Annotated in this window: 52 protein-coding genes and 2 pseudogenes (2 of these 54 only partly in view); 34 read left to right on the top strand and 20 right to left on the bottom strand. The window is 71.9% G+C overall.

Annotation, left to right across the window (positions count from 1 at the left end; genetic code table 11):
- Positions 1-184 carry the 5' portion of a glycoside hydrolase family 3 protein gene (locus CXR44_RS04890; protein ID WP_101783677.1) on the bottom strand. 1256 nt of this gene lie to the left of the window's left edge, so 184 of the gene's 1440 nt are visible here — the first part of the coding sequence; it begins with the start codon at positions 182-184; its stop codon lies off the left edge, out of view.
- Between the two features lie 88 nt (positions 185-272).
- Here CXR44_RS04890 and CXR44_RS04895 point away from each other — a divergent pair, with 88 nt between their 5' ends.
- Positions 273-1832 carry a glycoside hydrolase family 10-like protein gene (locus CXR44_RS04895; protein WP_101783678.1) on the top strand — a complete coding sequence of 520 codons (1560 nt, stop codon included), beginning with the start codon at positions 273-275 and terminating at the stop codon, positions 1830-1832.
- An 8-nt stretch (positions 1833-1840) separates the two neighbouring features.
- Positions 1841-2965, top strand: coding sequence for an anhydro-N-acetylmuramic acid kinase (locus CXR44_RS04900; protein ID WP_101783679.1), 1125 nt, complete (start codon positions 1841-1843; stop codon positions 2963-2965).
- Here CXR44_RS04900 and CXR44_RS04905 read toward each other — a convergent pair.
- On the bottom strand, positions 2960-3604 hold the full coding sequence (locus CXR44_RS04905; protein WP_101783680.1) for an FHA domain-containing protein: 645 nt from the start codon (positions 3602-3604) through the stop codon (positions 2960-2962). The two genes, CXR44_RS04900 and CXR44_RS04905, sit on opposite strands and share 6 nt — an antisense overlap.
- Positions 3605-3785: 181 nt before the next feature.
- Between CXR44_RS04905 and CXR44_RS04910 the strand changes: the two genes are divergently transcribed.
- From CXR44_RS04910 to CXR44_RS04925, 4 genes are all read left to right on the top strand, one after another.
- Entirely contained in the window at positions 3786-4907 is a 1122-nt protein-coding gene (locus CXR44_RS04910; RefSeq protein WP_101783681.1) for a citrate/2-methylcitrate synthase, read from the top strand.
- Positions 4904-5197, top strand: a complete 294-nt coding sequence (locus CXR44_RS04915; protein ID WP_180903187.1) for a DUF3017 domain-containing protein — start codon at positions 4904-4906, stop codon at positions 5195-5197. Before CXR44_RS04910 ends, CXR44_RS04915 begins: the two co-directional genes overlap by 4 nt.
- A 53-nt stretch (positions 5198-5250) precedes the next feature.
- Entirely contained in the window at positions 5251-6468 is a 1218-nt protein-coding gene (locus CXR44_RS04920; RefSeq protein ID WP_101783683.1) for an NADP-dependent isocitrate dehydrogenase, read from the top strand.
- Between the two features lie 280 nt (positions 6469-6748).
- Positions 6749-7762: a polysaccharide deacetylase family protein gene (locus tag CXR44_RS04925; RefSeq protein ID WP_245898845.1), complete on the top strand. Its 1014-nt coding sequence runs from the start codon at positions 6749-6751 to the stop codon at positions 7760-7762.
- A gap of 38 nt (positions 7763-7800) precedes the next feature.
- On the opposite strand, the gene CXR44_RS04930 is transcribed toward CXR44_RS04925, so the two are convergent.
- The gene (locus CXR44_RS04930; protein ID WP_144069861.1) at positions 7801-8688 is read right to left on the bottom strand and encodes a TolB-like translocation protein; all 888 of its coding nucleotides are present in this window, start codon (positions 8686-8688) and stop codon (positions 7801-7803) included.
- 497 nt (positions 8689-9185) lie between these two features.
- On the opposite strand from CXR44_RS04930, the gene CXR44_RS04935 reads away from it, so the two are divergent.
- The 3 genes from CXR44_RS04935 (at position 9186) to CXR44_RS04945 (ending at position 12894) form a co-directional block, all read left to right on the top strand.
- On the top strand, positions 9186-9413 hold the full coding sequence (locus CXR44_RS04935) for a hypothetical protein (protein WP_144069862.1): 228 nt from the start codon (positions 9186-9188) through the stop codon (positions 9411-9413).
- 130 nt (positions 9414-9543) lie between these two features.
- Positions 9544-11865 (top strand): bifunctional serine/threonine-protein kinase/glutamate ABC transporter substrate-binding protein, encoded by a 2322-nt coding sequence (locus CXR44_RS41580; RefSeq protein ID WP_101783687.1) that lies wholly within the window; start codon positions 9544-9546, stop codon positions 11863-11865.
- Positions 11866-11919: 54 nt separating this feature from the next.
- Positions 11920-12894, top strand: a complete 975-nt coding sequence (locus CXR44_RS04945; protein ID WP_101783688.1) for a malate dehydrogenase — start codon at positions 11920-11922, stop codon at positions 12892-12894.
- Between the two features lie 236 nt (positions 12895-13130).
- Here the strand turns inward: CXR44_RS04945 and galE are convergent, their stop codons facing one another.
- On the bottom strand, positions 13131-14078 hold the full coding sequence (gene galE / locus CXR44_RS04950) for a UDP-glucose 4-epimerase GalE (RefSeq protein ID WP_101783689.1): 948 nt from the start codon (positions 14076-14078) through the stop codon (positions 13131-13133).
- A gap of 84 nt (positions 14079-14162) precedes the next feature.
- Between galE and CXR44_RS04955 the strand changes: the two genes are divergently transcribed.
- The 3 genes from CXR44_RS04955 (at position 14163) to CXR44_RS04965 (ending at position 17791) form a co-directional block, all read left to right on the top strand.
- Positions 14163-15491, top strand: coding sequence for a hemolysin family protein (locus CXR44_RS04955; RefSeq protein WP_101783690.1), 1329 nt, complete (start codon positions 14163-14165; stop codon positions 15489-15491).
- Positions 15492-15505: 14 nt separating this feature from the next.
- Positions 15506-16510, top strand: a complete 1005-nt coding sequence (trpS, locus tag CXR44_RS04960) for a tryptophan--tRNA ligase (protein WP_101783691.1) — start codon at positions 15506-15508, stop codon at positions 16508-16510.
- A 228-nt stretch (positions 16511-16738) separates the two neighbouring features.
- Positions 16739-17791 carry a YihY/virulence factor BrkB family protein gene (locus CXR44_RS04965; RefSeq protein ID WP_101783692.1) on the top strand — a complete coding sequence of 351 codons (1053 nt, stop codon included), beginning with the start codon at positions 16739-16741 and terminating at the stop codon, positions 17789-17791.
- Here the strand turns inward: CXR44_RS04965 and CXR44_RS04970 are convergent.
- Positions 17765-18886: a D-alanyl-D-alanine carboxypeptidase family protein gene (locus CXR44_RS04970; RefSeq protein WP_101783693.1), complete on the bottom strand. Its 1122-nt coding sequence runs from the start codon at positions 18884-18886 to the stop codon at positions 17765-17767. The genes CXR44_RS04965 and CXR44_RS04970 overlap by 27 nt on opposite strands.
- An 80-nt stretch (positions 18887-18966) precedes the next feature.
- Between CXR44_RS04970 and CXR44_RS04975 the strand changes: the two genes are divergently transcribed.
- Positions 18967-19173 (top strand): SCO4848 family membrane protein, encoded by a 207-nt coding sequence (locus CXR44_RS04975; protein ID WP_245898934.1) that lies wholly within the window; start codon positions 18967-18969, stop codon positions 19171-19173.
- Here the strand turns inward: CXR44_RS04975 and CXR44_RS04980 are convergent.
- Positions 19133-20536, bottom strand: a complete 1404-nt coding sequence (locus CXR44_RS04980; protein WP_101783695.1) for a peptide ligase PGM1-related protein — start codon at positions 20534-20536, stop codon at positions 19133-19135. The two genes, CXR44_RS04975 and CXR44_RS04980, sit on opposite strands and share 41 nt — an antisense overlap.
- A 518-nt stretch (positions 20537-21054) precedes the next feature.
- On the opposite strand from CXR44_RS04980, the gene CXR44_RS04985 reads away from it, so the two are divergent.
- Entirely contained in the window at positions 21055-22284 is a 1230-nt protein-coding gene (locus tag CXR44_RS04985) for a M20 family metallopeptidase (protein ID WP_101783696.1), read from the top strand.
- A 139-nt stretch (positions 22285-22423) separates the two neighbouring features.
- Here the strand turns inward: CXR44_RS04985 and CXR44_RS04990 are convergent, their stop codons facing one another.
- Positions 22424-24310: a Xaa-Pro dipeptidyl-peptidase gene (locus CXR44_RS04990; protein ID WP_101783697.1), complete on the bottom strand. Its 1887-nt coding sequence runs from the start codon at positions 24308-24310 to the stop codon at positions 22424-22426.
- 301 nt (positions 24311-24611) lie between these two features.
- On the opposite strand from CXR44_RS04990, the gene CXR44_RS04995 reads away from it, so the two are divergent.
- The 6 genes from CXR44_RS04995 to CXR44_RS05020 all read left to right on the top strand — a co-directional run bounded on the left by CXR44_RS04995 (position 24612) and on the right by CXR44_RS05020 (position 31603).
- Complete coding sequence (locus CXR44_RS04995; protein ID WP_101783698.1) at positions 24612-25688, top strand: BMP family lipoprotein; 1077 nt, start codon at positions 24612-24614, stop codon at positions 25686-25688.
- A gap of 177 nt (positions 25689-25865) precedes the next feature.
- Positions 25866-27494, top strand: a complete 1629-nt coding sequence (locus CXR44_RS05000; protein WP_101783699.1) for an ABC transporter ATP-binding protein — start codon at positions 25866-25868, stop codon at positions 27492-27494.
- Positions 27494-28633 (top strand): ABC transporter permease, encoded by a 1140-nt coding sequence (locus tag CXR44_RS05005; protein WP_101783700.1) that lies wholly within the window; start codon positions 27494-27496, stop codon positions 28631-28633. The genes CXR44_RS05000 and CXR44_RS05005 overlap by 1 nt, the downstream gene beginning before the upstream one ends.
- Positions 28630-29925, top strand: coding sequence for an ABC transporter permease (locus CXR44_RS40020; RefSeq protein WP_101783701.1), 1296 nt, complete (start codon positions 28630-28632; stop codon positions 29923-29925). Before CXR44_RS05005 ends, CXR44_RS40020 begins: the two co-directional genes overlap by 4 nt.
- The gene (locus CXR44_RS05015; RefSeq protein WP_219601678.1) at positions 29925-30320 is read left to right on the top strand and encodes a cytidine deaminase; all 396 of its coding nucleotides are present in this window, start codon (positions 29925-29927) and stop codon (positions 30318-30320) included. Before CXR44_RS40020 ends, CXR44_RS05015 begins: the two co-directional genes overlap by 1 nt.
- The gene (locus CXR44_RS05020) at positions 30320-31603 is read left to right on the top strand and encodes a thymidine phosphorylase (RefSeq protein WP_101783702.1); all 1284 of its coding nucleotides are present in this window, start codon (positions 30320-30322) and stop codon (positions 31601-31603) included. Before CXR44_RS05015 ends, CXR44_RS05020 begins: the two co-directional genes overlap by 1 nt.
- 52 nt (positions 31604-31655) lie before the next feature.
- Here CXR44_RS05020 and CXR44_RS05025 read toward each other — a convergent pair whose 3' ends face one another.
- The 4 genes from CXR44_RS05025 to CXR44_RS05040 are packed head-to-tail and all read right to left on the bottom strand — an operon-like array spanning position 31656 to position 35933.
- The gene (locus CXR44_RS05025) at positions 31656-32999 is read right to left on the bottom strand and encodes an alpha-L-fucosidase (protein WP_101783703.1); all 1344 of its coding nucleotides are present in this window, start codon (positions 32997-32999) and stop codon (positions 31656-31658) included.
- 9 nt (positions 33000-33008) lie between these two features.
- Entirely contained in the window at positions 33009-33830 is an 822-nt protein-coding gene (locus CXR44_RS05030; RefSeq protein WP_101783704.1) for a carbohydrate ABC transporter permease, read from the bottom strand.
- Positions 33820-34662, bottom strand: coding sequence for a carbohydrate ABC transporter permease (locus tag CXR44_RS05035; protein WP_219601679.1), 843 nt, complete (start codon positions 34660-34662; stop codon positions 33820-33822). Before CXR44_RS05035 ends, CXR44_RS05030 begins: the two co-directional genes overlap by 11 nt.
- Entirely contained in the window at positions 34659-35933 is a 1275-nt protein-coding gene (locus CXR44_RS05040) for an ABC transporter substrate-binding protein (protein WP_101783705.1), read from the bottom strand. Before CXR44_RS05040 ends, CXR44_RS05035 begins: the two co-directional genes overlap by 4 nt.
- Positions 35934-36045: 112 nt before the next feature.
- On the opposite strand from CXR44_RS05040, the gene CXR44_RS05045 reads away from it, so the two are divergent.
- On the top strand, positions 36046-37182 hold the full coding sequence (locus tag CXR44_RS05045; RefSeq protein WP_180903188.1) for an ROK family transcriptional regulator: 1137 nt from the start codon (positions 36046-36048) through the stop codon (positions 37180-37182).
- Positions 37183-37211: 29 nt separating this feature from the next.
- On the opposite strand, the gene CXR44_RS05050 is transcribed toward CXR44_RS05045, so the two are convergent.
- Positions 37212-37589: a MarR family winged helix-turn-helix transcriptional regulator gene (locus CXR44_RS05050; RefSeq protein ID WP_101783707.1), complete on the bottom strand. Its 378-nt coding sequence runs from the start codon at positions 37587-37589 to the stop codon at positions 37212-37214.
- A gap of 87 nt (positions 37590-37676) precedes the next feature.
- Here CXR44_RS05050 and CXR44_RS05055 point away from each other — a divergent pair, with 87 nt between their 5' ends.
- The 6 genes and pseudogenes from CXR44_RS05055 to CXR44_RS42295 all read left to right on the top strand — a co-directional run.
- Positions 37677-39089, top strand: a complete 1413-nt coding sequence (locus CXR44_RS05055; RefSeq protein WP_245898847.1) for an MFS transporter — start codon at positions 37677-37679, stop codon at positions 39087-39089.
- Positions 39090-39175: 86 nt separating this feature from the next.
- Positions 39176-39865: an AMIN-like domain-containing (lipo)protein gene (locus CXR44_RS05060; protein WP_144069863.1), complete on the top strand. Its 690-nt coding sequence runs from the start codon at positions 39176-39178 to the stop codon at positions 39863-39865.
- A 4-nt stretch (positions 39866-39869) separates the two neighbouring features.
- Positions 39870-40223, top strand: coding sequence for a cupin domain-containing protein (locus tag CXR44_RS05065; protein ID WP_101783710.1), 354 nt, complete (start codon positions 39870-39872; stop codon positions 40221-40223).
- Between the two features lie 160 nt (positions 40224-40383).
- Positions 40384-41457 (top strand): adenosine deaminase, encoded by a 1074-nt coding sequence (locus CXR44_RS05070; protein ID WP_101783711.1) that lies wholly within the window; start codon positions 40384-40386, stop codon positions 41455-41457.
- Positions 41454-42068: a hypothetical protein gene (locus tag CXR44_RS05075; RefSeq protein WP_101783712.1), complete on the top strand. Its 615-nt coding sequence runs from the start codon at positions 41454-41456 to the stop codon at positions 42066-42068. The genes CXR44_RS05070 and CXR44_RS05075 overlap by 4 nt, the downstream gene beginning before the upstream one ends.
- 56 nt (positions 42069-42124) lie before the next feature.
- Positions 42125-42325: pseudogene (locus CXR44_RS42295) on the top strand (MerR family transcriptional regulator); the annotation flags it as partial.
- Positions 42326-43021: 696 nt separating this feature from the next.
- Here the strand turns inward: CXR44_RS42295 and CXR44_RS05085 are convergent.
- Positions 43022-43852 carry an alpha/beta fold hydrolase gene (locus CXR44_RS05085; RefSeq protein WP_342748533.1) on the bottom strand — a complete coding sequence of 277 codons (831 nt, stop codon included), beginning with the start codon at positions 43850-43852 and terminating at the stop codon, positions 43022-43024.
- Here CXR44_RS05085 and CXR44_RS05090 point away from each other — a divergent pair.
- The 4 genes from CXR44_RS05090 to CXR44_RS05105 are packed head-to-tail and all read left to right on the top strand — an operon-like array spanning position 43851 to position 46220.
- On the top strand, positions 43851-44384 hold the full coding sequence (locus CXR44_RS05090; protein WP_101783713.1) for a PadR family transcriptional regulator: 534 nt from the start codon (positions 43851-43853) through the stop codon (positions 44382-44384). The two genes, CXR44_RS05085 and CXR44_RS05090, sit on opposite strands and share 2 nt — an antisense overlap.
- A 13-nt stretch (positions 44385-44397) precedes the next feature.
- A complete protein-coding gene (locus CXR44_RS05095; protein ID WP_101783714.1) occupies positions 44398-44598 on the top strand; it encodes a hypothetical protein in 201 nt (66 codons plus the stop codon).
- 13 nt (positions 44599-44611) lie between these two features.
- Positions 44612-45715 (top strand): RNA polymerase subunit sigma-70, encoded by a 1104-nt coding sequence (locus CXR44_RS05100; RefSeq protein WP_342748527.1) that lies wholly within the window; start codon positions 44612-44614, stop codon positions 45713-45715.
- 16 nt (positions 45716-45731) lie between these two features.
- A complete protein-coding gene (locus CXR44_RS05105) occupies positions 45732-46220 on the top strand; it encodes a GyrI-like domain-containing protein (RefSeq protein WP_101783715.1) in 489 nt (162 codons plus the stop codon).
- Between the two features lie 262 nt (positions 46221-46482).
- On the opposite strand, the gene CXR44_RS05110 is transcribed toward CXR44_RS05105, so the two are convergent.
- The 4 genes from CXR44_RS05110 to CXR44_RS40640 all read right to left on the bottom strand — a co-directional run bounded on the left by CXR44_RS05110 (position 46483) and on the right by CXR44_RS40640 (position 51819).
- A complete protein-coding gene (locus tag CXR44_RS05110; RefSeq protein ID WP_101784187.1) occupies positions 46483-48252 on the bottom strand; it encodes a phospho-sugar mutase in 1770 nt (589 codons plus the stop codon).
- Positions 48253-48446: 194 nt separating this feature from the next.
- The gene (locus tag CXR44_RS05115) at positions 48447-49250 is read right to left on the bottom strand and encodes a purine-nucleoside phosphorylase (RefSeq protein WP_101783716.1); all 804 of its coding nucleotides are present in this window, start codon (positions 49248-49250) and stop codon (positions 48447-48449) included.
- 2 nt (positions 49251-49252) lie between these two features.
- Positions 49253-50581, bottom strand: a complete 1329-nt coding sequence (locus CXR44_RS05120; RefSeq protein WP_101783717.1) for a M20/M25/M40 family metallo-hydrolase — start codon at positions 50579-50581, stop codon at positions 49253-49255.
- Positions 50578-51819, bottom strand: a complete 1242-nt coding sequence (locus tag CXR44_RS40640) for an Lrp/AsnC family transcriptional regulator (protein WP_245898848.1) — start codon at positions 51817-51819, stop codon at positions 50578-50580. Before CXR44_RS40640 ends, CXR44_RS05120 begins: the two co-directional genes overlap by 4 nt.
- Positions 51820-51929: 110 nt before the next feature.
- Here CXR44_RS40640 and CXR44_RS05135 point away from each other — a divergent pair, with 110 nt between their 5' ends.
- Positions 51930-53231, top strand: a complete 1302-nt coding sequence (locus tag CXR44_RS05135; protein ID WP_101783718.1) for an MFS transporter — start codon at positions 51930-51932, stop codon at positions 53229-53231.
- Positions 53232-53238: 7 nt separating this feature from the next.
- Here the strand turns inward: CXR44_RS05135 and CXR44_RS05140 are convergent, their stop codons facing one another.
- Complete coding sequence (locus tag CXR44_RS05140; RefSeq protein WP_101783719.1) at positions 53239-53691, bottom strand: gamma-glutamylcyclotransferase family protein; 453 nt, start codon at positions 53689-53691, stop codon at positions 53239-53241.
- Positions 53692-53764: 73 nt separating this feature from the next.
- Between CXR44_RS05140 and CXR44_RS05145 the strand changes: the two genes are divergently transcribed.
- The gene (locus CXR44_RS05145) at positions 53765-55159 is read left to right on the top strand and encodes an NAD(P)H-quinone dehydrogenase (protein ID WP_101783720.1); all 1395 of its coding nucleotides are present in this window, start codon (positions 53765-53767) and stop codon (positions 55157-55159) included.
- Here CXR44_RS05145 and CXR44_RS41590 read toward each other — a convergent pair.
- Positions 55128-55478: a beta-galactosidase trimerization domain-containing protein gene (locus CXR44_RS41590; RefSeq protein WP_180903189.1), complete on the bottom strand. Its 351-nt coding sequence runs from the start codon at positions 55476-55478 to the stop codon at positions 55128-55130. The two genes, CXR44_RS05145 and CXR44_RS41590, sit on opposite strands and share 32 nt — an antisense overlap.
- A gap of 115 nt (positions 55479-55593) precedes the next feature.
- Positions 55594-55800, bottom strand: a pseudogene (locus CXR44_RS41595) (beta-galactosidase trimerization domain-containing protein); the annotation flags it as partial.
- Positions 55801-55955: 155 nt separating this feature from the next.
- On the opposite strand from CXR44_RS41595, the gene CXR44_RS05155 reads away from it, so the two are divergent.
- A protein-coding gene (locus CXR44_RS05155; protein WP_101783722.1) for a TIM-barrel domain-containing protein crosses the window boundary here: on the top strand, positions 55956-56255 show its 5' end (the start). Its footprint extends 1998 nt past the window's final position; only the first 300 of its 2298 coding nucleotides appear in the window; the start codon lies at positions 55956-55958; its stop codon lies beyond the right edge, outside the window.

The raw sequence follows: 56255 nt of genomic DNA on the forward strand, positions 1-56255 counted from the left end.
CGACGACACCCGGGTTCTCGGCGCGCAGGGCTCGCACGTGCCGCGCGTCCGGCCTGTTGCGGGCGAACAGCACCGCCCCGCCCAGCCCCTCGCCCAGGGCCCTGCGCAGCCAGTCGGGTGCGGTGGTCTCTTCGTAGCCGGGCTGCAGGACTGCCAGGGCGAGTCGGTACAGGTCAGCGGACATGCGGCATTTTCCTTCACAGTTGTTGAATTGAAGGTAATTTTCTGTCATCGTCGCCCTCGACACAACCGCTTCCCGGAGGCCGCCCCCCATGCCCACCAGAAGGACCGTTCTCAAGGGTCTCGCCCTCGCCGCCGCCGCGTCCGCCGTGCCGCTCCCCGCCTCAGCCTCCTCCACAGCCGCCCTCGCCACGCTCGACGGCGCCCACGTTCCGCCGCTGCGCCAGATGCGTGGCATGTGGATCGCGTCGGTGGCCAACATCAACTGGCCGTCCAAGCAGGGACTGAGCGCCGACGAGCAGAAGGCGGAGTTCGTCGCCTGGATGGACCTGGCCGTCCAGCGCAAGCTCAACTCGGTGTTCGTCCAGATCAGGCCGACCGCCGACGCCTTCTGGCCGTCACCGTTCGAGCCGTGGTCGCACTGGCTGACCGGCACCCAGGGGCAGGACCCCGGCTACGACCCCCTCGGGTTCGCGGTGGCCGAGGCCCACAAGCGCGGTCTGGCCTTCCACGCGTGGTTCAACCCGTACCGGGTGTCCATGCAGCCGGACCCGGCCAAGCTGCACCCCGACCACCCCGGCCGCAAGCACCCCGACTGGATCCTGCCGTTCGGCGGCAAGCTCTACTACAACCCGGGCCTGCCCGAGGTGCGGAAGTTCTGCCAGGACGCCATGCTCGACGCGCTCAACCGCTACGACATCGACGGCCTGCACTTCGACGACTACTTCTACCCCACCAACACCACGGCCTTCGACGACAGCGCCGCCTTCGCCCAGCACGGGGCCGGCTTCCCCGACCTGGCCACCTGGCGCCGCCACAACGTCGACCTCATGGTCTCGGAGATGCAGCAGCGCGTCCGGGAGGCCAAGCCGGAGGTCGCCTGGGGCATCAGCCCGTCCGGCATCTGGCGCAACAAGGCGAGCGACCCGCTCGGGTCCGACACCAACGGCGGCCAGTCGTACGACAACCTGCACGCCGACACGCGCGGCTGGGTGAAGAAGGGCTGGCTCGACTACATCGCGCCGCAGCTCTACTGGTACATCGGCCAGCCGCCGGCCGACTACTCCAAGCTCGTCCCGTGGTGGTCGGACGTGGCGAGCGGCACGAACACGCTGCTGTGGATCGGCCAGGCGGCCTACAAGGCGGGTGACCCGGCGCAGGCGGCCCCGTGGCAGGACCCGGCCGAGCTGTCCAAGCACCTCACCCTCAACCGCGCCCACCCCGAGATCTCCGGCGACATCTGGTACAACGCCAACGACCTGCGCGCCGACCGGATCGCCTCGATCAGCACGGCGGTCGGCGACCACTACACCCGCCCCGCGCTCGCGCCGGTGCTGCCCAGGCTGGCGGACGGCGAGGCGCCGCGGCGGCCCGTCGTGGCGTACGCGCTGCGCCGCCCGGCCGGCGGCGTGGAGGTGCGCGCGGTCGCGACCGGACGGGACGAGCCGTTCCAGTTCGCCGTGTTCCGCTTCCCGCAGCGGGCGTCCGCCGAGGCCTTCGGCGACGCGCGGCACCTGGTCGCCGTCGTGCCCGGCGACCGCCAGGTCCGCTGGGTGGACCCCGACGGCAAGCGGGGCGACCACTACTACGTGATGGCCGTCGACCGGGCCAACCGGACGAGCCGGCCCAGCCACGGGTTCCGGGTCCTCTAGGGAGCGTGATGCGGGTTCTCGGCCTGATCTCCGGCACGTCGCACGACGGCATCGACAGCGCGGTCGTCGACTGGTCGCTCGACGGCGGCACACTCACCGGCAGGATCGTGCACGTCGGCGAGCGGCCGTACGAGGCCGGGCTGAGGGCCCGCATCGTGGCGGCCCTGCCGCCCCACCGGGTGGACATGGGGGAGGTGTGCGCGCTCGACACGCTCGTCGGCCAGGCGTTCGCCGACGCGGCGAGGGACTGCCCGTGGGCCGACCTGATCTGCTCGCACGGGCAGACGTTCTTCCACTGGGTGGCCGACGGCCGGGTGCTGGGCACGCTGCAACTCGGCCAGCCCGCCTGGATCGCCGAGCGCACCGGCCTGCCGGTGGTCTCGGACGTGCGGGTGCGCGACGTCGCCGCCGGCGGGCAGGGCGCGCCGCTGGTGTCCTACCTCGACCTGCTGCTGCTGGCCGGGCTGCCGGGACGGACCGGGGCGCTCAACCTCGGCGGCATCGCCAACCTCACGGTCGCCGAGGCCGGCTCCGGCGGACCGGTCGCCTACGACACGGGGCCCGCGTGCGCGCTCATCGACGCCGCCGCGCCGCCGTACGACGCGGACGGCGCGCTCGGCGCGGCCGGCACCGTGGACGAGAAGCTGCTCGCCGAACTGCTGGCGGAGCCCTACTACGCCCAGGACCCGCCGAAGACGACCGGCAAGGAGCTCTTCACGCCCGGCTACGCCCGCGCCCGTGCCGGGGACGGCCTGCCGCTGCCCGACCTGGTGGCGACGCTGACGGCGCTGACCGCCGAGACGGTCGCCGCCGAGCTGCGCCGGCACCGGCTCGACACGGTCGTCGTGTCGGGCGGCGGCATCCGCAACCCCACGCTGATGGGCATGCTGCGCGCCCGCGCGCCGCACACGCGGCTGGTGGCCAGCGACGAGCTCGGCGTGCCGGCCGGAGCGAAGGAGGCCGTCGCCTTCTCGCTCTTCGGCTGGCTCACCGCGCACGGCCTGCCGGCCACCGTGCCCGGGTGCACGGGCGCCGCGGGGGCGCGCGTGCTGGGCACGCTGACACCCGGCTCCGGCCCTCTTACGCTGCCGGAACCCCTCGCCGAAGCCCCGGTCGCGATCCGGCTGCTATGAAGCCCTGCGTCCGGCGGCCGACGGCTGGTCGGCCGAGGCTCCCGCCCGCTGCGGTGGCACCACAGGGGTGGGACGCACCAGGCCCAGCGCGACGACCTCGTTGGCCAGCCGCGTGCGCCGGTTGGTGCCCTCCGGGATCCGGAACTTCTGGTAGAGCCGCAGCAGATGCTGCTTGACCGCGGCTTCGGTCACGACGAGGTCGTCGGCGATCTCGCGGGCGGTCGCCGGGGCGACGAACGCCTCGTCGGACAGCGCCGGCCGGCAGAGCGAGGTCAGCACGTCGACCTCGCGCCTGGTCAGCTCGGGCGCCGCCGCCCTGCGGAGCTCGATCTCGGGGGTGAAGTCCTCGCGGGGGACTCCGCCGATGCGACCGCGCGCCGCGCCGAAGGAGACGACGTCGCCGTCGTCCAGCACCCTCCGGGCGATCGGCCTGCCATTCACCCGCGTGCCGTTGCGGGACAGGCCCAGATCAACGACATACAGGTAGGGTCCTCGCCTGACGAACTCGGCATGGAGTCGAGACACGCTCGGATCGGTGAGCCGGATGTCGACACCACGGCCCCTCCCCACCGTCGTGATCTCGGGGCGCAACGGGATCACCTCGCCGGTGTCCTCGATGCGTATGAACGGCCCCTCCACGGCAGTTCCTCCCCAGGTAGCCCGCCGTAACTATTACTACAGCTCCGGCTTACCCAACCGAGGGGATGCGGAATCGCCTTTGCCATAAGGAGAATCCCGCTTGAAATTGGTCTGGACCTCTGCCGACGGTTTTGCCTGCTCACAGGTAGACTTCGAGGGACGATAAGCGGAGGAAACACTCATGGCGGACAAGCCCACGAAAGGCCTGGCCGACGTCGTAGCCGCGTCCACTGCGCTGAGCGACATCGACGGGAAGGCCGGTCGCCTCTTCTACCGTGGATACGACATCCATGACCTGGCCGGCCGAGCGACGTTCGAGGAGACCGCGCACCTGCTCCAGCGGGGCAAGCTGCCGAACCGCGCGGAGCTGGACGACTACGGAGCCGAGCTGGTCCGGGGCCGCGAGCTGGGCGCGCTCGTGTCCGCGAACATCGCCGAGATCGCCGAGAAGCAGAAACCGATGGAGGCGCTGCGCAGCCTCGTCTCCCTGTCGGGCGCCGACGACCCCGACAAGGACTCCATCGAGCCCGGCGCCAACCTGCGCAAGGCCGCCCGGCTGACCGCGCAGCAGCCGCTGCTCGTCGCCCGCTACCACGCCGCGCGCACCGGCACCGAGACGCCCGAGCCCGACCCGGCGCTCAGCATCGCCGCGAACTTCCTGCTGCAGGTGACCGGCCGCGCGCCGGAGCGGCGCGAGGTCGAGATCTTCGACGCCTGCCTGGTGCTGCACGCCGACCACACCATGAACGCCTCCACCTTCGCCGCCCGCGTGTGCGCCGCGACCCTGTCGGACATGCACTCCGCCATCGTCGCCGCGATCGGCACCCTCAAGGGCCCGCTGCACGGAGGCGCGAACGAGCAGGTCATGAAGACGCTGGAGTCGATCTCGCCGTCCGGCGTGGCCCAGGCCGTGCGCGACAAGCTCGCCGCGGGCGAGAAGATCATGGGCTTCGGGCACCGGGTCTACAAGACCGAGGACCCGCGCGCCACGCACCTGCGCAAGATGTCGCAGGAGCTCGCCGAGGCGTCCGGCGACGACACCTACTACCGGATGTCGAAGGAGATGGAGGAGGTCGTTCTCGAGACCAAGGGGCTGTATCCGAACGTCGACTTCTACGCGGCGTCGGTCTACCACTACCTTGGCATTCCGACCGACCTCTTCACGCCGGTCTTCTCGATCAGCCGGATGTCGGGATGGACGGCCCATGTCATCGAGCAGCACGCCGACAACCGGCTGATCCGCCCCGACAGTGAATACATCGGGGAGCGTGACCAGAAGTGGAAGCCGATCGAGGAACGGTGAACCGTTCCGGCGAGACCTGGGGACCGTACCCGCTGATCCTGGCGGGTGCGGTCGTCGCCGTGGCCACGGCACTGCTGGCGGACCTGAGGTGGGGCGGGTTCGCGCTGGGGGGAACGATCATGGTCGCGGCGGCGCTCCGGTTCGCCGGGTACGGCGGGGCGCTCGCCGTGCGGAGCAGGAAGACCGACGTCATCACCCTGGGCGTGTTCGGGTTCGTGCTCGTGCTGACCTCCATGTTGCTGGGGAACAACGAGCTGAAGGCGTTCATCATGTCCCTTTTCGCACGGTGACATGGCGGTCCGATAGCCTCAACGCATCCATTCATTGAAGGGGAACCATTCGCATGCCCAAGATCAAGGTGGAGGGTCCTGTCGTCGAGCTTGACGGCGACGAGATGACCCGGATCATCTGGCAGTTCATCAAGGACCAGCTGATCCTGCCCTACCTCGACGTCGACCTGAAGTACTTCGACCTCGGCATCGAGCACCGTGACGCCACGGACGACCAGGTGACGATCGACGCCGCCAACGCCATCAAGCAGTACGGCGTCGGCGTGAAGTGCGCCACCATCACGCCGGACGAGGCGCGGGTCGAGGAGTTCGGCCTGAAGAAGATGTGGAAGTCCCCGAACGGGACCATCCGCAACATCCTCGGCGGCGTCATCTTCCGTGAGCCGATCATCATGTCCAACGTGCCGCGTCTGGTGCCCGGCTGGACCAAGCCGATCGTCGTCGGCCGTCACGCCTTCGGTGACCAGTACCGCGCCACTGATCTCAAGGTTCCCGGCGAGGGCACGCTGACCCTCACCTTCACCCCGAAGGACGGCTCCGAGCCGATCGAGCTGGACGTCTACGACTTCCCCGGCTCCGGCGTCGCGCTGGCCATGTACAACCTGGACGAGTCGATCCGCGACTTCGCCCGCGCGTCCATGCGCTACGGCCTGGCGCGCAACTACCCGGTCTACCTCTCCACGAAGAACACGATCCTCAAGGCCTACGACGGCCGGTTCAAGGACATCTTCGCCGAGGTCTACGAGGCCGAGTTCAAGGAGGACTTCGAGAAGGCCGGGCTCACCTACGAGCACCGCCTGATCGACGACATGGTCGCCGCGGCCCTGAAGTGGGAGGGCGGCTACGTCTGGGCGTGCAAGAACTACGACGGCGACGTGCAGTCCGACACGGTCGCGCAGGGCTTCGGCTCGCTCGGCCTGATGACCTCCGTCCTCATGACGCCCGACGGCCGCACCGTCGAGGCCGAGGCCGCCCACGGCACCGTGACCCGTCACTACCGTCAGCACCAGCAGGGCAAGCCGACCTCCACCAACCCGATCGCCTCGATCTTCGCGTGGACGCGTGGCCTGGCCCACCGCGGCAAGCTCGACAACACCCCCGCGGTGACCGAGTTCGCCAACACGCTGGAGCGGGTCTGCATCGAGACCGTCGAGGGCGGCCAGATGACCAAGGACCTCGCGCTCCTCGTCGGCGGCGACGCCGAGTGGCTGACCACCCAGGACTTCCTGGCGGCGCTGGACGAGAACCTCAAGAAGAAGATGGCCGTCTGAGCAACCCCGTAACGGCACCCCGTAACGGCACCCCGTAACGGCACCCCGTAACGGCCTCCGCCCGGCGGGCGGAGGCCGTTACGCCTCCCCGGCGCCGGGCGGAGGCCGTTCCGCGGTCCTGGCGCCGGGCACCCTGCCGCCGGACGCCGCCCGTGAGGCGGCCCTTTTCGCTGCTCAGAGCCTCTCTTGGACATCCCGTGTCGATCAGTTGGGTATGACCCAGGCGTAACAGTCGTGCGCGTCTCGGGGGGTTCGGATGCGACTGCGTGTCATCACTGGGGTGGGTACGGTCACGATCGCCGCGATCGTGAGCGGCTGCGGCTCCGAGCCCGCCCCACAGGCCAAACCGCCGGCCAAGGCCGACGCGGCCGCGGCGAAGCAGAGCAAGGCCGAGAAGGCCGCCGCCGCGGCGAAGGTCAAGGCGAACGAACTGGGGCAGGTGCCGGTGCTCATGTACCACCGGATCATCCCCAACCCCGCGACCACGGATGACCGCACTCCCGCACAGTTCCGCGCCGACCTCGACCGGCTGGCCCGCGACGGGTACGTCCCCGTCACCGCCGCCGAGTTCGTCACCGGCAGGATGGACATCCCCGCGGGCCGGCACCCGGTCGTGATCACCTTCGACGACTCCTCGCCCTCGCAGCTCACGCTGGACGAGACGGGCCAGCCGAAGCCCGACACGGCGGTCGCCATCCTGCGTGAGGCGGCGGCCAGGCACCCCGGCTTCCGGCCGGTGGCGACCTTCTACGTGACGCGCGACATGTTCGGCAAGTCCGTCAAGGAGGAGCAGGCACAGGTCCTGCTCTGGCTCAAGGACAACGGCTTCGACGTCGGCAACCACACCCGCGACCACCTCAACCTGCGCGGCATGGCCAAGGCCGGAGTCCAGGAGCAGATCGGCTCCATCGCCAAGGAGGTCGGCACGCTGGCCGGGATCAAGCCGGTCACCATCGCCCTGCCGTACGGCAACCAGCCGAGCACCAAGGAGTGGGCCGCGCGCGGCCGGCTCGGCGACGCCTCCTACCACCACAAGGGCGTCTTCCTGGCCGGGTACACGCCGTCGGCGTCGCCGTTCAGCAGGTCGTTCGACCCGCTGGGCATCCCCCGGATCAAGGCCATGGACAAGAAGGGCGACTGCGCCCAGTTCTGCTCCACGGCGTGGCTCGACTGGCTGAAGAGCAACCCCGACATGCGCTACACCTCCGACGGCGACGTGGCGACGGTGGCGTACCCCAAGTTCAAGAACCCGTTCCTGAGCACGACGTACAAGACGTACGCGCTGCCGTACTGACAGGTCAGGGCACCGTGCGCCCGCCGCCCTGGGTCAGGTCACGGCACGGTGCGCACGGCGCCGTCGGCCAGGTCGAGCAGGCGCAGGGCGCGCTCGTGGTGCGGCGCCCGGACCGTGACGGCGAGCGTGCCGTCGTCCGCCCAGCTCAGGATCCGGTCGATCCACCAGCCGGCGGGCAGCCGGGGGACGACCGTCCGGACGGTCCGGCCCGTGCGCGTGTCGGTCAGGACGACACCCCGATGGTCCACGCCGTCCGGGAAGACCTCGGCGGCCGGCGAGGCGATCACGTCCACCGCGGGCGACGGCAGCCCGCCGTGCGCGAGGTTGCCGGGCAGCGTGAAGCGGCGGACGGCGCGGCCCGTGGCCGAGCGGATCACGTAGGCGGCCGAGGTGACGTGCCCCGGGGAGCCGTCCTCGGGCTTCTCGGCCACCAGGACGAGCCCGGCGGGCGTCCAGGCGACGCCCCGTTCGCCGCGCGGCAGGCGGCGGGTGGTGCCCCGCTCGACGTCGACGATGATCCCGCCGCTGGGCAGCGACGAGCTCCGCCTTCCGCGCCGCTCCCACCGGCCCGGCTGCAGGAGCAGGTGACGGCCGTCGGGTGACAGCAGCGGAGAGGGCTCGGCCAGGTTGAGCGTGTCCTTCCCGGGCGGGTACGGCAGGGGCCTGGTGACCCCGGTGGTCAGGTCGCGGAGCACGTACCGGGCCTGCCCGTCGTGCCAGTGAACCGCCCGGGTGCCGCCCCCGCCGAGGGCGAACGCGTCCCCGCGCAGGGCGTGGCGCAGCCACCACCGCTCGCCGCGCGCCGACACGAGGATCCGGTGCTCGCACGCGCGCCTGTCGTCCCGGCAGGCCGGCTTGACGCCGAGTGCGAGCACGGCCCACCCGCGTTCGGCGACGCCGACGTCCATCCGGAACGAACGCACCACCGTGCTGAGGGCGACGGCGGCGGAAAGCGCGGCAGAGAATCGCCAGATACCGACGAGCTGCGATGAGAAAAGACTTCCGTGCGGGCGGCGCATACGGGGTCGGAAACGGGTGAAGACGAATTCCGCCGCCACTCGGCCCAGAATCCAGCCGGTGATCGGAAAGTACGGGGAGAGGAGGCGTCGTGCACCACGACGGCCACGGCCAGGGCCGTTCCCGCGCTCCCGCCGATCCACCGGAACCGCCTGTTGACCTGGAGATACCGGATGATCGGTCGCCGTTGAGAACGGTCACGGTGACCTTCTGCCTGTCCGCGAAATGGCCGGCGAGTGACCGGGGCAGCGGCATGGCGACCGGAACAGTCAGCGCCGAAAGGGCCAGAAAGACGACAGCTAACAAGGCTCGGTTTCCGTCACGCCGGAGAAAGCAGCAGAATTCGGAATCTCGAGGAAGTTGGCCATGATGGGTGGTGCGGGGGCCCGGCCTGAGACTCGTGTCGGTGACGGTCGCGGGTGGCGGCTCGTTTCCCGTGACGATCCCGCCGGGCGGGCGGGCGGCGTTCGTCCTCGGCGTCGACGTCACCGACTGCGGGGCCGCCCGCGCGGCGGCCCCGGATCTCGTCGTCGACGCCGAGCGCTGGTGGGGGAGCGGTGTCACCACGGTCGGCCGCCCCGACGACGCGGACCCGAACCTGGGCTTCCACCTTCGCTCGCTCTGCGGGCAGTGATTCGAGGGCTGGACGAGACGGCGCGGTACCGAAGAGTCACGTCACGAACGGTTAACGCCTCCCTGAGAACTTTCTGAAGGTCGTAAAGTTTGCCTCGTCGGGCCGTTTGCACACGTGGGGACATGACGACATGCCGCAGATCTCGCCGCTGGTCACGGGCGACCCCGGCGAGCTGGGGTCGTTCCGGCTCACCGGACGGATCGGAGAGGGTGGCCAGGGCATCGTCTACCTGGGCGTCGACGACCAGGGCGAGCGGGCCGCCGTCAAGCTGCTGCACGTCAAGTTCAGCGGTGACACCACCGCCAGGTCGCGCTTCGCCAGGGAGCTGAAGGCGGCCAAGCGGGTGGCGTCGTTCTGCACGGCCCGGGTCATCGAGGCCGACCTCGACGGTGACACGCCGTACATCGCGAGCGAGTACATCGAGGGACGGGCGCTGCGGGAGATCGTCGACACCGATGGGCCGCTGCGCGGCACGGTGCTCGACCGGCTGGCCATCGGCACCGCGACCGCCCTGACGGCCATCCACCACGCCTCGATCGTGCACCGCGACTTCAAACCCGACAACGTGCTCATCGCCGCCGACGGGCCGCGCGTGGTCGACTTCGGCATCGCCCGGATCATCGACTCGACCGGCACCATCACCAGCCGCGCCATCGGCACGCCCGCGTACATGGCGCCCGAGCAGATCGCGGGCGACGACGTGGGGCCCTACACCGACGTGTTCGCGTGGGGGGCCACGATCGCGTTCGCGGCGACGGGCAGGGTCGCCTTCGAGGGCAAGTCGATCGCCGTGGTGCTCAACCGGATCCTCAACCACGAGGTCGACGTCAGCATGATGCCCGAGCCGCTGCGCGGTGTGGTCCGCTCGGCGCTGGCCAAGTCGCCGGAGGAGCGGCCGTCGGCCGACCAGATCCTGCTGCGGCTGCTCGGGCAGCCCGAGACGACCGGAGCGTCCACGGCCGTGCTGAGCCGGGGCGCGGAGGTGGCCGGCGACGACACCACGCCGTTCCTGCGCGTCTCGCCGTCGCTCGTGGACCGCCAGACCGGCACGGGCGGTACGGGCGGTACGGGCGGGACGGGCGCACGTACGGGCGGGACGGGCGGTACGGGCGCACGTACGGGCGGCACGGGCTCGCAGCCGGGCGGTGTGCCTGGAGCTGCGGGAGGCACGGGCTCGCACCCCGGCGGGGTGCCCGGCAGCGCGGGCGGGACGTCCGGGCCTGTGGGCGGCGTTTCCGGGTCCGCGGGTGGGATGTCCGGGACGACGGGCGGCGTCTCCGGAGCCGTGGGGGCGGTTTCCGGACAGACCGGTGGGGCGGCCGGGCAGACCGGTGGGGCGGCCTCGCGGTACACCGGTGGCGCCGGGGCGTTCCCCGCCCAGCCCGGGACGTCCCCCCAGTACGCCGCCGCGTCCACGCAGTTATCGGCCCAGCCCGGCGCCGCGCTGCCCCAGCACCGCCCGGACGCGCCCGCGCAGGGGCCGCACCCGCAGGCGGGGGTCCCGGCCGAGGGGCACCCCGGTGTGCCGCCGGCGCCCGTCACCCAGCCCGCCGGTCCGGCCCGGCGAGGCCGGCGGCGGGCCTGGTGGGTCGCCCTGGTCACCGCGATGATCCTGCTGTGCGCGCTGGCCGCCGCCGCCGTGTCGCGGGGCTGGTCGCCGTTGGCGTTCGTCGGGGAGCCGGCCACGGGCGAGTCGGCGGGGGGCGACGGCACCCCGTCCAGTGTGGTCGACAAGGCCGCCGTCACCGGCAAGCTCGTCATCGGCGTGAAGGGCGACCTGCCCGGCATCGGGCTGGAACGTGACGGCGGGTTCGAAGGGTTCGACGTCGAGCTGGCCAAGAAGATCGCCGCGGCGCTCGGCGCGAAGCAGACCGAGTTCGTCCGGGTCTCCCGCGGCGAACGCGCCGACCTGCTCGCCGACGGCACGGTGGACCTGGTGCTCGCCACCTACTCCATCGACGAGGCCGACGAGGACAAGGTCAGCTTCGCCGGGCCCTACTACCTGGCGCACCAGGACATCCTCGTGCGCAGCGGCAGCGGCCTCGACAAGCTCGCGGACCTCGCGGGCAAGAAGATCTGCGCGATCAACAGCCCGTCGGTGGGCCGGGTGCAGGACCGGGTGAAGGTCAAACCCGTCACGGCGGGCAACTACGCCGAGTGCATGGACCTGCTCAGGAGCGGCGGCGTCGACGCGGTGCCCGGCGACGACCTCATCCTGGCCGGGTTCGCCAGCCGCGAGAACCTCCGCTTCAAGGTGCTGGGCGCCAAGCTCAGCAACGAGCGCTACGCCGTCGGCATCCGCAAGGGCGACGCCAGGACGTGCACGGCCGTCAACGCCGTGCTCGCTGACCTCTACGGCACCGGCGCCATGAAGGAGCTCCTGACCGGCCATTTCAGGAACGTCGAGTTCGACATGGAGCTGAACAGGCCCGTGATGGAAGCCTGCCGATGACGAACGGGTAGCATCCGAACGTCAATCAATCGTCCTGCGAGTTAGGGGAAGGCCATGGCCACGCCCGTGAAGGTGACCGTCACCGGTGCCGCCGGTCAGATCGGCTACGCACTGCTGTTCCGCATCGCGTCGGGCCAGCTGCTGGGCGCGAACGTCCCGGTCAAGCTGAGCCTGCTGGAGATTCCGCAGGCGGTGAAGGCCGCCGAGGGCACCGCCATGGAGCTCGACGACTGCGCGTTCCCGCTGCTGTCCGGCATCGAGATCACCGACAACCCCGACGTGGCGTTCGACGGCGCCAACGTGGCCCTCCTCGTGGGCGCCATGCCGCGAAAGGCCGGCATGGAGCGCGGCGACCTGCTCGGCGCCAACGGCGGCATCTTCGGGCCGCAGGGCAAGGCGATCAACGACCACGCCGCCGACGACATCAAGGTCCTCGTGGTCGGCAACCCGGCCAACACCAACGCGCTCATCGCCCAGCAGCACGCGCCCGACGTGCCGGCCGAGCGCTTCACCGCGATGACGCGCCTCGACCACAACCGCGCGCTGTCCCAGCTCGCCGCCAAGCTCCAGGTGCCGGTCACCGAGATCAAGCACATGACCATCTGGGGCAACCACTCCGCCACGCAGTACCCCGACCTGTTCCACGCCGAGGTCGGCGGCAAGGTCGCCGCGGAGCAGGTCGACGCCGAGTGGCTGCGCGAGACGTTCATCCCGACCGTCGCCAAGCGCGGCGCGGCGATCATCGAGGCGCGCGGCGCCTCCTCGGCCGCCTCGGCCGCCAACGCCGCGATCGACCACGTCCACGACTGGGTCAACGGCACCGACTGGACCTCCGCCGCCATCGTCTCCGACGGCTCGTACGGGGTGCCGGAGGGGCTCATCTCGTCGTTCCCGGTCCGCGCCGTGGACGGCCGGTTCGAGATCATCCAGGGCCTGGAGATCGACGCCTTCTCGCGCGAGCGCATCGACGCCAGCGTGCAGGAGCTGGTGGAGGAGCGCGACGCGGTCAGGTCGCTCGGCCTCATCTGAGGTCCTCGCCCCATCGACACAGCGAAGGCGCGCGTCCCGTCCGGGGTCGCGCGCCTTCGCCGCGTACGGCGGCGTACCGGCCGAGGGCCGTCCTGGAGCCGGGCCGGGAGCCGTCCCTGGAGCCGGGCGGTGAGCCCGGGAGGTGGGGCGCCCCGTGGGCCCGCCCGGGTGCCGGGTGGTGGGGCGGGACGTGAGGCGGCCCGTGTGCCGGGTGGTGGGGCGGGCCGTGGGCCGGGTCAGGAGCCGGAGAGCGCCGTCCACGCGTCCGCGACGATGTCGCGGAGTTCCGCCCGCTCCGCCTTCCAGCCCAGCTCGCTCTGGATCCGCTGCGAGGAGGCGACCAGCACGGCCGGGTCGCCGGGACGGCGCGGGCCCACGACGGCGGGGATCTCGTGGCCGGTCACCTCGCGGCAGACGGAGATCACCTCCTGGACCGAGAACCCCGTGCCGTTGCCCAGGTTGTAGATCTGGTGCCGGCCCTCGGCGACCGCGTCCAGCGCCAGCAGGTGGGCGCGCGCCAGGTCGGCGACGTGGATGTAGTCGCGCACGCAGGTGCCGTCGGCCGTCGGGTAGTCGGTGCCGAACACGTGCACCGACTCGCGCTCGCCGGTGGCGACCTTGAGCACGTTGGGGATGAGGTGCGTCTCCACGGTGTGCCGCTCGCGGTGGCGGCCGTAGGCGCCGGCCACGTTGAAGTAGCGCAGGCTCACCGCGCCCAGCCCGCGCAGCCCGGCGTAGGCGGTCAGGGCCGTGTCGACGGCCAGCTTGGAGGCGCCGTAGGGGTTGGTCGGGCGGGTGGGGTCGCCCTCCTCGACGGGGGAGCGCTCGGGCTCGCCGTACGTGGCTGCCGTGGAGGAGAAGACGATCCGGCGCACGCCCCGCTCGTGCATGGCGTCCAGCAGGGCCAGCGTGCCGCCGAGGTTGTGCGACCAGTACAGGCCCGGCTTCTCCACGGACTCGCCCACCAGCGACTTGGCGGCGAAGTGCAGCACCGCCTCCGCGCCCTCGAGCGCCTCGCCGGCCTCGGTGATGGACCCCTGGACGAACCGGGCGCCCTCCGGCACGGCGTCGGCGTGGCCGGTGGAGAGGTCGTCGAGCACGGTCACCTCGTGCCCCGCCTCGACGAGCTGGGCCGCGACGACGCTGCCGATGTATCCGGCGCCTCCGGTGACCAGTAGCTTCATGTCCACTCCTGTTGGAATATGTTCGATTTGGTCGGCTTGCCGTTCAGCATAGGTGAAAAGCCGTTGAGTACGCTGCCAACCACCATGTATGACAACGTCGCGGCCAACATCGCCCTCGTCCTCGTCTTCATTCTCGTGGGCGGCTACTTCGCGGCGGCCGAGATGGCGATGGTGAGCCTGCGGGAGAGCCAGGTCCGCAAGCTGGCCCAGCGCGGACGGCGCGGCGAGCGCGTCGCCAAGCTCGCCCGCGACCCCAACCGGTTCCTGTCGGCGGTGCAGATCGGGGTCACGGTCGCCACCATGCTGTCGGCGGCGTTCGGCGCCGACCGGCTCGGCATGCAGCTCGCACCCGTCCTGAAAGGCTGGGGCGTGCCCGCCGCCGTCGCCCCCGTGCTGGCGCTGGTGCTGGTGACGCTGGCCATCTCGTACGTGTCGCTGGTGCTCGGCGAGCTGGCACCCAAACGCCTGGCCAGGCAGCGGGCCGAAGGGCTGTCGCTGTTCGTGGCGCCCTTCCTCGACCGCATCGCCGCCCTGTCGCGGCCTATCATCTGGGCGCTGTCGAAGTCCACCGACGGCGTCGTCCGGCTGCTCGGCGGCAACCCGCACGCCGACACCGAGGAGGTGACCACCGAGGAACTGCGTGACATGGTCGTCGGCCACACCGACCTGACGACCGACGAGCGCAACCTCATCGCCGAGGTGTTCGCCGCGGGCAAGCGGCAACTGCGCGAGGTCATGCTGCCGCGCACCGAGGTGGAGTTCATGGAGGCCGACACCCCGCTGGCCGAGGCGGCGGTGCTCGCGGCGGCGATGCCGCACTCGCGCTTTCCCGTCTACCGCGAGTCGTACGACGAGGTGATCGGTTTCGTGCACGTCAGGGACCTGCTCGACCCGGTGCTGACCGGTCGCGTCGAGCCGATCAGCACGCTGGTGCCGATCCGGCCGGTCAAGTTCGTGCCCGCCTCCAAGCGGGTGCTCACGACGCTGTCGGAGATGCGCGACGAGCAGCACCACCTGGCCATCGTGGTCGACGAGTACGGCGGCACCGCGGGCATCGTCACCCTGGAGGACCTGGTCGAGGAGCTGATCGGCGACATCAGGGACGAGTACGACGTGGAGGACGAGACCGTCGTGCTGCCCGCCGGCGAGATGGAGATCGACGGGCTGACCAACCTCGGCGACTTCGCCGACGCGACCGGCATCAGGCTGCCCAGCGGGCCGTACGAGACGCTGGGCGGGTTCGTGATGGCGATGCTCGGCCACGTGGCGAGCACGGGTGAGGTGGTGGAGGTGAACGGTTTCGAGCTGACCGTCACCGAGCTGGACGGCCGCCGGATCTCCAGGGTGCGGGTGAAACGCCGGCCCGCCGCCGAGTCGCCGCCTGTCGAGTCGCCGCCCGACGAGGATTCCTGACACAATTACCTGCTATGGCCAGACCTCGTGTTCTCTCCGGCATCCAGCCCACCGCGGACTCCTTCCACCTGGGCAACTACCTGGGTGCGGTCCGTCAGTGGGTGCCGCTGCAGGAGACCCACGACGCGTTCTACTGCGTGGTCGATCTGCACGCGATCACCGTGCCGACCGACCCCGCCGACCTGCGCCGGCGCACCCGCGTGGCCGCCGCGCAGCTCTTCGCGGCCGGGCTCGACCCCGAGCGCTCCACGGTCTTCGTGCAGTCGCACGTCCGGCAGCACACCGAGCTGGCGTGGACGCTGATCTGCCTCACCGGCATGGGCGAGGCGGCCAGGATGACCCAGTTCAAGGACAAGTCGGCCAAGTTCGGGGAGAGCGCGGCCAGCGTGGGCCTGTTCACCTACCCGATCCTGCAGGCCGCCGACATCCTGCTCTACCAGGCCAACCGCGTTCCGGTCGGCGCCGACCAGAAGCAGCACCTGGAGCTGACCCGCGACCTCGCGCAGCGCTTCAACCACCGCTTCGGCGACACCTTCACGCTGCCCGAGCCGCACATCCTCAAGGAGGTCGAGAAGATCACCGACCTCCAGGACCCGTCGGCCAAGATGTCCAAGTCGTCCTCCAGCCCGGCCGGCATCCTCGACGTGCTGGAGCAGCCCGGCCCGTTGCGCAAGAAGGTCATGCGGGCGGTCACCGACACGGGCAGCGAGGTGCTCTTCGACGAGGAGAACAAGCCGGGGATCTCCAACCTGCTGCGCATCCAGTCGGCGCTGACCGGCACGCCCATCCCCGAGCTGGTCGCCCGCTACGCGGGTCAGGGCTACGGCACCTTCAAGAAGGACGTCGCCGAGGCCGTGGTCGAGACGTTCAACCCGATCCGCGAGCGCACCGAGAAGCTGCTGGCCGACGAGGCCGAGCTCGACCGGCTGCTGGCCATCGGCGCCGACCGGGCGCGCGAGGTGGCCGAGCGCACCATGACCGAGGTGCGGGACAGGGTCGGCTTCCTGCCCAGCCGATGACCCCACCCGCCGGGGGCGTCAGGAGCGGCTCGGAGCTCCGGCCGCCCGGCGCGGCGTCCGCGTCGCTCGGTTTCGGTGACGGTCCGGCCTGCCTGCCCATGTCCGCGGTGTGGACGACGTCCGCCGGGTCCGGCGCTTGACCTGGGCGGGGCTGGGCAGGGACCTGTCACCGGAGAGGCGGACGGCGGGGACCGGTGGCCCCGTGCCGGGAAGAGTGGGGCGGACGAGATGGCCGGTCTGGGCGGGCGGATCGAGGCGGCGAAGGCATGGGGCCGTGGCCGGGTCGAGTACTGGCGGGTCCGGCGGCCCTCGATCGACCACCTGATCCGCACCGTCCAGCGCTACCAGCTCCAGTCCGGCGACCGGCTGGCCGGCGCGGTGACCTACTTCGCGTTCCTGTCCTTCTTCCCGCTGGTCGCGCTGGCGTACGCGCTGCTCGGCTACGTGCTGACCAACGACCAGAGCGCGATGGAGGCGTTGGACAAGGCCATCACCGAGCAGGTGCCGGGCGTGGCCGACCGGCTCGACCTCGACGGCATCGCCACGGCCAAGGCGACCGCCGGGATCATCGGCCTGCTCGGCCTGCTCTACGCCGGGCTCGGCGCCATCGACGCGCTGCGCGGGGCGCTGCGCGAGATGTCGATGACCACGACGCCGCCGCTCGACCTCGTCCGCGGCAAGCTGCGCGACCTGGCCTCGCTGGTGATGCTCGGGGCGACGATGCTCGCCTCCGTCGTCGTCACGGGGTTCGCGACGCAGGCGACGGCCGTGGTGGCGAGGTTCATCGGCCTGGGCGACACGCCGGTGAACAAGGCCATGCTGTTCCTCGTCGGCCTCGGGGCGAGCCTGGTGGCCGACTGGCTGCTCTTCGTGATCGTGCTCGGCTGGGTGGCGCGGCCGACGCAGCCGTTCAAGGTCATCGCCAGGGGGGCGTTGCTGGGCGCGGTCGGTTTCGGGCTGCTCAAGCAGCTCGCCGGCCTGCTGCTGGGCACGACGCTCAGCAACCCGCTCTACGGCACGTTCGCGGTGATCGTGGGGCTGCTGCTGTGGATCAACTTCTCGGCCCGCCTCGTCATGTACGTGGCCGCCTGGACGGCGACGGCAGGGTACGCCCCGCCGCCGACGCCCTCGCCCATCCCCTCGCCGACTCTTCCGGCCGGCGCGGCCGCCGAGCTTTCCGGGACCGCCGAGCCGTCCGGGACCGCCGAGCCGCCCGGGACGGCCGAGCCGTCGCGGGGCACGCCGGCCGCCCGGTCACTCGCCGAGGGCCGGGGGACGTGAGCCGCGGCGCCGGCGCAGGCCGTACCCGAGCCAGACCAGCCCGAACAGCAGCCCGGCCCCGATGACGACGACGCCCACCGTGCGGCTGGTGCCGGTCTGCTTGGCCGCGGCCGATTCGAGCAGCGGCGCCGGCTCGGCGGAGGCCATCGGCGTGGTCGTGACCTGCTGCGGGGCGGGCGCCGCGGCCTCGACGGGCAGTGGGTCGACCAGCCGGCCCACCGGAGTGACCTTGCCGCGGGCGGCGAAGCCCCAGTCGAGCAGCTGGGCGACCTCCTCCCAGAAGAAGCCCTCGTGCCGCATGATGGCCACGATGATCGTGTGCCCGCCGCGGGTGGCGGCGCCGACGAAACTGGCCCGCGCCTTGGTGGTCCAGCCGTTCTTGACGCCGATCATGCCGTCGTAGCGCCACAGCAGCTTGTTGTGGTTGCTGATCTCGTAGTACTTCTTCGGCGCGGGGAACTTCGCGATCTTCGTGCCGACGTAGCGGCGGAACTCGGGGTTGGCCAGCCCGGCCCGCGCGATGAGGGCGAGGTCGTAGGCCGAGCTGCTCTGGCCCGGCTTGTCGAGCCCGCTCGGCGTCTTGGCGACGGTGTCGTTGGCCTGCAGCCGCCTGGCCGCGGTGTTCATGTCCTGGAGGGTCTTGTCCAGGCCGCCGTTGGCCTCGGCCAGCGCCATGGCGGCGTCGTTGCCCGACGACATCATCAGCGCCTTCATCAGGTCGTCGACCTTGTAGATCGGTTTGGTCGTCAGGCCGACGGCGCTGCCTTCCTGGTTGACCGCGTTGTGGCTCGGCTTGACCCGGAGGTCCTTGTCGAGCAGCGGGATGAGCGTGACCGCGGTCAGCATCTTGAGCGTGCTGGCCGGGCGGTAGCGACCGTGGGCGTCCTTGGCCGCGAGCACCTCGCCCGTCTCGGCGTCGGCGATGACGAAGGAGGTCGCCTTCGTCGTGGGCGGCGCCTTGATGCCGTCGGGACGCACCAGGCCGCGGCTCGCGAGCTGCTCGCCTCCGACCGGTGGCGTCGGTGAGGCGTGTGCGGTCCCCGTGAGTGCGACCGCCGCGATGAGTGCCGTCACCGGCAGGAGTCTGTTCCACATGGCGATCTCAGCGTAGCTTCGAGTTCTTCCACATGCGCCGACACATCCCCAGATGGAGCGCCCTCGATACTGGAGGGGTGATGATGTCGCGAAAGATCGCCCTTTTCCTCACACTGCTCGGCGTGTTCATGATCTTCGAGTGGGTGAACCTGGGGTTTAACCTGGCCGACGGCCATCGGACGAGCTTCTACGTGGTGCACGGCGTCCTGATCGCCGTCAACGTCGTGCTCGGCGCCGTGCTGGGCGTCATCGGCTGGAAGGCGTTCCGCAGAGCGCGAGGCGGGTGAGCCGGTGCAGCTCGTCGGCCTCCTCGCGGGAGTCGCCGATCGAGGTGAAGCCCAGCTTGCCGTGCTCGGGGATCGCGCCGAGCAGGTGGAAGACGTTCCCGGTACGGCGGGCGGCGTCGAAGCCGAGGCCCAGCCGTTCGGTCATCCGCACGACCTCGCCCGGCGAGCGCCCGCGCAGGCACGCGGCGGCGCAGTTGTCAGTGGCGGTGTAGTACTTGGGCTGGTCGCCGACCATGAGCAGCCCGGTGCCGGGATCGTAGGTGGCGCCGGTCGTCAGCAGCGCGGCGCCGAACGGATGGGTGGTGCCGCCGATGCGCAGGTTGATCTCGCACAGCAGGGCCGCGTACCCGGCGTCGGCCTTCAGGGCGAAGAAGTCCATGCCGAACAGCCCCACCACGCCGCGCTCGGCCATGATGCGGGCGATCCGCGCGGCCGACGCGCCGACCTCGGCCCGGTACTCCGGCGCCGCGGGGAACGTGCAGCCCTGGTAGACGTCGTTGTTGGCGCCGCCGAGCACCTGGTCGTGGGTGGCGACGACGTCGTAGTGGCCGCCCGGCGTGATCCTGGCCAGCGCGCTCGGGAAGTACAGCGGCTGGTGCTCGATGAACTCCTCGACCACGGCCCCCCGCTCGGCGATCTTGGCGCTGAAGGACTCCCAGGTCTCGCCGGTGGCCGAGAAGCTGACCGCCGAGCCGGCGTCCTTGCTGACGATCGCGTTGCCGAGGCCGGAGTAGCCGTCGTTGAGCTTGACCATGACGCGCTCGCCGGGCAGCGCGTCGATCGCGTCCTGGATCTCGGCCGCGGTCCGCAGGTCGCCGAAACCGCGCGCCATCGGCACGCCCGCCTCCTGGCCGACCTCGCGCGCCCCGCTCTTGGAGCCGTAGTACGCCAGCGACGTGGCCGGTCCGTAGAGGGGTACGCCGAGTAGCGAGGCGAGCTCCTCCTCCAGCTCGCTCAGCACGAACGGGACCATCCACGCGTCGCCGTCCACGGCCTGCCGGATCCGCTCGACGGCGTCGGGTCGCGAGAGCAGGGTCCGTGTCAGCGGCTGCGAGCAGGGGTCGTCGAGGCTGATGAGCGTGAGCCGCTTGGCGGCGTCCTCGGGGTCGGGCAGGAACCCGAAGTAGTAGTCGACGATGTCGCCGTCGATGGGCGTCGAGGAGAGGTAGACCACCCGGACCCCCGGCTCACGGAGCGTGAGGAGGAGGAACAGGAGACGCTCCTCGTAGTACCTCGCCCCGGTGATGCGCCGCAGTTCGTCCTGCGGCAGGGAGAGCGAGGGCACGACCACCAGGGTCCCCTCGCTCGGCTCGAAGATGCTTAACCGTGCATACTTCTCCCCGAACGGGATTTTAGTGATCATATGGCGAGTGAAACACGCATACTTCGCGAACGCAGCAAGCGCCGCAGTGTGTTCGCCATGCCGTAAGGTGACAGGATTCGGAATCGGCAACCACGTTTGGGACTCGCGTCATGGGGTCACCATCTAATGATCCGTTGTGACTATTTCGGGGCCGGTCGACCGTCACTCTCTGTGCAGGGCCCGGGTTACGGGCATGCCGTCGGCTAACTTTTGGTGTAGTTGTCCGCGGGGAGGCTCGCGAGAGCGATAAGGTCGAAGCATCGCCATCGGGCTCACGGCCACCCGCCGTGGTTCCGGGCTGCAGCGGTCGGTCTCCGTCCGGAGATCCGTGACCGCGCCCGTGCTGACGATCCCCGGCACCGAGACCCAGGGGTTCGGCGTGTGATTCGCCGGGCCGCTGTTCTGACCGGACAGTGGCCACAGTGAGACAAGTGACGGGACGACAAGGATATTTGACGAAATAGGCCGTGCTTTTCAGGGCAGTACCCATCGCACGGCATGGGACGGGACGGTGACTGATGCGGGGACGTGAGCTGCGGGGCGAACTCGACGCGTTCCTGGCGGAGACGGAGCAGGATCTGGTGGCGTTCCGGCGCGACCTGCACATGTATCCTGAGCTGGGCTTCGCCGAATACCGCACGACCCAGCGGATCGCCGAGCGGCTCACCGCCGCCGGCCTGGCCCCCTCCGTGCTCCCGCGCGGCACCGGCATCATCTGCGACGTGGGCAGCGGCGACGGCCCCACCGTGGCGCTGCGCGCCGACATCGACGCGCTCGCCCTGCAGGACGAGAAAGACGTCCCCTACCGCTCCACCGTCCCCGGCAGCTGCCACGCCTGCGGCCACGACGTGCACACCACCATCCTGCTCGGCACCTCCCTCTTCCTCGCCCAGCAGGCCGCCGCCGGACTCCTGCCCGGCCGGGTCCGCCTCATCTTCCAGCCCGCCGAGGAGCTTCCCGGCGGCGCGCTCGAGGTCATGGCGCAGGGCGGCATCAGCGGCGTCGACCGCATCTTCGGCCTCCACTGCGACCCCCGCCTCGACGTCGGCCAGGTCGGGCTCAAGCCGGGCCCCATCACCTCCGCCTGCGACCGGCTCGTCGTCCGCGTGTCCGGCCCCGGCGGCCACACCGCCAGGCCCCACCTGACGGCCGACCTCGTCTTCGCCCTCGCCAAGATCCTCACCGAGCTGCCGGCCGCCCTGTCACGGCGCATCGACCCGCGCAGCTCGCTCAGCCTCGTCTGGGGCCGCGTCGAGGCCGGCTCCGCCGCCAACGCCATCCCCGACGACGGCATCGCCGAGGGCACCGTCCGCTGCCTCGACGAGAACGCCTGGCACGTCGCCCCCGACCTCATCAAGTCGCTCCTGGAGTCGGTCGCCGGCGCCTACGGGGTCGAGGCCGAGATGGAGTACACCCGCGGCGTGCCGCCGGTGGTCAACGACGAGATGAGCGTCGAGATGCTGGCGGAGGCGGCACAGCGCGCCCTCGGCGCCGGCTCGGTCGCCCCCACCCAGCAGTCGCTCGGTGGCGAGGACTTCGCCTGGTACCTGGAGTCCATCCCCGGCGCCTTCGCCCGGCTCGGCACCCGGTCGCCGGGCGGGCGGACGTACGACATCCACCAGGGCACCTTCGACGTGGACGAGGGCGCGATCGCCATGGGCGTCCGGCTCATGGCCGCCACCGCCCTGACCGCCCTGTGGGAGTCACGGCCGGTCACGGTCACGGACCCGATCACGACCCTGGCCTAGACCCGCCCGCCGCCCCACCTGGCCGAGCCGCGCCACCCGACCGCCCACCCCGCCGCGCGCCGCGCACCCCGCCGCGCGGCGGTCCGTCCTGCCGCGCGGCCTCCGGTGAAGGCCGCGCGGTCCTCGGGCACGGGCCGCGTCAGGGGAGGCGGCCGAGGGCGACGGGGAGGGTGACGGAGGAGCGTGACGGCGAGACCGTGACCGTGGTGCCCTCCGGGTAGCGGAGCGTGTAGTCGCGGTCCGTGGACAAGATCACCAGGCCGAGCCGGTGGCCCTTCCTGAAGACGTGGTCCGTCGGCTGGAGGTCCCAGGTGAAGGCGTACTCGCGGCCCGGCCGGACGGGGTCGGTGCGATCGGGCCGGTGGCGGTTGCGGACGTCGAGCCAGCCCCGGGTGACGATCTTGTACGGGGTCTCTGCGGTGGCCAGGCGGCGCAGGGCGGTGCAGCCGGTGTCGCCCGGCACGCCCTGGCCGTAGCAGAGGGTCTCGCCGGTCGGGACGAGCGCGCCCGTCGGGCGGACGTCCGTGCCGTAGTCCACCAGGAGCGCGGTCAGGTACGGCGACGCCCCGTCACGCAGCGCGGCCCGTACGGTCACCAGCGGCGTGCCGGAGACGCGGACGTCGGAGGGCAGCGCGGGGGTGAGGTAGGCCAGCCGGCCCGGATCCGGGGCGGGCGCCGACTCGGCCAGTTGCTCGGCGGTGCGGGCCTTCTGGTCCGTGAACGACTCGCGGGCCGACAGCGGACGGGGGAGCAGGCCGAGCGAGGCGCCGGCGCCGAGGTGGAGGCGGACCTGCCGGGTCCCCGGCACGGGCCACTCGCGGTGCCGCTCCCAGGTGCCGGGCGCGGTCTCGACGTCCGCCTGCGGCTCGCGCACGACACCGCTGTCGAGGCCGTGCAGCCAGTGGTCGAACCACCCGTGCAACTGGCGCAGCCACTCGGCGGTGCGCAGGCTGAAGGGGTTCATGTGCGTGCCCTGGTGCAGCCAGATCTTGCGCGGCACGCGCCGCTCGGCCAGGGCGTACCACCACTGGGCGAACTGCTTGGTCTTGACGTTCCAGTCGTTGAGCCCGTGCACGAGGAAGACGGAGGCCTTCACCCGGCGGACGTCGCGCAGGTAGTCGCGGGCGGCCCAGAAGGCGCTGTAGTCGCCGGTGAGGCGGTCCTGCGCCGCCGTGAGGTGCTCGATGACCGGGGCGCACACCCGCTGCCCGTCGGCGCGGGTCAGCACGTACTTGGCCAGCACGTCGGCGTCCTCGCCCTGGAAGCCGCCCGGCGCGACCACGCCGCCGTTGGCCCGGTAGTAGTCGTACCAGGAGGAGATCGCCGCGATCGGCACGATCGTCTCCAGGCCCTCGACGCCGGTCGCGGCGACGGCGTTGGGCAGGGTGCCGTTGTAGGAGACGCCGATCATGCCCACCTTGCCGGTGGACCAGGTGGCGGTGACCGGCTCCCCCTCGTCGGTGAAGCCCCTGGCGCGGCCGTTCAGCCAGTCGATCGCGGCCTTGGGGCCGGCCGTCTCGTTGCGGTCACCGGTGGTGGGGCAGCCGGTGGCGCGCCCGCTGCCGAGGTTCTCCACGAGCGCGACGGCGTAGCCGCGGGGCACGAAGTAGTTGTCGTAGTAGCCGTCGAACGGCTCCGACAGGAGCTTCTGCCCGGCGAGGGAGCGCAGGCCGGGCAGCGGGTTGCCGTGCTCGTCGACGTCCACGACGTGGTTGGCGACGTCGTTGCCGCCCGCGTAGTAGGGGCTCGCCTCCATGATCACGGGGACCTTGAGTCCCTGCTCGGTCTCCTTGGGACGCAGGATGTCCACGGCGACGCGGTCGGCACGGCCGTCGCCGTCGCTGTCGGTGCCCGCCACCTCCACGTGGACGGTCTGGCGGATGGCGTCGGCGCGCGAGAAGACCGGCTGGGTGGCGTTGTCCTCCACCTTGATCGCGGGCACGCCGGCGTGCGCGGGCGGTGCGCCGGTCAGGGCGAGGACGAGGGCCGTGACCAGGGGTACGGCGAGGACCTTGCGAGGATGCATGAGCTCTCCACAGGGACTCCATGCGAAATTTCGGGCTATGACGGGAATCTCTGTCATGATCGGCGGCTCGACAAGGGCCCCCTCGAAGAGCCGGGGAGGCGAGGGTCCACCCGGGTGGCCCGGTCAGCGTCGCCCCAGGCTCAGGTCACGGACGCGACTGATGTCGATAACGGAGCGGTTGCGACCCTGTGTGCCGGTTTGGACCGCCATGAGCAACCAACTATCTTCCGTGCAGGGTTGCCGTACTTTTCTTCGCGCCTGCGATGAAGTCTGACGGCGGGGAAAACGGAAGGGAGTCGACTTGCTCAGCAAGCGATTCGGCAGGATGGCCGTCGGCACCATGGCCGGCGCCATGCTCATGGCGGCCGCGGCCTGCGGTGGCGGCAACACCGGCGGCGACACCACGTCGAGCGCCCAGCCCAGCGCGGGGACGGCCAGTGACGCGCCGAAGGCGGGTGCGCTGAAGGTCGGTCTCGCCTTCGACATCGGCGGCCGCGGCGACAAGTCGTTCAACGACGCCGCCTACGCGGGCCTGGAGAAGGCCAAGACCGAGCTGGGCGCGGAGATCAAGGAGCTGAGCCCGGCCTCCGACGGCTCCAACCGCGGGGAGCTGCTGCGCCAGCTCGCCGACGCCGGCTACAACCCGATCATCGGTGTCGGGTTCGCCTACGGCGAGGACATCAAGAAGGCCGCCGAGGAGTACACCGACGTCCAGTTCGCGGTCGTCGACTCGGCGTCCAACGCGTCGAACGTGACGGGCCTGCTGTTCGCCGAGGAGCAGGGCTCCTACCTGGCGGGCGTCGCCGCGGCGACGAAGTCGAAGAGCGGCCACGTCGGCTTCGTCGGCGGTGTCGAGAACGACCTGATCAAGAAGTTCGAGGCGGGGTTCGTGGCCGGCGTCAAGTCGGTCAAGGCGGACGCCAAGATCGACGTGAAGTACCTCACGCCCGACGGTGACTTCAGCGGCTTCAAGGCTCCCGACAAGGGCAAGGTCGCGGCCGAGAAGATGTACCAGGACGGCGCCGACATCGTCTACCACGCCTCCGGCGACTCCGGCCTCGGCGTCTTCCAGGCGGCCGCCGCCGCCAAGAAGAAGGCCATCGGCGTCGACTCCGACCAGCGCCAGACCATCAAGGAGACCGACCTCCAGTCGGTCATCATGACCTCGATGCTCAAGCGCGTGGACGTCGGCGTGTTCGAGTACATCAAGGCCTTCCAGGGCGGCGCCAAGGGCGGCAGCAACGTCGTCTACGACCTGAAGGTCGACGGCGTGGGCCTGGCCACCACCGGTGGCGAGATCGACGACATCCAGGACAAGCTCGACGCGGCCAAGAAGGACATCGTCGACGGCAAGATCACGGTTCCGGCCAAGCCGTAACCTGGAACAGGAAACACCGAGCGAGGGCCCGGGGTCCCGAACCCCGGGCCTTCGCTCTATCCGCCCCGGTCCCGCGGGTCCGGCGACCCCGTGACCCGGGCGACCCGGGCGGGGCGGCCCTGACGGCTCGCAGCGAAGCGGAGTCAACGTGAGCAACAGAACGGGCCCGCGCAGCGAATGAGGAACGGTGAGCGACCAGTGAACACCGAGGCCCTCGCCACGGCGCCACCCGCCGTGCGGCTGGAGGGCATCACCAAGCGCTTCCCCGGCGTCGTCGCCAACCACGACATCCGCATCACCGTCGAACCCGGCACGGTGCACGCGATCGTGGGGGAGAACGGCGCGGGCAAGTCGACCCTGATGAAGATCCTGTACGGCATGCAGAAGCCGGACGAGGGCACCATCAGCGTCAACGGCGAGGAGAGGTCGTTCCGCACGCCGAGCGACGCCATCGCCGCCGGGATCGGCATGGTCCACCAGCACTTCATGCTGGCGGACAACTTCACCGTGCTGGAGAACATCGTCCTCGGCGCCGAGCCGACGACGGTCGGCTTCCTCGACACGGCCGGCGCCCGCCGGCGCATCCAGGAGCTGGCGAGCAGCCACGGCCTGCACGTGGACCCCGACCGGCTGGTGGAGGATCTCGGCGTCGGCGACCGCCAGCGCGTGGAGATCCTGAAGGTGCTCTACCGGGGCGCCCGCATCCTCATCCTCGACGAGCCGACCGCGGTGCTCGTCCCCCAGGAGGTCGAGGAGCTCTTCCAGAACCTGCGCGAGCTCAAGGCGGGCGGCCTGACCGTCATCTTCATCTCGCACAAGCTGGACGAGGTGCTGAGCATCGCCGACGCGATCACCGTGATCCGGCGCGGCACCACGGTCGCCAGCGCGGACCCGCGCGAGGTCACCGCCCGGCAGCTCGCCGAGCTGATGGTCGGCAGCGAGCTGCCCACGCCCGAGACCCGCGAGTCCACGGTGACCGACACCGTGGAGCTGAGGGCCTCCGGGCTCACCATGGAGGCCGAGGGGTTCCGCCCGGCGCCGAAGGACGTCCCGGCCGCCGAGTACGCGGACCGGCTGCGGCGGGAGGGCAGGCGGCTGCTCCTCGACGACGTGTCGTTCGAGATCCACCGCGGCGAGATCCTCGGCATCGCCGGCGTCGAGGGCAACGGCCAGTCCGAGCTGATCGAGGCCCTCATGGGCATCCGGCCCGTGCACGGCCAGATCGTCCTGGGCGGCGAGGACATCAGCGGCTGGACCACGCTCAGGCGCCGCGAGGCGGGTATCGGCTACATCCCCGAGGACCGCCACCGCCAGGGCCTGCTGCTGGAGGCGTCGCTGTGGGAGAACCGCGTGCTCGGCCACCAGACCATGAAGCCGGCCCGCAAGGGCCCCTGGATCGACCGCCGGGCGGCCAGGGCCGACACCGCGCGCATCATCGAGGAGTACGACGTCCGCACGCCCGGCGTCGACACCCTGGCCCTCGCCCTGTCGGGCGGCAACCAGCAGAAGCTCATCGTGGGCCGCGAGATGAGCGGCGAGCCGCGCTTCCTCATCGCCGCCCATCCCACGCGGGGCGTGGACGTGGGCGCCCAGGCCGCCATCTGGGACCACCTGCGCAACGCCCGCGCGGCCGGCCTGGCCGTGCTGCTGATCTCGGCCGACCTGGACGAGCTGATCGGCCTGTCCGACACGCTGCGGGTGCTCTACCGCGGGCGGTTCGTCGCCCGGCTCGACCCGTCCGACGTCACGCCGGAGCGGCTGGGCGGCTACATGACCGGCGCCATCGCCGGCACTGAGGAGACGTGATGCCCGCAGGGCTCTACCGGGCGCTGCTCACCGTCGCAGGCGCCATGGCCGCGATCGTGCTGGCGGTCGCGATCTCCAGCGTCGCGATCAGCGCGGCGGGCGCCAGCCCGCAGGCGGCGTTCGCGGCGCTGTTCAACTTCGGCGAGACCGAACGGGCGGTGGTCAACGGCATCACCACCATGATCAACCGGGCGGTGCCGCTGTTCATCGCCGGGCTGGCCGTGGCCGTCGGCTTCCGGATGAACCTCTTCAACATCGGCGTGGAGGGGCAGTACCGGATCGCGGCGATCTGCGCCGCCTACGTCGGCACGCTGTTCACCGCGCCCGCCCCGATCCAGATCCTGGTGATCATCGTGGTGGCGGCCGCGGTCGGCGGCCTCTACGCGCTGATCCCGGCGCTGATGAAGGTCGGCCGCGGGGTGAACGAGGTCATCTCGACCATCATGCTGAACTACATCGCCATCAACCTGGCGGCCTTCCTCGTGCGCGGCCCGTTCACCGGGGTGCGGGAGAAGGGGCAGCTCACCACCAGCACGCCGCCCCTGCCCGAGTCGGCCTGGTTCCCCAACCTCAACGTGCTGTTCGAGATGTTCGGCCTGCCCGCGCCGCGCGGCGGGGGGCTGTGGGGCTTCCTGGTCGTGGCGATCCTGCTGGGCCTGGGCGTCTGGGTGCTGCTGGAGCGGACCCGCTTCGGCTTCGAGGTCAAGGCCAGTGGCCTGAACGCCTCCGCCGCGCTCGCCTCGGGCGTCAACCCGAAGAAGATGGTCATCTCGGCGATGGTGCTGTCCGGCGCCATCGCCGGCCTCATCGGCCTGCCCGAGATCCTCGGCGACAAGCACAACTTCGGCTCCAACTTCACGCCGGGCCTGGGCTTCCTCGGCATCGCGGTCGCCCTCCTGGGCCGTAACAAGCCGGCCGGCATCGCGGTGGCCGCACTGCTGTTCGGCTTCCTCGACCGGGCGCAGGGGCCGCTGCAGTTCGCGAACGTGCCGCCCTCGGTCATCGCGATCATGCAGGGCACCATCGTCCTGCTGGTCGTCGTCGCGAACGAGATCACGAGCCGGATGGCACTGCGTCGCGAGGAGCGGCGAGCCGCGCAGCACCTCGGCACGAACACTCCCGTTGAGGTGAAGGCATGACGACCGTCGCGGACACCCGGGTCAGGAAGTACCACCTGGCGCTCATCGGCGTCGCCGTGCTCATCCTGCTCATGTCGCTGGTCCGGGTGTTCTCCGGAGCCAACGACATCACCTCGTCCGGCACCTTCGCCGCGGCGCTCATGCTGTCGGTCCCGATCGGCCTGGCGGGCCTCGGCGGCCTGTGGGCGGAGCGGGCCGGCGTGGTCAACATCGGCCTCGAAGGCATGATGGTGCTCGGCACCTGGTTCGCCGGGTGGGCCGGCTACCAGTGGGGCTGGCCGGCGGCGCTGGCCGCCGGTCTGACCGCGGGCGCGGTCGGCGGGCTGATCCACGCGGTGGCGACCGTGACGTTCGGCGTGGACCACATCATCAGCGGTGTCGCGATCAACCTGCTCGGCCCCGGCGTCACCCGCTTCCTGTCGGAGGTCCTCTACAAGGAGGGCACCCCGGCCGGCGAGGCGGGCGCGGGCATCACCACCTCGCCGCCGCTGAAGTCGGAGGCGTTCGACATCAGCCTGCCGCTCTTGTCGTCCGGCCCCGACTGGCTGGGCAGCCTGGAGCGTACGCACTGGTTCCTGCTGTCCGACCTCGCGGGCATCCTGCGCGGGCTCACGCACCAGGTGAACGTGCTGGTCATCCTGGCCGTGCTGATGCTCCCGCTGACGTTCCTGCTGCTCTGGCACACCTCGTTCGGGTTGCGGCTGCGCTCGGCCGGCGAGAACCCGTGGGCGGCCGAGTCGCTCGGCGTGAACGTCTACCTGATCAAGTACATCGCCGTCGTCATCTCGGGCGCGTTCGCCGGCCTCGGCGGCGTCTTCCTGGTCTTCGTCAGCACCAAGTACGTCGAGGGCCAGACCGGGGGCCGCGGCTTCATCGGACTGGCCGCCATGATCTTCGGCAACTGGCGGCCCGGCGGCCTGGCCGCCGGCGCGGCGCTGTTCGGCTACGCCGACGGCCTGCAGCTGCGCAGCGCCGGTGCGGTCACGTCGTTCCTGCTCTTCGGCGCCCTGCTGCTGCTGATCTACATCGGCATCCGGGTCCGCGCGCTGCTCGCCCCCGTGCGGACCGAGGTGGCCGTCACCAGGACCACCAGGGACTACACGCTGCTCGCCGGCGCCGCCGCGGGCGCGATCGTGCTCATCTGGCTCTGGATGACCGTCGACAAGCTGCCCAACGAGTTCGTCTTCATCACACCACACGTGCTCACGCTGCTCGTGCTGCTCGTGGCCTCGCAACGGCTGCGGATGCCGAAGGCCGACGGCGTGCGCTACCGCCGGGGGGAACAACACTGATGACCATCGACTGGGACGGCCTGCGCGCCCAGGCGGCCGAGGCCATGCACCAGGCCTACGCGCCCTACTCCAAGTTCCCGGTGGGCGCGGCGGCGCTCGTCGACGACGGCAGGGTCGTCACCGGCTGCAACGTCGAGAACGCCTCCTACGGGCTCGGCCTGTGCGCCGAGTGCGGCCTCGTCTCGGCGCTGCACGCCTCCGGCGGCGGCCGGCTGGTGGCCTTCACCTGCGTCGACGGCCACGGCGAGCTGCTCATGCCGTGCGGGCGCTGCCGCCAGCTCCTCTACGAGTTCGGCGGGCGGGACCTGCTGGTCGAGACCGTGGACGGCCCCAAGCCGATGGCCGAGATCCTGCCCTACGCGTTCGGTCCCGACGACCTGTCCAGGACGGCCTGATGGACGTCATCGAGGTCATCGTCACCAAGCGCGACTCCGGCGAGCTGACGACCGCCCAGATCGACTGGGTGATCGACGCCTACACCCGAGGCGCGGTCGCCGACGAGCAGATGTCGGCGCTGGCCATGGCCATCCTGCTCAACGGCATGAACCGGCGCGAGATCGCCGACTGGACCCGGGCGATGATCCGTTCGGGCGAGCGGATGGACTGGTCGGCGCTGGACCGGCCGACCGCCGACAAGCACTCCACGGGCGGCGTCGGCGACAAGATCACCCTGCCGCTCGCGCCGCTGGTCGCGGCCTGCGGCGCGTACGTGCCCCAGCTGTCGGGGCGGGGGCTCGGCCACACCGGCGGCACGCTGGACAAGCTGGAGTCCATCCCCGGCTGGCGGGCCTCGCTGTCCAACGACGAGATGCTGGCGGTGCTGCGCGACGCGGGCGCCGTCGTGTGCGCGGCCGGGTCGGGGCTCGCCCCCGCCGACAAGAAGCTGTACGCCCTGCGCGACGTCACCGGCACGGTCGAGTCGATCCCGCTGATCGCCTCGTCCATCATGTCGAAGAAGATCGCCGAGGGCACCGGCTCGCTCGTGCTGGACGTCAAGGTCGGCTCCGGGGCGTTCATGAAGACCGTGGACCGCGCCCGCGAGCTGGCCGAGACCATGGTGGCGCTCGGCGGCGACGCGGGCGTGCGCACGGTGGCGCTGCTGACGGCCATGGACCGGCCGCTCGGACGGGCCGTGGGCAACGCGCTGGAGGTCGAGGAGTCGGTCGAGGTGCTGGCCGGCGGCGGCCCGTCCGACGTCGTGGAGCTCACCGTACGGCTGGCGCGGGAGATGCTGGAGGCGGCCGGGATCGCGGGCGGCAAGGACCCGGCGGAGGCGCTCAAGGACGGCTCGGCCATGGACGCCTGGCGCCGCATGATCACGGCGCAGGGCGGCGACGCCGACGCGCTGCTGCCCCGCGCGGCCGAGACGACGACCGTGACGGCGCCGGCCTCCGGGGTGCTGACCCGGCTCGACGCCTACGCGGTGGGGCTGGCCGCCTGGCGGCTGGGTGCCGGGCGGGCCCGTAAGGAGGACCCGGTGTCGGCCGGGGCGGGGATCGTGCTGCACGCCAAGCCCGGGGACCAGGTACGGGCCGGGGAGCCGCTGATGACGCTGCACGCCGACGAGCCGGAGCGGTTCGGGCGGGCGCTGGCGGCGCTGGAGGGCGGCTACGCGGTCGGGACGGCGGAGCCGGACCTCCTGCCACTGGTCATCGACCGGATCACGGCCACGCCCTGAGCCGCGCGACCCCGCCACCGGGTCGTGAGGACGGCCCGGTCCAGCAGTCCGGTCAGGACGGTGGCAGGGTGAGGACGGCGGCCGGCAGGTGGCGTAGCCCGGGCGGGATGGTGACGGTGCCGTCCGGGAGGATCTGCGCCGGACCCTCGCCCCAGTGGGCGCCCGGGCGACCGAGCAGGTCGGCGGGCAGGCGGAAGCCGCCGTGCGCCGGGTCGAGCGCGATCACGTTGAGCGCGCCGTCGGGGCGGACCGTGTAGCGCAGCGGCGCGCCCACCGGCTCGGCGTGGCGGCGCCAGGGCCGGGTGCCGTAGACGGCGTGCGGGTGGGCGGCCAGCCAGCGGCCGAGGTCGCGCAGCCGGTCGACCTGCTCGCCGGGCAGCGTGCCGTCGCCGCGCGGGCTGATGTTGAGCAGCAGGTTGCCGTTCTTGGCGACGGTGTCGACGAGAAGGTGGACCAGCTCGGTGGCGTCGATGAGGTGGGTGTCGTCCTCCGCCCGGTTGTAGCCGAAGGAGGCGCCGAGGCCGCGCGTCGCCTCCCACGTCCACGTGGGCGCGGTGGTCTCGGTGCGGTACTCGCGGGTGCGGAAGCCGAGGTGCGGCACGCCCCACCGGTCGTTGACCACCCCCTCGGGCACGCGCTCGTAGTAGTGCTCGAACAGCGCGGCCAGGCTGTGCGGGCCGGTGGCCTTGGCGGAGTCGGGCCAGTCGATGTCGTTCCACAGCACGTCGGGCCGGTGCCGTTCGATCAGCTCCCGCACCTGGTCGAAGCAGTAGCGGGCGAAGGCCGGGTCGTTGCGCCGGTAGGTGAACAGGTCGGTCAGCGACCGGATCGGCGGGAAGTGCGACACGTGCCAGTCGAGCGCGCCGGAGTAGTAGAGCCCGAAGCGCAGCCCGGCCGACCGGGCGGCGCCCGCCAGTTCGGCGACGACGTCGCGGCGGGGTCCCCGGTGGACGCTGGAGAAGCGGGTGGTGGCGGTGTCCCACAGGCAGAAGCCGTCGTGGTGCTTGGCCGTCGGCACCACGTAGCGCGCCCCGCACGCGGCGAACAGCCGCATCCAGCCGTCCGGGTCGTACCCGCCTGCCGACCAGTCGTCGGCCAGGTCCTCGTAGGAGGTGCCGACGCCGAAGGCGCTCTCGTGGTGGGCGGCGGTCGGGGAGCCGGGGATGCGCAGGGTGTTGGCGTACCACTCGGCGTACTGGTGGTGGCTGTATTCGAGCTCGACGGGCACGTCCTGGCCCGGCCGGCGCGGCGGCGCCCACCCGGCGACCGAGTACAGCCCCCAGTGGACGAAGACGCCGAACTTGGCGTCCCGGTACCAGTCGGGCACCGGTCTGTCGGGGTAGCGCGGCGCGTCCGCGCCGAGGTCGGGGCCGGTACGGCGATCGAAGAAGAGCATGGTTCCCTTTCAGCGCCCGGCCAGCCCGGCCGTGGCGATTCCCTTCACCAGGTGTTTCTGCAGCGCGACGAGCAGCAGCAGGGTGGGCAGGACGGAGATGACGGAGGCGGCCATGACCAGGTGCCACTGGTTGCCGTTCTGACCGAAGAACAGTTGGAGGCCGAGCGGCACGGTGCCCCTGGCGTTCACATCGTTGATCATGATGAGCGGCCACAGGAAGCTGTTCCAGTAGCCGATGAAGGAGAACACCGCGAGCACGCCCAGGGCGGGCCTGGCGAGCGGCAGCATGACGCGCAGGAAGATGCGCAGCTCCCCGGCGCCGTCGAGGCGCGCCGCCTCGCGCAGCTCGCCCGGCACGCTCTTGAAGAACTGCCGCAGCAGGAACGCGCCGAAGGCGGTGAACGCCCACGGGAAGATGAGCGCCTGGTAGCTGTCCACCCAGCCGAACGCCTGCATGAGCAGGAACATCGGCACGACCAGCACCTCCTGCGGCACCATCATGGTGGCCAGGAAGACGAGGAAGAGGCCGTCCCTGCCGCGCCAGCGCAGCGCGGCGAAGGCGTAGGCCGACAGCGCCGAGGCGGCCAGCACGACGAGGGTTCCCACGCCCGACACGAGCACGCCGTTGCCGATGTAGCGCTCGAACGGCACGTAGTCGAAGACGTCGGCGAAGTTGCGCCAGCGCAGCTCGGAGCCGACCAGCGCGGTCGGCGAGCCGAACGTCTCTCCCGGCGGCTTGAGTGCCGTGGCGACGGCGAAGATCAGCGGGTAGAGGAACGCCAGGGCGACCGCGGCCAGCAGGGTGTGCGACAGGACGCGGCTAGCTCTCATAGTGGACCCACCGTTTCTGGCCCAGGAACTGCACGGCCGTGACGACGAGGATGATCGCGAACAGCAGCCACGCGCCCGCCGCGGCCAGCCCGAGGTCGCGTGACTCGAAGCCGGCCTGGTAGACGTTCATGACCAGGGTCTCGGTGGCGTTGCCGGGCCCGCCGGCCGTGAGGATGTAGGGCTGGGTGAACACCTGCAGCGCATTGATCATCGTCATGGTCGCCGCGAAGAACAGCGCGGGCGAGATCAGCGGCAGTTGCACGCTGACGAGCCTGCGCAGCCCCGTCGCCCCGTCGAGCGAGGCGGCCTCCAGCACGCTGGGCGACATCTCGTTGACCGCCGCCGAAAAGACGATCATGTTGTAGCCGAAGCCCTGCCACACGCTCATCGCGACCACGGCCAGCAGCGCGGTGCGGCCGTCGGCCAGCAGGTTCGGCTCCCCGCCCACGGCCTGGAAGAGCAGCTTCCAGATCACCGCGTTGGCCACCATCGGGGTGATGGCCGGGACGAAGAACAGCACCCGCCACAGGCGGGCCCAGCGTGACCGGTTGATCCAGAACGCCAGGCCGAGCGCGAGCAGGAGGTTGAGCGGCACGTAGAGGCCGGTGAAGACGAAGGTGTTGCGCAGCGCGGTCAGGAAGTCGGGGTCCTCGCCGAGGAGGTAGCGGAAGTTCTCCAGGCCGACGAACTCCCGTGTGCCGAGCATGGGCCACGCGAAGAAGCTCATGACGACGGCCGCCCCGACGGGGAACAGGGTGAACAGTCCCAGCCCGAGCACGCTCGGCGTGACGAAGCCGAGCGCGCTCCACTGCTCTGTCGTGCGCGGCTTCACTGGCCGCGAGCGCTCTGCTGCTGGATCGTGCCGAGCGCTGACTTGGGCGACTGGTCGCCGGTGTAGACCTGGATGAGGTACTGCGCCATGAGCTTGCCGACGCTGTCCCAGTTCTTCGTGGTGAACAGGGGGACCCCGCCGGCCAGGCCCTCCTTGAGCGAGGCGATCGCGCCGCGCACCGCCTCGGCGTTGCGCGGGTCCTGCTTGACGAGGAACTCCTCGTAGGTGGCCTGCTGGTCGGTGCGTGAGGGGAAGCTGCGGCCCTGCCCGGCGAGGTAGGCCTGGGCGTCCGGCCCGGCCAGCACCGAGACGGCCTTCGCGGCCTCCTGCGGGTAGGGGCAGCCCTTGGCGACGCCGAAGCCGGAGGCGGCGAGGTAGGTCTTGGACCCGCCCGACCCGGCGGGCAGCGGCGCGAAGCCGACCGCGAACGTGGCGTCCTTGACCGCCGAGCCGATGTTCCACGACCCGTCGACCGCCATCATGGCGTTGCCGTTGACGAACTGCGTCTCCCCCCAGCCCACGTCGGACGAGCTGGCCGGCACCAGCGCCGCCTTGCTCGCGGCCAGGCCGGCGTACCAGGTGAGCGCGTCCACCATGGGCGCGCTGTCGAACTGCAGACGCACGTCCGGGGTGACCGGCTGGGCCCCGTTGTAGGACAGCATGAGCGACAGCGAGTGCAGGTCGGCGAAGGACATGCCGAACCCGGCCTTGCCGCCGGTGGAGAGCTTCTTGGCCGCCTGCTCGAAGTCGGCCACGGTCCAGCCGTTCTTCGGCTCGGCCACGCCCGCCTCGGCGAAGGCGTCCTTGTTGTAGTAGAGGAGCATCGAGGCCAGGTCGTACGGCAGGGCGAGCTGCTTGCCGCCGAGCTTGAGCGTCTCCAGGGCGGCGGGGGCGAAGCCCTGGGTGTCGGTCTTGCCGTCGAGTGGCTCCAGCAGGTCGGCGTAGGCGCCGAGGCGCAGGCTCTGCATGGACACCACGCACGGCTGCTTGCCGGCCGCGAACTCGGTCTGGAGCTTGGTGAAGTAGTCGTTGAACGGCGCCGTGCGGAGATTCACCTTGATGGTGGGGTGCTTGCGGGTGACGAGCGCGGCGAGATGGTCGAGTTGGGCCTTCTCGTCCTCGCTGCCGGCCCACATCTCCCAGTCCAGCGTGACGGTGCCGCCGGAGTCGCGGGCGCCGCCCGACGTGCCGGACCCACCGCCGCCGCACGCGGCGGAGACCATCATGCCTGCCAGGCCCAGGGCCAGCAGGACGCTTCTGCGCATGCGCATCTGCGCTCCCTCCTAGACGCCGCCCATGATATTTTTTCGGGGGCGAATTTATTATGGTGGCTGACCCTAGGGTCGGGACGTGCAGGGCGTCAAGAGAGGAAGAATGAGCGACATGCCCCCACCCCCCTACCGGGAAGACCTGGTCAAGGCGGAGATCCTCGCCATGCTCGGGCCGCGGCCGCTCAACCGGTCACAGATCGCCGCCCGCCTCGGCCTCGGCGCCGCGACCGTGACGGAGCACACCCGCCGCCTGATCGAGCTGGGCTTCCTGCGCGAACTGCCGCCCCAGGTCAGCGGCAGGGGGCGGCCGAAGGTGCCGCTGGAGGTCGTCCCGGACGCCGCCTACACGCTCGGCCTGCGCGTCCACCCCGACCACCTGAGGGGCGTGCTGACCCGGCTCGACGGGAGCGAGGTGGCCCGCCTCACCCGGCCGTTCTCGCCCGGGGCAGACTCCGTGCGACAGCTCGCGGAGGTGTGCGAGGAGGTGCTGCGCGATCCCGCCACCGGCTCGCGGGTGCTCGGCATCGGACTGGCCGTCCCGGGGGTGATCGACCCCGGCACCGGCACGGTGCGGCTGTCACCGCGCATGGGCTGGACCGACCTGCCCCTCCAGCCGCCGCTGGCGGCGCGCCTGCCCGTGCCCGTGCTGATCGACAACGACACCCGCGCCTCCACCACGGGCGAACTGCTCTACGGCACCGGCCGTGACCACGACGACTTCCTGGTGCTGGCCATCGGCGACGGCGTGGGGATGGGCATCGTGCTGGGCCGCCGGGTCCATCGCGGTCCCGACGGGGTGGCCGGCGAGTTCGGCCACGTTCCCACCGGGCCGGGCGGCCCGACGTGCGTGTGCGGGCGGCGCGGCTGCGTCGACGCGTACGTCGCGGACTACGCGCTCGCCGCCGAGGCGGTGGCGCGCGGACTGGTCGCCGCGCCGCCACCGCTGGAGGGGCTGCGCCGCCTCGCCGCCGAGGACGCCCCGGGCGTGCGGGAGCTGCTCGCCGAGGCCGGCGAGATCCTCGGCCGGGCCGTGGCGGGCGTGGTGAACGTGCTGGCCGTGCGGGCGCTGACCGTCATCGGGGAGAGCCACGTGCTGTGGCCGTACCTCGCGCCCGGCTTCCACCGCGCGGTCGACGAGGGGATCATCGCGGCGCTGCCCGGACTGGAGACCACCATCAGGCCGTGGGACGACAGCGGACACGCCCGCGGCGCCGCGAGCCTGGTGCTGGCCGCCAGTCTCGCCTCCTGAGACGCCGGCGTCCCGGCTCCCGGCGGGGGTTACGGGACGAGCGCGTCGGAGAAGACCTCGGCGAGGACGGCGCGCTGGGTCGGCAGGGCCTGGCCGTGCCGGGCGCGTCCCTCGGGCGTGATGCCGACGAAGACGCCGCGCCGGTCGGAGTCGCAGACGCCGCGCGTGACGAGCCCGGCCTTCTCCAGGCGGGCGACGACGCGGGACAGGGCGCTCTGGCTGAGGTGGACCTCGTCGCACAGCTCCTGGAGGCGCACCTTGCGGTCGTGGTTGACCATGCGGTCGAGCACCTCGAACTCGCTCGCGCCGAGCCCGTGCTTGTCGCCGAGCTCACGTTCGAGAGAGCACATGGCCTTGGCGTGTTTGGCCAGGACGTAGTGCCAGGTCTCGACGAATGCCTCGTCCATGACGCGCAGGTTACCACCGGGTGTAGAAATATGCAATGGCATTAAATGCGCTTGCATTAGATGCGAGTGCATGTAGTCTGCTGTTCCATGTCCTCTTCCTCATCCCGTTGGGGCGCGCTCGCCGTGCTCTGCGCTGTGATCTTCCTTGACGCCCTCGATGTGTCGATGGTCGGGGTGGCGTTGCCCTCGATCCAGCATGACCTGGGCCTTTCCACCTCCTCCCTGCAGTGGGTCGTCAGCGGTTACGTGCTCGGTTACGGCGGTCTTCTGTTGCTCGGGGGCAGGACCGCCGACCTGCTCGGGCGGCGCAGGGTGTTCCTGGTCGCCCTGGGCGTCTTCGCCGTCGCGTCGTTGCTCGGCGGCGTGGTGGACGACGGCACGCTGTTGATCGTCGCCCGGTTCGTCAAGGGGGTGGGCGCCGCCTTCACCGCCCCGGCGGCCCTTTCGATCATCACCACCACGTTCCCCGAGGGGCCGCTGCGGAACAAGGCGCTGAGCATCTTCACCGCCTCGGGCGCCAGCGGATACTCGCTCGGCCTGGTGTTCTCCGGCTTGCTGACCGAGATCGGCTGGCGCTGGACGATGCTGATGCCGGTCCCCGTGGCGATCATCGCGCTGATCGCCGCGCTCCGGGTGCTGCCGCGCGGCGCCGAGGAGCGCGCCGAAGGCGGTCACGACCTGCTGGGCGCCGTGCTGATCACCGCCTCGATGCTGCTGCTCGTCTTCACCGTCGTGCAGGCACCGGAGGCCGGCTGGACCTCGGCGCGGACGATCGGCTCGCTGGTCGCCGCCGCCGCGCTGCTCGGCCTGTTCGTCTTCGCCGAGCTGCGGATGCGGCACCCGCTGGTGCGGCTCGGCATCCTGCGCTCCGGCTCCCTGGTGCGGGCCAACCTCGGGCTGCTCATCCTCATGGGCTCGTACGTGGCCTTCCAGTTCGTCGCCATGCAGTACTTCCAGAACCTCCTCGGCTGGTCGGCCCTCGGCACCGCGCTGGCGTTCCTGCCCGCCGGCCTGCTGGTCGCGGTCACCTCGACCAAGATGGGCGACTTCGCCGACCGGTTCGGCACCGGCAAGCTGATCGTCGTCGGCGCGGCCGCGCTGGCCGGCGGCTACGCGATGTTCCTCGGCATCGACCGGACGCCGAGCCTCGCCGGCCTGGTCATCCCCGGCATGCTGCTGCTCGGCGTGGCGTTCGCGCTGTCGTTCCCCGCACTGAACATCCAGGCCACCAACGGCGTGGACGACGAGGAGCAGGGCCTGGCCTCCGGCCTGCTCAACACCTCGGGCCAGGTCGGCGGCGCGGTCGTGCTGGCCGTGGTCACCGCGGTGCTCACCTCCGAAGGCGGCGGCGAGCTGTCGATCGGCTCCCTGCGCGCGGCCATCGTCGTGTCGCTCGTCCTCGCCCTGGTGGGCCTCGGCATCTCGGCCTTCGGCCTGCGCTCCCGCCGCGTGGCCGTCGAGGTCGAGACGCGGGAGGCCCGGGCGTACGAGAGCGTCTGACGGCTCGGCGGGTCCCGCGCTTCGCGGCGCGGGACTCCCGGCGGCGCCGCGGCTTGGGCGGGCCGCGGACCGGGCATCACGTGGACATGGCGCCCACGTCCTCCGCACGGCTCCCCTCAGCGCCGATCCGCCGTCCGGTCTTCCGGCTGGTCGCCGGGGTCGCGGTCGTCATGGCCTGCGGCCTCGGCACGGCCGCATGCGGGGCGGGAGGGTCCGGCGCCGGCGCCGAGAGCACCGTCACGGTGACGCCCGGAACGCCGGCCCCGACCACGGCTTCCCCCCGTGTCACGGGGCAGCCCGCGGACACGGCGCCGCCGGAGCCCGGGGAGGCGCCCGCCACGCCCGGCCGGCCCACCGGCACGGCCGCCGTGCACACCGAGCGGCCGCGCGGGGAGCCCGCCCTGGTGACGGGGGTACGGTTCGGCCGACACGACACGTTCGACCGGGTAGTGATCGACTTCGACGGCCCGACGCCCGGCCACACCGTCCGCTGGGTGGACGCGCTGGTCCAGGAGGGCTCCGGCAAGCCCGTCGACCTGCGCGGCCGGCCCTGCCTGGCCGTCCTGCTCACCCCGGCCGACGCCCACACCGACGAGGGCGAGCCCACCTGGACGGGCGGCGCGGCCCCCGCCTCGCTGGGCAACGTCACCGAGGCCATCCGGGCCGGTGACTTCGAGGGGCGGGTGCTCATCGGGCTGGCCGCCCGCTCCCGGGAGGCGTTCCGGGTGACGGCGTACACCCGTCCGGGCAGGATCGTCATCGACGTGGCACACTGACCGGATGGTCAGAAGGATCGACGGCCCCACGCGGGTCCCCGTCCCCGGCGGCAAGCTCATCGACGAGCACGTCGGCCGCGTCAACAGCGCCGACGAGGCGATCTCCATCGCCCACATGGTCGCCCCGCCCGGCTGGGACGAGCCGGCCCAGACGCCCTCGTTCACCGAGTACACGGTGGTGCTGCGCGGCACGGTCGTCGTCGAGCACGACGGCGGCGTCACCGAGGTGTCGGCCGGGCAGAGCGTCGTGACGGAGCCGGGGGAGACCGTCCGCTACAGCGCCGGCCCCGAGGGCGCCGAGTACATCGCCGTCTGCCTGCCCGCCTTCAGCCCGGACAGCGCCAACCGCGCCTCCTGAGACCACGCCGCGCCTCCTGAGGCCATGCCGCGCCCTTGAGGCCGCGCCACGCCTTTGAGGCCGCGCCGCGACCTCGGCTTTCAGCCGCAGATCCGGCGTGTCCGGTCGCGTCCGGCCGTGCCGTACGGGACGGGGCGGACCGGACGCATATCATGGCCTGATGAGCCCCACGCTTGACGAGATCCGGCGGGCGCCGAAGGTGCTGCTCCACGACCATCTCGACGGTGGCCTGCGGGCCGAGACCATCGTGGACCTGGCGCGCGAGTGCGGCTACGACCGGCTGCCCACCACCGACCCCGGCAACCTCCGGCAGTGGTTCGAGGAGGCGTCCGACTCGGGGTCGCTGGAGCGCTATCTGGAGACGTTCGACCACACCGTGGGCGTCATGCAGACCCGCGAGTCGCTCGTCCGGGTGGCCGCCGAGTGCGCCGAGGACCTTGCCGCCGACGGCGTCGTCTACGCCGAGGTGCGCTTCGCGCCCGAGCAGCACACCACCACCGGGCTCAGCCTCGACCAGGTGGTGGAAGCCGTGCTGGAGGGCTTCCGGATCGGCTCCGAGGGGCGCGGCATCCGGGTCGGCACGCTGCTGACCGCGATGCGGCACATGGCGCGCTCCATGGAGATCGCCGAGCTGGCCGTGCGCTACCGCGACGTCGGCGTCGTCGGGTTCGACATCGCCGGCGCGGAGGCGGGCTACCCGCCCACCCGCCACCTCGACGCCTTCGAATACCTCCAGCGGGAGAACGCCCACTTCACCATCCACGCGGGCGAGGCGTTCGGGCTGCCGTCGATCTGGCAGGCCATCCAGTGGTGCGGCGCCGACCGGCTCGGCCACGGGGTGCGGATCATCGACGACATCTCCGTGGCCGAGGACGGCACCGCCAAGCTGGGCCGGCTGGCCGCGTACGTGCGCGACAAGCGCATCCCGCTGGAGATGTGCCCGACCTCCAACCTGCAGACCGGCGCCGCGCCCTCCATCGCCGAGCACCCGATCGGGCTGCTGCGCCGCCTCCACTTCCGGGTCACGGTCAACACCGACAACCGGCTGATGAGCTCCACCAGCTCGTCGATGGAGTTCGCCAAGCTGGTGGAGGCGTTCGGCTACGACTGGGACGACCTGCAGTGGTTCACGGTCAACGCGATGAAGTCGGCCTTCATCCCCTTCGACGAGCGGCTGGCGCTGATCAACGGCGTGATCAAGCCGGGGTTCGCGCAGCTGAAGTGGCAACCGTGAAACAGGCGTACCGCTCGAAGTTCGCGTTCGTCCTCGGCTGGGTGTGGGTGGCCTTCGTCGCGCTCAACGTGTGGGACCTGATCGCCCGCTACAACGGCAAGCCGTCGCTGGTGGCGCTGGCCGTCCTGGCTGCGCTCACCGCCCTCGTCTACGTGATCGCGCTCCGGCCGGTCACCCTGTTCACCGAGGACGCCCTGGTGGGCCGCAACCCGCTGCGCACGACGGTGCTGCCGTGGGCCGCCATCGACGAGGTGACGGTGTCGCACTCGATCAACGTCCACCACGGCGACGGGCAGCTGCTGCGGCTGTGGACGCCGGTGAGCACCGCGCGTGAGCGGGCCAAGGCGCAGCGCCGGGGGGCCGCTGCGGCGGCCCCCCGGCGTGGGCGGTTGCGGACCGAGCCGGTGCTGTCCAAGGCCGAGCAGGCGGCGCAGGAGGCGTTCGCGGGCAAGACCCACGCCGACTGGGTGGGCGAGCAGATCACCGACCGGGCCGAGTCGGCCCGGCGTCGCGCGCAGGAGGCCGCGCCGGTGCGGGTGCGGTGGGCCTACGACTCTCTCGCGGTGGTCGCCGTCGCCGTCGCGCTGCTGGTCGCCGCGATAGTGGGCTGACCGCGCGTTCGCCGCTTGACCCTGACACCGTGTGAGGGGTTACTGGTGAAGGCATCATGTTCGGCATCGGAGACTTCGCCAGGCTCGGGCTCGTGTCGGTGCGCATGCTGCGCCACTACGACGCCATCGGGCTGCTGCGTCCCGCGCACGTGGACCCGGTCACGGGCTACCGCTCCTACCAGGCGGCGCAGCTGTCGCGGCTCAACCGGATCGTCGCGCTGAAGGACCTCGGCTTCACCCTGGAGCAGGTCCGCGTCATCCTGGACGACAAGGTCGGCACCGACGAGCTGCACGGCATGGTCCGGTTGCGCCGGGCCGAGCTGGCGGAGCGGATCAGCGCCGACCTGGCCCGGCTGCGCGGCGTCGAGGCGCGGCTGCGCTCCATCGAGAGGGAGGGCGGCATGGCCGCCGACGAGGTCGTGCTCAAGAGGGTGAGCCCGCTCCTGGTGGGCGAGCTCGACGCCGTCGCGGCGAGTTACGAGCCCGGCGACGTGGGGCCCGTCATCCAGCCGCTCTACACCGAGCTGCTGGCCCGGCTGGAGACGGCCGGCGTCACGCTCGCGGGCCCCGGCGTCGCCTTCTACCTGCCGGAGCAGGACGGCGCCGTGCGCGTGCACGCCGCCGTTCCCGTGACCGGCGACGCCGTGGACGCGAGCTGCGTCGGCGCGGGCGTGGACGTCGTGACCCTGCCGGGCATCGAGACCGCGGCCACGATCATCCACCACGGGTCGATGGACGGGGTCGGGACGACCTTCCAGACATTGGCCCACTGGATCGAGGCCCACGACTACCTCGCGCTCTCCCTCGCCCGCGAGGTCTACCTGCACTGCCCCGACGACCCCGACGACTGGGTGACGGAGTTGCAGATCGAGGTCACCCGGGCCTGGCCGGCGGCGGCCGAGCGCGACAACGGCCGGCGGCGGCCGGCGGCGGTGCCGCGTCCGGGCGCCGGGTCATGCGCTGAGCGCGTCGGCGACGGCCTGGGCGAACCGGTCGAGGTTGTCCAGCATGATGTTGTGCCCGCAGTCGGGGATCGCCGTCAGGGAGACGCCGGCGGCGGTGAGGCTCGCGGCGTCGGCGCGCGGGCCGTCCACGGCCGGATGGAGCAGGGTGCGCGGGATCGTCAGGCGCTCCAGATTCTCCCGCGTCGTCGGTACGGTGCCGCGCAGAAGATTGATCGCACTGCGATAGAGCGCCTCCGGCCCGGCCAGACGCATCGTCGCCGCCCAGTGAGGGCCGACGAAGTCCATGGTCTCGGCCCAGCCGTGGTCCAGGAACTCCTGCTCGGTGCGATAGACGCCGATGCCGGAGCTGCCAGGCCGCTTGGTCCGCGGCGGCGGCTGGGGGTCGAGCGAGGCGTCGACCAGGACCAGCCGTCGGACCAGGTGCGGATGGCGGGCGGCCAGCGTGACGGCGACCGCGCCGCCCATGCTGTGCGCGACGATGTCCGCGGCGCCGGTCCCGGCCTGGTCGAGGGCGCGGGCCAAGGCGTCGGCGTGGTCTTCCAGGGTGTAGGCCGGGCCGGTGGGGCGGTCGCTGATGCCGAAGCCCAACATGTCGATCAGGAGGGACCGGCGTCCGGCGAGGGCCGGGTGCGCCGCCGCCGGGGCGAAGTAGGGGGCGGAGCTGGCACCGAGTCCGTGGATGAAGACAAGGGCGGGCTCGGCGCCGGCGATCTCGACCCAGCGGATGCGGGAGCCGTCGGGGAGGACCTGTGCGCTGTGCATAGCGAAGAAGATATCTCGAACCCGAGGTATGTCGTCAACAGGGTATGGTTGGTCCATGCTGGAGCTGGCTGTCCTCGGCTTTCTCTATGACGCTCACCTGCACGGCTACGAACTGCGACGACACATCGCTGCCCTGACGGGGCACGTCCGGCCCATCGCCGACGGCACGCTCTATCCGCTGCTCAAGCGGATGGAGGCGGCCGGGCTGCTGCGCCGGGAGTTGCAGCCCGGTCAGGTCGCGGCGCCTCGGCACATGCTGTCGCTGACCACGTCCGGCAGGCGGGAGCTGCTGCGCCGGCTTCGCGAGCCCGACGAGCTGTTCATCACCGACGAGAACCGGTGGTTCACCGTGCTGGCCTTCCTGCGTCACCTGGACGATCCGGCCCAGCAGGCGGCCGTGCTGCACCGCCGGCTCCACTTCCTCACCCAGCCGGCGAGCTTCTTCTGGGACGGTGACCGCCCCCTGCGCGCGGCCGACTTCGACGACCCGTTCCGGCAGGGGCTGTTCACGATCGCGACGGCCACGACCCGTACCGAGCTGAGGTGGCTGCGCGAGACGCTCGCCTCGCTGGAGCAGCCACGCCCGTGAGAGGGGACGATTCATGTTCCTGCCTGGCGCCCGTCTCAGGTTCGTCTCCGCTGCCGGTCCCGTACGTGCGCCGGTGACCAGGATCGGCGGCCGGCCGGTGTGGCTGGAGGAGCCGCAGTGGCCGTTCTCGCGGGACACCGGCCGGCCCTTTCCGTTCGTGGGACAGTTCACGTGGTTCGGCAGGAAGGGCCGCTTCCTGTGGGACTGCGTGTGACGAGACTTCGCCCGTGTCCGAGACCCGTACCCCGGAAGAGGTGCCCGTGGAGGCCGCCGCACTTGAGGAGCACCGGACCGAGCTGACCGGCTACTGCTATCGCATGCTCGGCTGCGGGTTCGAGGCCGAGGACGCCGTGCAGGAGACGCTGGCCAAGGCGTGGGTGGCGCGCGAGCGCTACGACCCGGGCCGGGCGCCGCTGCGCGCATGGCTGTACGGCATCGCCACCCACGTCTGCCTCGACATGCTGCGCGGCGCCCGGCGCCGGGCGCGGGCCATGGACCTGGCCCGCGCCTCCGTGCCCGGCGCTGACATCGGGCCGCCGCTGCCCGACCACCGGTGGGTGCAGCCGGTGCCCGACGGCCTGGTGCTCGGCGGCCCGGCGCTCGGCGGCCCGGCGCTCGGTGGCCCGGTGTTCGGGAGCCCGGTGCCTGACGGGCCAGCGCTCGGCGGGCCGGTGCCCGGCAGGCCGGTGCTCGGTGGGGCGGCGCATGGCGCCGATCCGGCCGACGTGGTCGTGGCCAGGGAGTCCGTACGGCTGGCGTTCGTGGCCGCGCTGCAACACCTCCCGCCCCGCCAGCGGGCCGTCCTCATCCTGCGCGACGTGCTGCGCTGGAGCGCGGCCGAGGTGGCGCCCCTGCTCGGCTGCAGCGTGGCCGCGGTCAACAGCGCGCTCCAGCGGGCCAGGGCGGCCCTGCCCGTCCCCGTACCCGCTTCCGCTCCCGCCGAGCCGGACGAGGGGCCGGACGAGGAACTGCTGGCCCGCTACGTGGCCGCCTTCGAGCGCTACGACGTCGAGACGCTGGTCTCGCTGCTGCGGGAGGACGCCACGATGTCGATGCCGCCGTTCACCTGGTGGCTGCGCGGGCGGGCCGACATCCGCGCGGTCCTGCTCGGCTCGGGCGCCCCCTGCGCCGGCTCCCGGCTGGTCCCCGCCGGCCGGGCCAACGGCGCCGCCGCCTTCGGCCAGTACCTGAAGGGCGAGCCGTTCGCGCTGGTCGTCATCGAGACCCGGCGTGCGCTCGTCAGCGCGGTCACCACCCATCTCGGTGACCGGTTGTTCCCCATGTTCGGGCTGCCGATGAGTTTCGCCGCCCCGATCCGTACTGATGGGTGAGGAAAGGAAGGAAACGATGACACCCGAGATCGTGGAACACCCCGACCGCCCGTACGTCGGAGTGCGCAGGACCATCACCATGACGAGCTTCGGCCTGGTCGGCGACCGCATCGCCGAGCTGGTCGGCTGGCTCGCCGAGCGCGGTGCCGGCCTCGCCGGGGCGCCGTTCCTGAGGTACCACTCCATCGACATGGCGGCCGACCGGCTCGACGTGGAGGCGGGCGTGCCCGTCGCCGCGCCCGTGGAGGGCGAGGGGGACATCCGGTCCGGCGTGCTGCCGGCGGGCCGCTACGCCACCGTCACCCACCACGGCCACCCCGACCGGCTGGTCGGCGTCACCGACGAGCTGCTGAAGTGGGCGGCCGGGCAGGGCCTGCGGTGGGACATGACCGAGTCCGGCGGCGCCGAGCACTGGGGTTGCCGCCTGGAGCTGTACCCCACCGACCCGCGGGTCCAGCCCGATCCGGCCGAGTGGGACGTCGTCCTGGAGTTCCGCCTGGTCTGACACCCGCTCCCGGGGGCGCTCCACGCCGGCGACGCCCCCGGGGCGGGGGCGCCGATGACGTCGAGGCGGCCGGGTGCGGGGGGCGCCGATGGCGTCGAGGCGGCCGGGTGCGGGGGGCGCCGATGGCGTCGAGGCGGCCCGGGTGGGGGGCGCCGATGACGTCGAGGCGGGCGGACCGGGGCGGGCGCGGCGGTGATGGCGGCCCAGGTGCCGGGTGCCGTGGGGGGTGTCGGCTCGCCTGCGGGGTGCCGGGCCCGGCGGGTCAGAGGGCCAGGGCGGCCTTGAGGTCGGCGGTGATGGCGTCGAGGTCGGCGGCGGCTCGGGCGCGGGCGGCTCCGACCTCGTCCGTCACCGGGACGACGACCTCCAGGTAGCACTTGAGCTTCGGCTCGGTGCCGGAGGGCCGGACGACGACGCGGGCGTCGTCCGACAGCGTGTAGCGCAGGCCGTCGGTCGGCGGCAGGCCGCCGTCGCCCCGGCTGAGGTCGTCGGCGCGCTCCACCGTACGGCCGCCCAGGGCGACCGGGGGAGCGGCGCGCAGGCGGGCCATGGCGCCGGCGATCAGCGACAGGTCGTCCACCCGGACCGAGAGCTGCGACGTGGCGTGCAGGCCGTAGCGGCGGGCCTGCTCGTCGAGCAGGTCCACCAGCGTGCGGCCGTCGCGCTTGGCCGCCGCGGCGATCGAGGCGACCGTGAGCGCCGCCCCGATGCCGTCCTTGTCGCGCACCGGAAGCCTCGTCTCGCCGCCGTCCCCCTCGCGGTCGCGGCCGCCGTCCCCGTCGCGGTTGCCGTCGCCGTCGCGGTTGCCGTCCCCGTCGGTGTCGCGGTCCCCGTCGGCGTTGCTGTCGGCGTCACGGTCGCCGTCGCCGTCGCCGTCGGGTGCGGGGTCGGTGCCGACGCTGTAGCCGATGGCCTCCTCGTAGCCGAAGACCAGGCCCGGACCGGCCTTGATGATCCACTTGAAGCCGGTCAGGGTCTCGCCGTAACGGACGCCGTGGGCACGGGCGATCTTGCCGAGCAGGGTGGAGGAGACGATCGTCGTGGCCACCATGCGGTCGCCCGACGTATGGGTGATCACGTGTTCGGCGAGCAGCCCGCCCAGCTCGTCACCGGTCAGCATCCGCACCGTGCCGTCGGCCAGCGGCACGCCCACCGCGCACCGGTCGGCGTCGGGGTCGTTGGCGATGACGAGGTCGGCCCCGACGCGGGCGGCGAGCGCGGCGGCGAGGTCCATCGCGCCGGGCTCCTCCGGGTTGGGGAAGGCCACCGTGGGAAAGTCGGGGTCGGGGTTGCGCTGCTCCTCCACGGCCATCGGGCTCTCGAACCCGGCCCGCAGGAACGCGTCGGTCAGCGTGGCGCCGCCCACGCCGTGCAGCGGTGTGTAGGCGACCCGCAGCTCGCGGGCGTCGCCCAGGGGCAGCCGGGTGATCGCGTCGATGTAGTCGTCGACGATGTCCTCGCCCAGCTCGGTCAGGGTGCCCGGCCCGGGCAGGGGCAACTCGTCGACCGGGCCCACGGCGTCGATGGCCGCGGAGATCTCACGGTCGATCGGCGGCACGATCTGCGAGCCGTCGCCCCAGTAGACCTTGTAGCCGTTGTCGCGGGGCGGGTTGTGGCTGGCGGTGACCATCACCCCGGCGTCGGCGCCCAGGCGCAGCACGGCGAACGCCAGCAGGGGCGTGGGCAGCGGGCACGGCAGCAGCGAGGCGTGCAGGCCGGCTCCGGTCAGCACCGCGGCGGTGTCGCGGGCGAACGCATCGGACTTGTGCCGGGCGTCGTAACCGATCACCACGTGCCGGCCCGGGCCGAGCACCTTGGCCAGGCCGGCGGCGGCCCGCATCACGGTGACCCGGTTCATCCGGTTGGGGCCCGCGCCCAGCTCGCCGCGCAGCCCGGCGGTGCCGAACTCCAGCTTGCGGCCGAACCGGTCGGCCAGCGCCGCCAGGTCGCCGCGTTCGATCAACCCGGACAGCTCGGCGCGGGTCTCGGGGTCGGGGTCCTGGCCCAGCCACCGCCGGGCGGCGTGGACCAGCTCGTCGCCGCCCGCCGCGCCGCCCGCCGCGCCGCCCGCCGCGCCGCCCGCCGCGCCGCCCGCCGCGCCGCCCGCCGCGCCGCCCGCCGCGCCGCCCGCCGCGGCGGGGCCGCTCGCCGTCCGGCCTTCTGCCTGGTCGTGCGCCTGACCGCCCGTCCCGCCGCCCGCCTCGGCCGGGCCGCTCGCCTCCGCGCTCACAGCCTGTCCACGACCTTGGCGAGCAGGACGCCCATGCGGGCGGCGGTGGCGCGGCCGACCTGGAGGACCTCCTCGTGGTCGAGCGGGTCGCCGGCCAGGCCGGCGGCCGGGTTGGTGACCAGGGACAGCCCGAGCACCTCGAGGCCGGCCTCGCGGGCGGCGATGGCCTCGAGGACCGTGGACATGCCGATCAGGTCGCCGCCGAGCGTGCGCAGCATGCGGATCTCGGCGGGTGTCTCGTAGGTGGGGCCGCGGAAGGCCACGTAGACGCCCTCGGCGATGGCCGGGTCGATCTCGCGCACCAGCGCGCGCAGCCGCTTGGAGTAGACCTCGGTCAGGTCGATGAAGGTGGTGCCGGTGATCGGGTTGGCGCCCGTCATGTTGATGTGGTCACTGATCAGCACCGGGTCGCCGACCTGCTGCGTCTCGGGGCGCAGGCCGCCCGCCGCGTTGGTCAGGATGACGGTGCGGACGCCCGCGGCCGCGGCGGTGCGCACGCCGTGGACCACGGAGTCGACCACGCGGCCCTCGTAGAGGTGGCTGCGGCCGAGGAAGACGAGGGCGTGCCGCCCCGCGCCGGTGCGGACAACGCGGAGCTTGCCGCCGTGCCCGGCGACCGCGGGAGCGGAGAAGCCGGGCAGGTCGGTGAAGGGTATCTCGGAGACGGTCTCCCCGAGCGCGTCGGCGGCCGGCACCCAGCCGGAGCCCATGACGAGGGCCACGTCGAAGGATTCGAGGCCGGCGGCTGCCCTGAGCGCCGCGGCGGCCTCACCGGCCAAGGTGTAGGGGTCGTTGCTCACCTTCAGTAGTTTATGAGCAGCCTGTCCAGCACCCGCACCCCGAACTGCAGCGCGTCCACCGGCACCCGCTCGTCCACGCCGTGGAACATCGAGGCGAAGTCCATGTCGGCCGGCAGCCGCAGCGGCACGAACCCGAAGCCGCGCACCCCCAGGTCGGCGAAGAAGGTCTTGTTGTCGGTGCCGCCCGACATGCAGTACGGCACCGCCCGCGCGGCCGGGTCCTCGGCCTTGAGCGCCGCGATCATCGACTCGACCAGGGCGCCGTCGAACGTGGTCTCCAGCGCGATGTCGTGGTGCACGAACTCACGGCGCACCTTGGGCCCGATGAGCGTGTCGACGGTCTTGAAGAAGTCCTCCTCGTGACCGGGCAGGAAGCGGCCGTCGATCACGGCGGTCGCCTGGCCGGGGATGACGTTGGACTTGTAGCCGGCGCCGAGCTGGGTGGGGTTGGTGGTGTGGCTGAGCGTCGCGCCGACGAAGCGCACCAGGGGCCCGATCCGGTCGAGGATCGGCTGCGGGTCGTGCTCGTCGAACGGGATGCCGAAGGCGTCGGCGACCTCGGTGAGGAACTGCCGCACGGTCGGGGTGAGCGTGATCGGCCACGGGTGGGCGCCCACCCGGGCGACCGCCGTGGCCAGCTCGGTGACGGCGTTGTCGGAGTTGAGCATCGAGCCGTGCCCGGCCGTGCCGTCGGCGATCAGCTTCATCCAGGCCAGCCCCTTCTGGGCCGTCTCGATGAGGTAGAGCCGCAGCGACGGGTCCACCTCCAGCGAGTAGCCGCCCACCTCGCTGATCGCCTCGGTGACGCCCTCGAACAGCTCGGGGTGGTGCGCGGTGAGGTGCTTGGCGCCGTACACGCCGCCCGCCTCCTCGTCGGCCACCCAGGCGAAGACGAGGTCGCGACGGGGCCTGCGGCCCTCGCGGGTGAGCTGGCGCAGCACCGCCAGCATCATGGCGTCCATGTCCTTCATGTCCACCGCGCCGCGGCCCCAGATGTAGCCGTCCCGCACCTCGCCGGCGAACGGGTCGACCGACCAGTCGGCGGCGTTGGCGGGCACCACGTCGAGGTGGCCGTGCACGAGCAGGGCGGGCAGCGACGGGTCGCTGCCCGCGACGCGGGTGATCACATTTCCCCGCCCCGGGGCGCTCTCGACGTAGGTGGCCTCGATGCCGACCTCGGCCAGCCTGGCCATCACGGCCTCGGCGGCGGCGCGCTCGCCGGGGCCGCTGCCGTCACCGTAGTTGCTGGAGTCGATGCGGATCAGCTCGGCGCACAGCTCGGCGACTTCGCTCTCGGCGGTGGTCGCGGCGGGAGTCTCGGCGGGAGTCATGGTGTCCTTTCCAGGGTGCGGAGGCCGGACTTGCGGAGGTGGCCACGCTTGTGGGCGCGGGTGATGAGCGTGACGTCGATGTCGGTGACCTCGTCGTACAGGCCGACGACGCCCGTCAGGAAACGGTAGAGGGCCGCCTCGTGGGCCACCGCCACCTGGACGATCAGGGAGTGGGTGCCCGCCGTCGCGGCGCAGTAGCGGACGTGGGGGTGTGCCGACAGCGTACGGCCCACGTGGTCGAGCCCCTGCGGCCGGACCTTCAGCCAGAGCTGGGCCTCGGCCTCCAGGCCGAGCAGTGCGGGCTCCACCTCGGCCCGCGGCAGCAGCAGGCGCCGTTCGAGCAGGGAGGCGGCGCGCCTGCGTGCGGTCGGCAGCGAGATACCGAGGCGTTCGGCGATCGCGGTGAAGGCGATCCGGCCGTCGGCGACGAGCAGGTCGGCGATCTCCTGCTCCAGGGGCGACAGGCCCTCCTCGTCGGGCGGCACGCCGCCGGGCAGGTAGCCGTCGGGCGCGGACGGCGGGCTGCCGGACGCAGGGCCGCCTTCCGGCGCGGCGTCTTCCGGCGAGCCGTCGTGCGGGGCGGCGTGGGGGCCGGCCTGGGGACCGGCGTGGGGGTCCGCGTGGGGACCGGGGCGGGGACCAGCGTGGAGACCTGTGTGGGGGTCAACGTGAGGATCGGGGCGGGGACCAGCGTGGAGACCTGTGTGGGGGTCGACGTGAGGGCCGGTGCGGGGACCGGCCTGGGGGCCGTCGTGCGGGGCGGGGCGCAGCTCGGCGATCTCCCGCTCGTCGAGGTAGGGGGCGTGCCACTCGGCGACGGTGCGGAAGGTGTGCAGCACCACCTGGGTCCGCGTCTGCTGCACCCCGTCGATCGCGGCGACCTGTGCCGTCAGGATGTCGTGCAGCGCCTCCCGCGACGGCGACACCAGCTCGCAGCCGATGTCGGCCACGCCCGTCAGTGAGTAGACCGAGCGCGTGTCCGGCCGGCTCGCCAGCGCCTCGGCGACGGCCGCGGCCGTGCCGGGCCTGACCTGGACGTGCAGGTGGACCGGCCGGCCGTGCCCCGAGCGCAGGTCGTCGTAGATCGCGGTGACGCGGACGGCGCCGTCGGCGATGAGGCGCTGCAGCCGGCGCGCGACCGTGCGCTCGTGCTCGCCCACCGCCCGGGCGATCTCGCCCCACGCCGCGCGCGGGTTGACCTGGAGGGCGGAGACCAGCCGCCGGTCGAGAACGTCCACTGAGAGCCGTTTCTGTGTCGGAATTGTAAAGAGTTTGCCGGATGTTTGACTGGTTTGGTCGCTCGCTTGCAGAGTAGGCGACTGAGCACCAGTAAGCAAAGGAGCCCCCCGTGGCGACCTCCCCCATCGCGCCGTCCCCTGTCGGCATCCCCCGCAGCCGTGTCCGCCAGCTGATGGCGGCCAGCGTCGGCAACCTGGTCGAGTGGTACGACTGGTATGCCTACAGCTTCCTCACCGTGTTCTTCGCCAAGCAGATCTTCCCCGCGACGGGCAGCGCCCTCGTGCCCCTGATCAGCTCGTTCGCCATCTTCGCGGTGGGCTTCTTCATGCGCCCGCTGGGCGGGCTGCTGGTGGGCGCGTTCGCCGACCGGTTCGGCCGCAAGGCCGCCATGACGTTCACCATCCTGCTGATGGGCGGCGGCTCGCTGCTGCTGGCCGTCACGCCGACGTACGCCGCCGCCGGGGTGCTGGCGCCGATCATCCTGACGCTGGCCCGGCTCATCCAGGGCCTGTCGGTCGGCGGCGAGTTCGCCGCCGCGACCACGTTCCTGGTGGAGTCGGCCCCGCCCGGCCGCCGCGGCCTGTTCTCGAGCTTCCAGTACGTCAGCACCACGCTCGGCCAGCTGCTCGCCTCCGGCCTGGCCGCCGTGCTGGCCGCGACGCTCGGCACGGCCGCCATGGACGACTACGGCTGGCGCATCCCGTTCCTGGTGGGCGCGCTGCTCAGCCTGGTCGGCCTGTGGATCCGCAAGGGCGCCGAGGAGACCAGCACGGTCGCCGAGGACATCAGGCAGGGGCGCGCGGAGCGGCCGCGCATGTTCGAGTTCCTGGTCCACCACCCGTCCAAGGCCGCCATGATCGTCGGCATCACGGTGGCCGGCACGGTCTCGTACTACACCTGGACGACCTTCCTGCCCACCTACGCGCAGCTCAGCGTGAAGTTCGACGCGTCGGAGTCGCTTACCATCGGCACCATCTCACTGGTGTTCTTCATGGTGCTGCAGCCGCTGCTCGGCATGCTGTCCGACAGGATCGGCCGCAGGCCCATGCTGATCACGTTCGGGGTGGCCTTCACGCTGCTGCCGGTGCCGTTGCTCGCCACCCTGTCGAACTCGTTCGCCAGCCTGCTGGTCGTCCAGTGCCTCGGGATGGTCTTCCTCGGCTGCTTCACCTCGGTCTCGGCCGCGGTCAACTCCGAGCTGTTCCCGACCCGGGTGCGGGCCGCGGGTGCCGGCTTCCCGTACTCGCTGACCGTCGCGATCTTCGGTGGCACCGCGCCGCTCATCGGCACGGCGCTGAAGGACGCCAAGATGATCCATCTGTTCCCGTGGTACGTCTCGGCGCTCGCGCTGGTCTCGACCCTGGTCTACGTCTTCGCGCTGAAGGAGACCAAGGACCAGCCGCTCGCCTGAGCCCCGCTCAGCCGCCGAGCGACTTGCACGGGCGTCCCCGCAGGCTCTTGACGTAGTCGTCGGGGGCGCCCGCGCGCTCCGCCGCGTCGGCCAGGATGCCGAGGTAGCGGGCGGAGGGCAGGCCGCCCTCGTAACCGTCGAGCACGTAGAACCAGGCCACCTGCTCGCCGTCGAGCGTCTGCACGCGCAGCCGCACCTTGTGGTGGAGGCCGCGGGCGGCGCCCTCCCACTGGTCGAGCGACGCCTCGTCCCACTCGGGCACGTCGTAGAGAACGACGAAGACGTGCTCGTCGGGGTCTTCGACGATGGTGGCCAGGGCGCCTTCCCAGCCCAGGTCCTCACCGCCGAAGGTCAGGCGCCAGCCCTGCAACCAGCCCACACCTCGCATCGGAGAGTGCGGGGCGCGCATGGCCATCTGCTCCGGGTCCATGTTGCTGCCGTAGGCGGCGTAAACAGGCACAGCAGCCAAGGGTAGCGCGCGGGCGGCCGCCCCGTTTCGCCGCCGGGCCGAGCCATGCGGAAGAATGGTACGCGTGACAAGGATCGTGATCATCGGTGGCGGACCGGGCGGCTACGAGGCGGCGCTGGTGGCGGCGCAGTTGGGCGCGGAGGTCACGATGGTCGAGCAGGACGGCCCGGGCGGCGCCTGCGTGCTCACCGACTGCGTGCCGTCCAAGACGCTGATCGCGACCTCGGTCCGCAAGCAGGCCCTGCTCGACGCCCCGTCGCTGGGCATCAGCTACTCCGGCGGGCCCGACGGCGACATCGGCTCGGCCACGGTCGACCTGCCCCTGGTCAACAAGCGCGTCAAGGAGCTCGCCCAGGCCCAGTCGGCCGACATCGCGACCCGCGTCGCGGCCGAGGGCGTGGAGATCGTCAAGGCGCGCGGCCGGCTGGTCGACCCGCAGGTGGTCAAGGCGGGCGACCGGACGATCAGGGCCGACGTGGTGCTGGTGGCCACCGGCGCCACCCCGCGCGTGCTGCCGGGCGCCGAGCCCGACGGCGAGCGCATCCTCACCTGGCGCCAGCTCTACGACCTGGAGGAGCTGCCCGAGCACCTGATCGTGGTCGGGTCCGGCGTGACCGGCGCCGAGTTCGCGGGCGCCTACCGCTCGCTCGGCTCGGAGGTGACGCTGGTCTCCAGCCGCGACCGCATGATGCCCAACGAGGACGCCGACGGCGCCGAGGTGCTCGAAGAGGTCTACCGCCGCCGCGGCATGAACGTCATGGGCCGTTCGCGTGCCTCGTCGGTGAAGCGCACCGCGAGCGGCGTCGTGGTGACGCTGGAGAACGGCCGCACCGCCGAGGGCTCCCACGCGCTGATGACGGTCGGCATGGTGCCCAACACCGGCGGCATGGGCCTGGAGGAGGCCGGGGTCCAGCTCGACAAGTACGGCTTCGTCAAGGTCGACAAGGTCTCGCGCACCTCGGCGCCCGGCGTCTACGCCGCCGGCGACTGCACCGGCGTGCTCATGCTCGCCTCCGTCGCGGCCATGCAGGGCCGCATCGCGGTCTGGCACGCGCTCGGCGAGGCCGTCCAGCCGCTGCGGCTGGCCACGGTGGCCTCCAACATCTTCACCGATCCCGAGATCGCCGCGGTGGGCGTGGCGCAGCGCGCGATCGAGTCCGGCGAGATCGAGGCCAACGTGGTCAAGCTGCCGCTGGCGACCAACGCCCGCGCCAAGATGTCCGGCTTCCACGACGGGTTCGTCAAGCTGTTCTGCCGGCCGCACACCGGCATCGTGCTCGGCGGCGTGGTGGTGGCGCCGCGCGCGTCGGAGCTGATCCTGGCGGTGTCGGTGGCGGTGCAGCAGCGCCTCACCGTGGACCAGCTCGCGCACACGTTCGCGGTCTACCCGTCGTTGTCCGGGTCGATCACCGAGGCCGCCCGCCGGCTCATGCAGCCCGAGGCCGCGCTCGGCATCTGAGCACGGTCGAGCGCCGCACGGTCGAGCACCGTGCGGTGCGGAGGCAGGCCGAGCAGCCGGGCGTAGCCGTCGTCGGTGAGCCGGGTCGAGACGTACCACGCGCCCCGTGCCGGGTGATCGCGGGGGAGCCGTCGGGGTAGGCGGCCACGGCCTCGGCGCCGCGCAGCCGCACCAGCTCGCTCCAGACGGTCCCGGTGTCCCCGTTCGAGAGCGTCACCGGCGCCTCCAGCGGCCTGAACTCCTCCACGCCGACGCCGAGCAGGTCGCGCAGCGCTCCGGGGTGGCCGCTGGTGCGCACCCGCCCGTACGGGTCGGCCACGCCGCTGAGGTAGGAGACGACGGGCGTGCCGCCGCCCCTCGGCGTACCGGCGCAGGTTGGCCGCGTCGTCGTCGGGAGAGCGGGTAGAGGCTCGGCACGAGCCCAGCCGGTAGCCGGACAGGCCGTCGGACGGATGGGCGAGGTCGGCGGTGACGCCGTGGCGGTAGAGCACCCGGTGCGCCTGGCGGACGGCGTCGAGGTGGTCGAGCTCGGACGACGGCAGGCCGGGAGCCCGCAGGGCCCACCATGACTCGGCGTCCCACAGCACGGCCGCCTCCGCCCGGACGGGGCCGCCGGGCCGTGCCACGTCCTCGTGCCCCACCTCGCGGGGTCACTGCTCCGAGTCGCAGTCGCCGCCGTAGTTCGTCGCAGCCCTCCTATTGGGATGGAGTCTCAACGAATTCGCCGTTGACGTTTGTTGGTATGGAGACCAAACTAATCCACGGAGTTGGCGCTTGCCCCACCAGAGGAGCCTTCATGCCCTACCGTCCCCCGCTGGTCGCGCACGAGTACTTTGTCGCCGACCCGCCCGAGCTGCCCGTGCGCGAACGGGGCGAGGGCGGCCTGTCGGCGCTGACCACCGCCGAGCTGGTCGCGGCAGGCGACACCGGGGTGATGCTCAAGGCGACGACCGGCACCGAGGAGACCCTCGTCGTCCAGGTCGGCGTGGCCGGCGAGGGGGTGATCCGGGTCCGGTTGAGCGAGGACGCCGACGCCCGGCCCCGCTCGGAACGGGCGATCCCGCTCGTCACCCCCGGCACGTACGCCGGAGCCCGG

This window comes from Nonomuraea indica, from assembly GCF_002850745.1.
Classification (GTDB): Bacteria; Actinomycetota; Actinomycetes; order Streptosporangiales; family Streptosporangiaceae; genus Nonomuraea; species Nonomuraea indica.

Bases quoted from the DNA above. Each gene is read 5' to 3' on its own strand.
- CXR44_RS04895 (WP_101783678.1), top strand. From the start codon at position 273: ATGCCCACCAGAAGGACCGTTCTCAAGGGTCTCGCCCTCGCCGCCGCC.
- CXR44_RS04900 (WP_101783679.1), top strand. From the start codon at position 1,841: ATGCGGGTTCTCGGCCTGATCTCCGGCACGTCGCACGACGGCATCGAC.
- CXR44_RS04910 (WP_101783681.1), top strand. From the start codon at position 3,786: ATGGCGGACAAGCCCACGAAAGGCCTGGCCGACGTCGTAGCCGCGTCC.
- CXR44_RS04920 (WP_101783683.1), top strand. From the start codon at position 5,251: ATGCCCAAGATCAAGGTGGAGGGTCCTGTCGTCGAGCTTGACGGCGAC.
- CXR44_RS41580 (WP_101783687.1), top strand. From the start codon at position 9,544: ATGCCGCAGATCTCGCCGCTGGTCACGGGCGACCCCGGCGAGCTGGGG.
- CXR44_RS04945 (WP_101783688.1), top strand. From the start codon at position 11,920: ATGGCCACGCCCGTGAAGGTGACCGTCACCGGTGCCGCCGGTCAGATC.
- galE (WP_101783689.1), bottom strand. From the start codon at position 14,078: ATGAAGCTACTGGTCACCGGAGGCGCCGGATACATCGGCAGCGTCGTC.
- CXR44_RS04955 (WP_101783690.1), top strand. From the start codon at position 14,163: ATGTATGACAACGTCGCGGCCAACATCGCCCTCGTCCTCGTCTTCATT.
- trpS (WP_101783691.1), top strand. From the start codon at position 15,506: ATGGCCAGACCTCGTGTTCTCTCCGGCATCCAGCCCACCGCGGACTCC.
- CXR44_RS04965 (WP_101783692.1), top strand. From the start codon at position 16,739: ATGGCCGGTCTGGGCGGGCGGATCGAGGCGGCGAAGGCATGGGGCCGT.
- CXR44_RS04970 (WP_101783693.1), bottom strand. From the start codon at position 18,886: ATGTGGAACAGACTCCTGCCGGTGACGGCACTCATCGCGGCGGTCGCA.
- CXR44_RS04975 (WP_245898934.1), top strand. From the start codon at position 18,967: ATGATGTCGCGAAAGATCGCCCTTTTCCTCACACTGCTCGGCGTGTTC.
- CXR44_RS04980 (WP_101783695.1), bottom strand. From the start codon at position 20,536: ATGATCACTAAAATCCCGTTCGGGGAGAAGTATGCACGGTTAAGCATC.
- CXR44_RS04985 (WP_101783696.1), top strand. From the start codon at position 21,055: ATGCGGGGACGTGAGCTGCGGGGCGAACTCGACGCGTTCCTGGCGGAG.
- CXR44_RS04990 (WP_101783697.1), bottom strand. From the start codon at position 24,310: ATGCATCCTCGCAAGGTCCTCGCCGTACCCCTGGTCACGGCCCTCGTC.
- CXR44_RS05000 (WP_101783699.1), top strand. From the start codon at position 25,866: ATGAGGAACGGTGAGCGACCAGTGAACACCGAGGCCCTCGCCACGGCG.
- CXR44_RS05005 (WP_101783700.1), top strand. From the start codon at position 27,494: ATGCCCGCAGGGCTCTACCGGGCGCTGCTCACCGTCGCAGGCGCCATG.
- CXR44_RS40020 (WP_101783701.1), top strand. From the start codon at position 28,630: ATGACGACCGTCGCGGACACCCGGGTCAGGAAGTACCACCTGGCGCTC.
- CXR44_RS05015 (WP_219601678.1), top strand. From the start codon at position 29,925: ATGACCATCGACTGGGACGGCCTGCGCGCCCAGGCGGCCGAGGCCATG.
- CXR44_RS05020 (WP_101783702.1), top strand. From the start codon at position 30,320: ATGGACGTCATCGAGGTCATCGTCACCAAGCGCGACTCCGGCGAGCTG.
- CXR44_RS05025 (WP_101783703.1), bottom strand. From the start codon at position 32,999: ATGCTCTTCTTCGATCGCCGTACCGGCCCCGACCTCGGCGCGGACGCG.
- CXR44_RS05030 (WP_101783704.1), bottom strand. From the start codon at position 33,830: ATGAGAGCTAGCCGCGTCCTGTCGCACACCCTGCTGGCCGCGGTCGCC.
- CXR44_RS05040 (WP_101783705.1), bottom strand. From the start codon at position 35,933: ATGCGCATGCGCAGAAGCGTCCTGCTGGCCCTGGGCCTGGCAGGCATG.
- CXR44_RS05045 (WP_180903188.1), top strand. From the start codon at position 36,046: ATGCCCCCACCCCCCTACCGGGAAGACCTGGTCAAGGCGGAGATCCTC.
- CXR44_RS05050 (WP_101783707.1), bottom strand. From the start codon at position 37,589: ATGGACGAGGCATTCGTCGAGACCTGGCACTACGTCCTGGCCAAACAC.
- CXR44_RS05055 (WP_245898847.1), top strand. From the start codon at position 37,677: ATGTCCTCTTCCTCATCCCGTTGGGGCGCGCTCGCCGTGCTCTGCGCT.
- CXR44_RS05060 (WP_144069863.1), top strand. From the start codon at position 39,176: ATGGCGCCCACGTCCTCCGCACGGCTCCCCTCAGCGCCGATCCGCCGT.
- CXR44_RS05065 (WP_101783710.1), top strand. From the start codon at position 39,870: ATGGTCAGAAGGATCGACGGCCCCACGCGGGTCCCCGTCCCCGGCGGC.
- CXR44_RS05070 (WP_101783711.1), top strand. From the start codon at position 40,384: ATGAGCCCCACGCTTGACGAGATCCGGCGGGCGCCGAAGGTGCTGCTC.
- CXR44_RS05090 (WP_101783713.1), top strand. From the start codon at position 43,851: ATGCTGGAGCTGGCTGTCCTCGGCTTTCTCTATGACGCTCACCTGCAC.
- CXR44_RS05085 (WP_342748533.1), bottom strand. From the start codon at position 43,852: ATGGACCAACCATACCCTGTTGACGACATACCTCGGGTTCGAGATATC.
- CXR44_RS05095 (WP_101783714.1), top strand. From the start codon at position 44,398: ATGTTCCTGCCTGGCGCCCGTCTCAGGTTCGTCTCCGCTGCCGGTCCC.
- CXR44_RS05105 (WP_101783715.1), top strand. From the start codon at position 45,732: ATGACACCCGAGATCGTGGAACACCCCGACCGCCCGTACGTCGGAGTG.
- CXR44_RS05120 (WP_101783717.1), bottom strand. From the start codon at position 50,581: ATGACTCCCGCCGAGACTCCCGCCGCGACCACCGCCGAGAGCGAAGTC.